This window comes from Kineococcus sp. R86509 (assembly GCF_042466365.1).
In the GTDB taxonomy this organism is placed as follows: domain Bacteria; phylum Actinomycetota; class Actinomycetes; order Actinomycetales; family Kineococcaceae; genus Kineococcus.
This window is the reverse complement of sequence record NZ_JAXHCE010000001.1, coordinates 3,314,202-3,371,872: the sequence shown is the minus strand read 5'-3', so window position 1 is coordinate 3,371,872 and position 57,671 is coordinate 3,314,202. Positions and strand designations below refer to the sequence as shown.

Annotated in this window: 49 protein-coding genes and 1 pseudogene (2 of these 50 cut by a window edge); 17 read left to right on the top strand and 33 right to left on the bottom strand. The window is 71.4% G+C overall.

Features of this window, described 5'->3' with window-relative positions; genetic code table 11:
* Positions 1–564, bottom strand: the 5' end (the start) of a protein-coding gene (locus SJY07_RS16430) for an aromatic ring-hydroxylating dioxygenase subunit alpha (protein WP_380160533.1). It extends 699 nt beyond the left edge of the window; 564 of the gene's 1,263 nt are visible here — the first part of the coding sequence; its start codon is at positions 562–564; its stop codon lies beyond the left edge, outside the window.
* 217 nt (positions 565–781) lie between these two features.
* On the opposite strand from SJY07_RS16430, the gene SJY07_RS16425 reads away from it, so the two are divergent.
* Positions 782–1,564 carry an IclR family transcriptional regulator gene (locus SJY07_RS16425; protein WP_328293156.1) on the top strand — a complete coding sequence of 261 codons (783 nt, stop codon included), beginning with the start codon at positions 782–784 and terminating at the stop codon, positions 1,562–1,564.
* 33 nt (positions 1,565–1,597) lie between these two features.
* Here the strand turns inward: SJY07_RS16425 and SJY07_RS16420 are convergent, their stop codons facing one another.
* A complete protein-coding gene (locus tag SJY07_RS16420; protein WP_328293157.1) occupies positions 1,598–3,208 on the bottom strand; it encodes a BCCT family transporter in 1,611 nt (536 codons plus the stop codon).
* Between the two features lie 158 nt (positions 3,209–3,366).
* Between SJY07_RS16420 and SJY07_RS16415 the strand changes: the two genes are divergently transcribed.
* Positions 3,367–3,870, top strand: coding sequence for an SRPBCC family protein (locus tag SJY07_RS16415; RefSeq protein ID WP_380160530.1), 504 nt, complete (start codon positions 3,367–3,369; stop codon positions 3,868–3,870).
* Here SJY07_RS16415 and SJY07_RS16410 read toward each other — a convergent pair.
* Genes SJY07_RS16410 through SJY07_RS16400 form a run of 3 tightly spaced genes read right to left on the bottom strand, consistent with a single transcriptional unit; the run spans position 3,854 to position 8,515 of the window.
* Entirely contained in the window at positions 3,854–5,446 is a 1,593-nt protein-coding gene (locus tag SJY07_RS16410; RefSeq protein WP_380160528.1) for a GMC family oxidoreductase, read from the bottom strand. The genes SJY07_RS16415 and SJY07_RS16410 overlap by 17 nt on opposite strands.
* Complete coding sequence (locus SJY07_RS16405) at positions 5,443–7,020, bottom strand: APC family permease (protein WP_380160526.1); 1,578 nt, start codon at positions 7,018–7,020, stop codon at positions 5,443–5,445. Before SJY07_RS16405 ends, SJY07_RS16410 begins: the two co-directional genes overlap by 4 nt.
* A gap of 22 nt (positions 7,021–7,042) precedes the next feature.
* The gene (locus tag SJY07_RS16400) at positions 7,043–8,515 is read right to left on the bottom strand and encodes an aldehyde dehydrogenase family protein (protein ID WP_380160524.1); all 1,473 of its coding nucleotides are present in this window, start codon (positions 8,513–8,515) and stop codon (positions 7,043–7,045) included.
* A gap of 81 nt (positions 8,516–8,596) precedes the next feature.
* Between SJY07_RS16400 and SJY07_RS16395 the strand changes: the two genes are divergently transcribed.
* A complete protein-coding gene (locus SJY07_RS16395) occupies positions 8,597–8,935 on the top strand; it encodes a bifunctional 3-phenylpropionate/cinnamic acid dioxygenase ferredoxin subunit (protein WP_328293162.1) in 339 nt (112 codons plus the stop codon).
* Between the two features lie 6 nt (positions 8,936–8,941).
* Here the strand turns inward: SJY07_RS16395 and purU are convergent, their stop codons facing one another.
* The 7 genes from purU to SJY07_RS16360 all read right to left on the bottom strand — a co-directional run bounded on the left by purU (position 8,942) and on the right by SJY07_RS16360 (position 18,069).
* Positions 8,942–9,784 carry a formyltetrahydrofolate deformylase gene (gene purU, locus SJY07_RS16390; RefSeq protein ID WP_328293163.1) on the bottom strand — a complete coding sequence of 281 codons (843 nt, stop codon included), beginning with the start codon at positions 9,782–9,784 and terminating at the stop codon, positions 8,942–8,944.
* Positions 9,781–12,237, bottom strand: coding sequence for an FAD-dependent oxidoreductase (locus SJY07_RS16385; RefSeq protein WP_328293164.1), 2,457 nt, complete (start codon positions 12,235–12,237; stop codon positions 9,781–9,783). The genes purU and SJY07_RS16385 overlap by 4 nt, the downstream gene beginning before the upstream one ends.
* A 2-nt stretch (positions 12,238–12,239) precedes the next feature.
* The gene (locus tag SJY07_RS16380) at positions 12,240–12,827 is read right to left on the bottom strand and encodes a sarcosine oxidase subunit gamma (RefSeq protein WP_380160522.1); all 588 of its coding nucleotides are present in this window, start codon (positions 12,825–12,827) and stop codon (positions 12,240–12,242) included.
* On the bottom strand, positions 12,817–15,663 hold the full coding sequence (locus tag SJY07_RS16375; RefSeq protein WP_380162368.1) for a glycine cleavage T C-terminal barrel domain-containing protein: 2,847 nt from the start codon (positions 15,661–15,663) through the stop codon (positions 12,817–12,819). Before SJY07_RS16375 ends, SJY07_RS16380 begins: the two co-directional genes overlap by 11 nt.
* A gap of 8 nt (positions 15,664–15,671) precedes the next feature.
* Complete coding sequence (locus SJY07_RS16370) at positions 15,672–15,941, bottom strand: sarcosine oxidase subunit delta (protein WP_328293167.1); 270 nt, start codon at positions 15,939–15,941, stop codon at positions 15,672–15,674.
* Between the two features lie 11 nt (positions 15,942–15,952).
* A complete protein-coding gene (locus tag SJY07_RS16365) occupies positions 15,953–17,233 on the bottom strand; it encodes a sarcosine oxidase subunit beta family protein (protein ID WP_380160520.1) in 1,281 nt (426 codons plus the stop codon).
* Positions 17,234–17,328: 95 nt separating this feature from the next.
* Complete coding sequence (locus SJY07_RS16360; protein WP_380162366.1) at positions 17,329–18,069, bottom strand: IclR family transcriptional regulator; 741 nt, start codon at positions 18,067–18,069, stop codon at positions 17,329–17,331.
* Positions 18,070–18,223: 154 nt separating this feature from the next.
* On the opposite strand from SJY07_RS16360, the gene SJY07_RS16355 reads away from it, so the two are divergent.
* The 3 genes from SJY07_RS16355 to aroC all read left to right on the top strand — a co-directional run bounded on the left by SJY07_RS16355 (position 18,224) and on the right by aroC (position 20,786).
* Positions 18,224–18,895, top strand: a complete 672-nt coding sequence (locus SJY07_RS16355) for a GntR family transcriptional regulator (RefSeq protein WP_328293170.1) — start codon at positions 18,224–18,226, stop codon at positions 18,893–18,895.
* Between the two features lie 93 nt (positions 18,896–18,988).
* Complete coding sequence (locus tag SJY07_RS16350) at positions 18,989–19,465, top strand: Lrp/AsnC family transcriptional regulator (RefSeq protein ID WP_328293171.1); 477 nt, start codon at positions 18,989–18,991, stop codon at positions 19,463–19,465.
* 85 nt (positions 19,466–19,550) lie between these two features.
* Positions 19,551–20,786: a chorismate synthase gene (gene aroC / locus SJY07_RS16345; RefSeq protein WP_380160517.1), complete on the top strand. Its 1,236-nt coding sequence runs from the start codon at positions 19,551–19,553 to the stop codon at positions 20,784–20,786.
* A 92-nt stretch (positions 20,787–20,878) separates the two neighbouring features.
* Here the strand turns inward: aroC and cls are convergent, their stop codons facing one another.
* Positions 20,879–22,330, bottom strand: coding sequence for a cardiolipin synthase (gene cls / locus SJY07_RS16340; RefSeq protein WP_328293173.1), 1,452 nt, complete (start codon positions 22,328–22,330; stop codon positions 20,879–20,881).
* Positions 22,327–22,923, bottom strand: coding sequence for a TetR/AcrR family transcriptional regulator (locus SJY07_RS16335; protein ID WP_380160516.1), 597 nt, complete (start codon positions 22,921–22,923; stop codon positions 22,327–22,329). Before SJY07_RS16335 ends, cls begins: the two co-directional genes overlap by 4 nt.
* A gap of 232 nt (positions 22,924–23,155) precedes the next feature.
* Here SJY07_RS16335 and SJY07_RS16330 point away from each other — a divergent pair, with 232 nt between their 5' ends.
* The 3 genes from SJY07_RS16330 (at position 23,156) to SJY07_RS16320 (ending at position 27,368) form a co-directional block, all read left to right on the top strand.
* The gene (locus SJY07_RS16330) at positions 23,156–26,275 is read left to right on the top strand and encodes an MMPL family transporter (protein WP_380160515.1); all 3,120 of its coding nucleotides are present in this window, start codon (positions 23,156–23,158) and stop codon (positions 26,273–26,275) included.
* Positions 26,276–26,361: 86 nt separating this feature from the next.
* Entirely contained in the window at positions 26,362–26,748 is a 387-nt protein-coding gene (locus tag SJY07_RS16325; protein WP_328293176.1) for a hypothetical protein, read from the top strand.
* A gap of 11 nt (positions 26,749–26,759) precedes the next feature.
* Entirely contained in the window at positions 26,760–27,368 is a 609-nt protein-coding gene (locus tag SJY07_RS16320) for a hypothetical protein (RefSeq protein WP_380160512.1), read from the top strand.
* Positions 27,369–27,411: 43 nt separating this feature from the next.
* Here SJY07_RS16320 and SJY07_RS16315 read toward each other — a convergent pair whose 3' ends face one another.
* From SJY07_RS16315 to SJY07_RS16275, 9 genes and pseudogenes are all read right to left on the bottom strand, one after another.
* Positions 27,412–29,085 carry a dipeptide ABC transporter ATP-binding protein gene (locus SJY07_RS16315; RefSeq protein ID WP_380162364.1) on the bottom strand — a complete coding sequence of 558 codons (1,674 nt, stop codon included), beginning with the start codon at positions 29,083–29,085 and terminating at the stop codon, positions 27,412–27,414.
* Between the two features lie 93 nt (positions 29,086–29,178).
* Positions 29,179–29,997, bottom strand: a pseudogene (locus SJY07_RS16310) (ABC transporter permease); the annotation flags it as partial.
* A gap of 136 nt (positions 29,998–30,133) precedes the next feature.
* Positions 30,134–31,231 (bottom strand): ABC transporter permease, encoded by a 1,098-nt coding sequence (locus tag SJY07_RS16305; protein ID WP_328293179.1) that lies wholly within the window; start codon positions 31,229–31,231, stop codon positions 30,134–30,136.
* Positions 31,232–31,346: 115 nt separating this feature from the next.
* Positions 31,347–32,972, bottom strand: a complete 1,626-nt coding sequence (locus SJY07_RS16300) for an ABC transporter substrate-binding protein (protein WP_328293180.1) — start codon at positions 32,970–32,972, stop codon at positions 31,347–31,349.
* 226 nt (positions 32,973–33,198) lie between these two features.
* Positions 33,199–33,660, bottom strand: a complete 462-nt coding sequence (locus tag SJY07_RS16295) for a GNAT family N-acetyltransferase (protein ID WP_328293181.1) — start codon at positions 33,658–33,660, stop codon at positions 33,199–33,201.
* Complete coding sequence (locus SJY07_RS16290; protein ID WP_328293182.1) at positions 33,657–34,946, bottom strand: adenylosuccinate synthase; 1,290 nt, start codon at positions 34,944–34,946, stop codon at positions 33,657–33,659. Before SJY07_RS16290 ends, SJY07_RS16295 begins: the two co-directional genes overlap by 4 nt.
* 131 nt (positions 34,947–35,077) lie before the next feature.
* Positions 35,078–36,118, bottom strand: a complete 1,041-nt coding sequence (locus SJY07_RS16285; RefSeq protein ID WP_380160509.1) for an NAD(P)/FAD-dependent oxidoreductase — start codon at positions 36,116–36,118, stop codon at positions 35,078–35,080.
* Positions 36,115–36,534: a DUF3151 domain-containing protein gene (locus SJY07_RS16280; RefSeq protein WP_328293184.1), complete on the bottom strand. Its 420-nt coding sequence runs from the start codon at positions 36,532–36,534 to the stop codon at positions 36,115–36,117. Before SJY07_RS16280 ends, SJY07_RS16285 begins: the two co-directional genes overlap by 4 nt.
* 13 nt (positions 36,535–36,547) lie before the next feature.
* Positions 36,548–38,968: a SpoIIE family protein phosphatase gene (locus SJY07_RS16275; RefSeq protein ID WP_380160507.1), complete on the bottom strand. Its 2,421-nt coding sequence runs from the start codon at positions 38,966–38,968 to the stop codon at positions 36,548–36,550.
* 221 nt (positions 38,969–39,189) lie between these two features.
* On the opposite strand from SJY07_RS16275, the gene SJY07_RS16270 reads away from it, so the two are divergent.
* Positions 39,190–39,600 (top strand): STAS domain-containing protein, encoded by a 411-nt coding sequence (locus SJY07_RS16270; RefSeq protein WP_328293186.1) that lies wholly within the window; start codon positions 39,190–39,192, stop codon positions 39,598–39,600.
* A 61-nt stretch (positions 39,601–39,661) separates the two neighbouring features.
* On the opposite strand, the gene fbaA is transcribed toward SJY07_RS16270, so the two are convergent.
* Entirely contained in the window at positions 39,662–40,684 is a 1,023-nt protein-coding gene (fbaA, locus tag SJY07_RS16265; protein WP_328293187.1) for a class II fructose-bisphosphate aldolase, read from the bottom strand.
* A gap of 137 nt (positions 40,685–40,821) precedes the next feature.
* Between fbaA and SJY07_RS16260 the strand changes: the two genes are divergently transcribed.
* The 3 genes from SJY07_RS16260 (at position 40,822) to SJY07_RS16250 (ending at position 43,411) form a co-directional block, all read left to right on the top strand.
* Complete coding sequence (locus tag SJY07_RS16260) at positions 40,822–41,376, top strand: type 1 glutamine amidotransferase domain-containing protein (protein ID WP_380160505.1); 555 nt, start codon at positions 40,822–40,824, stop codon at positions 41,374–41,376.
* Positions 41,373–42,374 carry a TIGR03557 family F420-dependent LLM class oxidoreductase gene (locus SJY07_RS16255; protein WP_328293189.1) on the top strand — a complete coding sequence of 334 codons (1,002 nt, stop codon included), beginning with the start codon at positions 41,373–41,375 and terminating at the stop codon, positions 42,372–42,374. The genes SJY07_RS16260 and SJY07_RS16255 overlap by 4 nt, the downstream gene beginning before the upstream one ends.
* Before the next feature lie 155 nt (positions 42,375–42,529).
* Entirely contained in the window at positions 42,530–43,411 is an 882-nt protein-coding gene (locus tag SJY07_RS16250; RefSeq protein ID WP_328293190.1) for a right-handed parallel beta-helix repeat-containing protein, read from the top strand.
* Positions 43,412–43,414: 3 nt separating this feature from the next.
* Here SJY07_RS16250 and SJY07_RS16245 read toward each other — a convergent pair whose 3' ends face one another.
* From SJY07_RS16245 to SJY07_RS16235, 3 genes are read right to left on the bottom strand one after another with little or no spacing between them, the layout of a single operon-like run.
* Positions 43,415–44,626 carry an allantoate amidohydrolase gene (locus SJY07_RS16245; RefSeq protein ID WP_380160502.1) on the bottom strand — a complete coding sequence of 404 codons (1,212 nt, stop codon included), beginning with the start codon at positions 44,624–44,626 and terminating at the stop codon, positions 43,415–43,417.
* Positions 44,610–45,740 (bottom strand): FAD-dependent oxidoreductase, encoded by a 1,131-nt coding sequence (locus tag SJY07_RS16240; RefSeq protein ID WP_328293192.1) that lies wholly within the window; start codon positions 45,738–45,740, stop codon positions 44,610–44,612. The genes SJY07_RS16245 and SJY07_RS16240 overlap by 17 nt, the downstream gene beginning before the upstream one ends.
* On the bottom strand, positions 45,676–46,206 hold the full coding sequence (locus SJY07_RS16235) for a HutD family protein (protein WP_380160500.1): 531 nt from the start codon (positions 46,204–46,206) through the stop codon (positions 45,676–45,678). The genes SJY07_RS16240 and SJY07_RS16235 overlap by 65 nt, the downstream gene beginning before the upstream one ends.
* 134 nt (positions 46,207–46,340) lie before the next feature.
* On the opposite strand from SJY07_RS16235, the gene SJY07_RS16230 reads away from it, so the two are divergent.
* A complete protein-coding gene (locus SJY07_RS16230) occupies positions 46,341–46,781 on the top strand; it encodes a hypothetical protein (protein WP_328293194.1) in 441 nt (146 codons plus the stop codon).
* Here the strand turns inward: SJY07_RS16230 and SJY07_RS16225 are convergent.
* A complete protein-coding gene (locus SJY07_RS16225) occupies positions 46,740–47,348 on the bottom strand; it encodes a dihydrofolate reductase family protein (protein ID WP_328293195.1) in 609 nt (202 codons plus the stop codon). The two genes, SJY07_RS16230 and SJY07_RS16225, sit on opposite strands and share 42 nt — an antisense overlap.
* A 184-nt stretch (positions 47,349–47,532) precedes the next feature.
* Between SJY07_RS16225 and SJY07_RS16220 the strand changes: the two genes are divergently transcribed.
* Together SJY07_RS16220 and SJY07_RS16215 are read left to right on the top strand one after the other, a co-directional pair.
* Positions 47,533–48,519, top strand: a complete 987-nt coding sequence (locus tag SJY07_RS16220) for an alpha/beta hydrolase fold domain-containing protein (protein WP_380160497.1) — start codon at positions 47,533–47,535, stop codon at positions 48,517–48,519.
* Between the two features lie 40 nt (positions 48,520–48,559).
* Positions 48,560–49,576: a helix-turn-helix domain-containing protein gene (locus SJY07_RS16215; RefSeq protein WP_380160495.1), complete on the top strand. Its 1,017-nt coding sequence runs from the start codon at positions 48,560–48,562 to the stop codon at positions 49,574–49,576.
* Between the two features lie 789 nt (positions 49,577–50,365).
* Here the strand turns inward: SJY07_RS16215 and SJY07_RS16210 are convergent.
* The 4 genes from SJY07_RS16210 to SJY07_RS16195 form a co-directional block, all read right to left on the bottom strand.
* Positions 50,366–51,211, bottom strand: coding sequence for a carbohydrate ABC transporter permease (locus tag SJY07_RS16210; RefSeq protein WP_380160493.1), 846 nt, complete (start codon positions 51,209–51,211; stop codon positions 50,366–50,368).
* Positions 51,208–52,047 carry a sugar ABC transporter permease gene (locus tag SJY07_RS16205; protein WP_328296231.1) on the bottom strand — a complete coding sequence of 280 codons (840 nt, stop codon included), beginning with the start codon at positions 52,045–52,047 and terminating at the stop codon, positions 51,208–51,210. Before SJY07_RS16205 ends, SJY07_RS16210 begins: the two co-directional genes overlap by 4 nt.
* 98 nt (positions 52,048–52,145) lie before the next feature.
* Positions 52,146–53,423, bottom strand: a complete 1,278-nt coding sequence (locus SJY07_RS16200; RefSeq protein ID WP_380160491.1) for an extracellular solute-binding protein — start codon at positions 53,421–53,423, stop codon at positions 52,146–52,148.
* 105 nt (positions 53,424–53,528) lie between these two features.
* A complete protein-coding gene (locus tag SJY07_RS16195) occupies positions 53,529–55,727 on the bottom strand; it encodes a glycoside hydrolase family 36 protein (RefSeq protein WP_380160489.1) in 2,199 nt (732 codons plus the stop codon).
* Positions 55,728–56,016: 289 nt separating this feature from the next.
* Here SJY07_RS16195 and SJY07_RS16190 point away from each other — a divergent pair, with 289 nt between their 5' ends.
* Positions 56,017–57,312 (top strand): IS256 family transposase, encoded by a 1,296-nt coding sequence (locus SJY07_RS16190; protein ID WP_380156340.1) that lies wholly within the window; start codon positions 56,017–56,019, stop codon positions 57,310–57,312.
* Between the two features lie 125 nt (positions 57,313–57,437).
* On the opposite strand, the gene SJY07_RS16185 is transcribed toward SJY07_RS16190, so the two are convergent.
* On the bottom strand, positions 57,438–57,671 hold the 3' end of the coding sequence (locus SJY07_RS16185) for a LacI family DNA-binding transcriptional regulator (protein WP_380160488.1). Its footprint extends 780 nt past the window's final position; the window shows 234 of its 1,014 coding nt (coding positions 781–1,014); the start codon falls outside the window, past its right edge; the stop codon is at positions 57,438–57,440.

The window sequence follows — 57,671 nt, the reverse complement described above, 5'->3', positions numbered from 1 at the left end:
GACGACCTTCGCCGTGTCCAGCGCGTAGGGCGCGAGGTGGGGTTCGAGGATCTCGGCGACGGCGTCGAAGTCCTCCGGAGCCTCGTCGGCGAGGCAGACGAACACGAGCCCGGACACGTTCCGGACGTGGACCGGGCGCAGCGAGAAGCAGCTCTTGTCGAACGTCGCCGGCTGGGACTCGGCGAACAGGAGCTTCCCGTCGACCCCGTACGTCCAGCGGTGGTACGGGCAGACGATGTTGCCGACCGCGCCCTGTCGTTCCTCGAGCAGCCGTGAACCGCGGTGCCGGCAGACGTTGTGGAACGCCCGGACCTGCTCGTCGTCGTCGCGCACGACGATGACCGAGTACGCGCCGACCTCGACCGTGACGTAGTCGCCCGGTTCGGGGAGCTCGGCCGCGGCCGCCACGAAGATCCAGTTCCTCGCGAAGATCACATCCAGGTCCCGCCGGTACACCTCGTCGGAGGTGTAGAACGGGGCCTCCAGGCTCTGACCCGGCACGCGGCGGGTGACGAGGTCGTCGATCGCCTCCGCGGGCGCGGCGACGACGGTCTGAGCGGTCATGCGGCTCTCCCTCTCGGGGTTCGGTGCGCCTCGTGCCTGTCGTGAACTGTGTTCCGCCCTGCGGAACAGTGCCCCATCGCGGAACAAGTCTGGGATGGCGCGAACCGCGTGTCAAGCACTCCCGGCGCGCCGCGCCGCAGGCCCCGAAGCCAGCGGCGGCAACGGGTTTGGACGAAGCACGGCCGTAACCCGCACGGCGGGTGGGTAGGGTCTGCGGGTGTCTCCCCGCAACGGCCCCCGTGACTCCACCGTGCAGTCCGTCGACCGGGCCGTCTCCCTGCTCCAGGCCCTCGCCCGGCGGGGCGCCGCCGGGGTGACGGAACTCTCGAGCGACGTCGGCGTGCACAAGTCGACGGTCTTCCGGTTGCTGTCCACGCTGGAGGCCCGCGGCCTGGTCGAGCAGGACGGCGACCGCGGCCGGTACCGCCTGGGCCAGACCGTCCGCTGGCTCGCCGCCGGCGCCGTCGGCGGGATCGACGTCGCGGCCTCGGCCCGTCCCCTCGCCCAGGAACTGGCGGCGACGGTGGGCGAGACCGTGAACGTCGTCGTGAGCGACGGTCTGGAGGTCACCACCGTGGACCAGGCCGCGGGTGGGTCCATCGTGAGCAGTTCGGACTGGGTGGGCCGACGGGGCCCCCTGCACGCCACCGCCGCCGGCAAGGTGTTCCTCGCCGCCATGACCCCGGAGGAGCTGAAGGTCGTCCTGCGCCGCGGGCTCCCCCGGTTCACCGAGGCCACCGTCACCGCCCCCTCCGCCCTGCGCGCGCAACTGGACGAGGTCCGCACCCGCGGGTGGGCCAGCGTGGTCGAGGAGCACGAACTCGGGCTCGTGGTGATCGCCGCTCCCCTGCGCAACGCCGACGACGCCGTCGTGGGCGCCCTCACCGTCGGCGGCCCCAGCTACCGGGTGAACCCCGACACGCTGCCGGGGTTCTGCGAGCCGCTGCTCGACGCCGCCGCCCGGATCTCCTGGCGCCTCGGCCACCTGAAACCGGGCTGACCCCCGTCCCGACGGGGACGGGGGTCGCTCCGCTCACTCCCCGGCGGGGACCTCGACCACCTGCCGGTCGACACCGTTGAGGTGCACCGCGGTGTCCGGGACCCGCAGCGTCGGGCCGGAGACCGGGCGCATCATGCCGTCGCTGCGGATGTCCTTCACGATCGCCACGCACATGAAGACCATGACGACGAGGAACGGTGTCGCCGCGATGATCGTGACGTTCTGCAGCGCCTGCAGCCCGCCCGCGTAGAGCAGGACGATCGCCACCACACCGGTCAGCGCGCCCCACATCGCGGTGAGCCACCGACGGGGTTCGTCGTCGCCGAAGCTGCAGAGCGAGGCCATCACGATGCTCGCCGCGTCGGCCCCGGAGACGAAGAAGATCGCCACCAGCACCACGACCAGGATCGAGGTCGCCGTGGCCAGCGGGAACTGCTGGAGCAGCGCGAACATCTGGGTCTCCTGCGAGTCGCCGGCGAGGACGTCGAGCGCCCCGGTCAGCTGCTCGTGGATGGCCGTGCCGCCGAACACCGAGAACCAGATCAGGCTGACCAGGGTCGGGATGAGCATGACGCCGACGACGAACTCACGAATCGTGCGGCCGCGGGAGATCTTGGCCAGGAACGCCCCGACGAAGGGCGTCCACGAGATCCACCAGGCCCAGTAGAAGATCGTCCAGCCGGACAGCCAGTCGCCGCCGCCGTAGGCGCCGGTGCGCACCGACATCGCCGGCAGTGCGGCGAGGTAGTCGCCGGCCGCGTTGGGCATGAGGTTGAGGATGAACACCGTCGGTCCGACGACGAACAGGAACAGCAGGAGCAGCCCGGCGAGCACCATGTTGGTGTTCGAGAGGATCTTGACGCCCTTCTCGATGCCGCTGATGGCGCTGATGACGAAGCAGACGGTCAGGACGACGATGATGCCGACCTGCCAGCTCGTCCCGCTGCCGGCACCGAAGACCTCGGAGAGGCCGCCGTTGATCTGGGCCGCCCCCAGGCCGAGGCTGACCGCGGACCCGAAGATCGTCGCGAAGATCGCCAGGACGTCGATGGCCCGGGCCGCGCCCTTGGCCCGCGGACCGCGCAGCAGGGGCGCGAACACGGCCGAGAAGCCACCGGTCCGGCCCTTGCGGTAGCTGGAGTACGCCAGGGCCAGGCCCACGACGGCGTAGATGGCCCACGGGTGCAGACCCCAGTGGAAGAGCGTGTAGCTCATCGCCGTGTCGGCGGCCGCGTTCGTACCGGCCGCGACGCCGGCCTCGGGCGGGGTCATGAGGTGGGTCACCGGTTCGGTGACGCCGTAGAACATCAGCCCGATGCCCATCCCGGCGGAGAACATCATCGCGATCCACGAGGCGCGCGAGTGCTCGGGGCGCTCGTCGTCGCGGCCGAGGCGGATCCTGCCGACCTTGCTGAAGGCCAGGACCAGGGCGAAGACCACGAAGCCGGTGGCGCCGATCACGAAGGCCCAGCCGAGGTTGGTGGTGATCCAGCTCAGGACCGCGCCACTGCCGGACGCGAGCTGGTCGGGGACGACGACGCCGATCACCAGCAGGATCGCCAGCACGGCCAGTGAGACGAGCAGGACGGGCTTGTCGAGGGGGAGCTTGGAGTGCTTCTCGCTGACCCCTGGGTCGATCGCCATGCAGGGTCCTCTCCGGAGGGGGGTGCGGGCACCCGTGGGTGGGAGTGGAGCCTTCGCAGCCTAGGACCGCTGTTGCGCGATGAGCAACAGGTTCACGAGAACGGAACATCGATCCAACACCCCCGAAACACGGGACGCACGTCCACTACCGTCACGGCATGACGGAGAACGCAGCGCAGCAGACGGTCGTCACCCGTGAGGTCGCCGCGGACGCGCGGACGGTGTTCGCCCTGCTCGCCGACCCGCGCCGCCACCCCAAGATCGACGGCTCGGACACCGTGCGGGCGGCGGCGGGCACCTCCGTGCTCACCGGTACCGGTCAGGTGTTCGTGATGTCCATGGACCAGACCGCCCTCGGGCACCCCGAGGTGTCGGACTACGAGACCGAGAACCTCGTCGTCGAGTTCGTCCCGGACGCGTTGCTGACCTGGGAGACCGCCCGCCCCGGGAAGCACCCGACCGGGTTGTGGTGGAGCTGGGCCCTGGAACCCCTCGGCCCCGGCCGGGTCCGGGTGACGCACACCTACGACTGGTCGCGGGTCACCGATCCGGCCCTGCTGGCCCGGATCACCTTCCCGCGGATCCCCGAGGACGCGCTGCGCCGCACCCTCGAGCGTCTCGCCGCCGCGGTGGAGACGCAGGAGGTCAGCGGGCGGCCCTGAGCAGGTCGGCGCACTTCTCGCCGATGGCCATCGTCGTGATGTTCGGGTTGACGGCCGGCAGGAACGGCATGATCGACCCGTCGGCGATCCGCAGGCCCCGCACCCCGCGCACCCGCAGTTGCGGGTCGCAGACCGCCATCGGGTCGGAGTCCGGACCCATCTTCGCGCTCGCGCTGGGGTGGTAGACGGTGTTGTGGGTCTTCTTCACGTAGTCGGCGATCTCGTCGTCGGTCACCACGTCCCGGCCCGGGGCGAGTTCCGCCCCGGCCCACCCGGCCATCTCGGCCTGCTCGACGATCCTCCGGGCCAGCCGGATCCCGGCGGTCATGACCGCGAGGTCGTGCCCCTCGGGATCGGTGAAGTACCGGGGGTCGACCCTGGCCCGGTCCCGGAAGTCGCGCGAACGCAACCGCACCGTCCCCCGGGACCGGCCCTGGGTGACGTTCGGGGTGAGGCAGAACCCGTTGTCCGTCGTGGGGTAGCCCCACCGCACGGTGTTCATGTCGAAGGGCACCGAGCCGTAGTGCATCATCAGGTCCGGGACCCCCGTCGCCGGGTCGGCGAGCCCGGTCGTCGCGAAGAGCCCGATCTCCCACCACTGCGACGAACTCGTCACCATGGGCTGCAGCGCGTCCCAGAAGACCAGACCCTCGACGTGGTCGTCGAGGTTCTCCCCCACCCCCGGGGAGTCGACGAGGACGTCGAGACCGAACTCCTTCAACTGGGCCGCGGGCCCGACGCCGGAGAGCATGAGCAGTTTCGGGGTGTCGATCGACCCCGCCGAGAGCACGACCTCGCGCCGCGCCGTGACCGTGCCGTGGTGGACGAGGTCGGGGGCGAGGAACTGCACCCCGCTCGCCCGCAGGGCCCCGTCCTCGCCGGGCTCGACGACGACCTTCTCGACCCAGTACCCGGTCTTCACGGTGAGGTTGGGCCGCGACGCCATGACCGGGTGCAGGTAGGCGTGCGAGGAGGACATGCGCGAGCCGTCCTCCCCGGAGTTGATCTGGAACCAGCCCGCCCCCTGGCGCACGGTCTCGCCCCGGTTGAACCGCACCGTCGGCAACCCCGCCGCGGCGGCGGCCTCGAGCAGGGCGACGCCGCACGGGTCGAGCGGTGGGACGTCGCGGAGCCGGACGGGACCGTCGGTGCCGTGGTGCGGCGCGGCGGCGGCGTTGTCCTCCAGCCGGCGGACCAGCGGCAGGACGTCGGCGGCCCCCCACCCGGTGCAGCCCAGGGCCGCCCAGGCGTCCAGACCCTCCGCCGGGGGGTGGAAGGCGATGCAGGAGTTGTGCGAGGAGCATCCCCCGAGGACCTTCGCCCGGGCGTGGCGCAGGAAGCTGTTGCCGTTCTCCTGCGGTTCGACGGGGTAGTCCCAGTCGTAGCCGGAGTCCAGCAGGTGCATCCAGTCCGCCAGCACGAGGATGTTGGGGTCGTCCACGTCGCTCGGTCCGGCCTCGAGGACGCAGACGGTGACGTCGGGGTCCTCGGAGAGCCGGGCCGCGACGACGCACCCGGCCGTCCCCCCACCGGCGACGACGTAGTCGAACTCGCCCAGGTCGCTGAACTCGCTCACTGCATCCCTTCCTTCGTCGCGGGCTCCCCCGGGAGGGCGACCTCGCTCGCGTGGCTGGCGAGGACCCCGGAGTGGTGCCGCAACCGCAACCGGTAGTAGAGGACACCGCCGCCCAGGACGACGGCGATGAACAGCAGCGCGCCCCACTTGAGGTACCAGTGGAACGGTGCCGCGGGGTTGTAGACCTCCCCGCGCGGCCAGAGCAGGTTGACCATCATGCCCAGGCCCCAGAGGACGGCGACGACGTTGACCGGCAGGCCCCACCTCCCCAGCGAGAACGGGGCCTTCGACCCGTCCGGCATGGGCACGGGCCAGCGGCCCTGCAACCGCGCGACCAGCAACGGGATCGTCACCAGCAGGTAGGCCAGGTAGATCATGCCGACCGCGAGGCTGGTGAGGACCAGGAAGATCTGCGGCTGGCCGACGTTCACGACGAGGATCACGATGGCGATGACACCGACGACGACGGCCGGCACGACGGGGGTCTTGTACCGCGGGCTGATCCGGGCGAGCTTCTCCCCCGCCGGCAGGTTGTTGTCGCGGGCCATCGCGAACATCATCCGGATGGTGGCGGTGTGCACGGCGAGGGAGCAGACCAGGACGGCGATGACGACGCAGACCAGGAACGGCTTGCCGAAACCGGACCCCACGGTCGCCAGCACCAGGTGCTGCAACCCGCCCGTCGCGGACGCGAGTTCCGGGTCGTCGACGTCGGGGACGGCCATGAGTCCCAGCAGCAGGATCAGCCCGCCGAGCACGAACGAGGCGACCACCGCGCGCAGCACGGCCTTGGGAGCGGTGCGCCGCGGGTCCTTGGTCTCCTCGCCCAGCGAACTGGCGGTGTCGAACCCGTACATGACGTACCCCGACGCCAGCGCCGCCACCAGGAACGCGCCGAAGTAGCCGCCGCTGTGGTCGACCCCGACGCCGCGGGTCTCCAGCACGACGCCGGGACCGCGGGTCACGTGGACGGCCAGCAGGACGATGATGACGACGGCCGCGATGAGTTCGAGGAACACCCCGGTCGAGTTGATGCGCGACATCAGCTTGACGCCGAAGGCGTTGACCATCGTCGTGAACACGACGACGATCCCCCCGAGGACGACGGCGTTCAGCGCGTAGTCCGTCGGGTCCGAACCGTCCCCGAAGAACTGGAAGCCCGACCACAGCTGCGGCAGCGTCAGCTGCACCGCGAGGACGACGGCGGCGAGGGTCACGATCGAGGCGACGAGCATCGTCCAGCCCGCGGCCCAGGCGACGGTCGGCGACGCGAGGCGCTTCGTCCAGTTGTACAGCGACCCCGCGACGCTGTAGCGGCTGGAGAGCTCGGCGAAGCACAGCGCCACCATGAGCTGACCGACGAAGACGATGGGCCAGGACCACAGGTACCTCGGCCCCGCGGTGCCGAACCCGAAGTAGAAGAGCTGGAACGTGCCCGTGAGGATCGAGATGTAGCTGACGCCCGCGGCGAAGCTGGCGAAGGAACCGATGCTGCGTTCGAGCCCGGGTTTGTACCCGTACTCGTCGAGACCGTGCGAATCCGTCGTGCTGCTGGTTGCCCCACTCGTCGTCATCGTGTCTCCGTGTGCTCGAAGGTCAGGAAGCCGTGAACCAACCCGGGGCTGCGGGTCGCGTGTTGCGCCACACGTGCTTGCTCTCGCGGTACTCCGCCAGGCCGGACGGCCCGAGCTCCCGGCCGTTGCCGGACATGCGCTGGCCGCCCCACTCGGCCTGCGGGACGTAGGGACCGAAGTCGTTGATCCAGATGGTGCCGTGCTTGAGGGCGGCCGCCACCCGGTCACCGCGGTCGGCGTCGAGGGTCTGCACCGCGCCGGCGAGACCGTAGGTGGTGTCGTTGCCCAGCGCGACCGCCTCGGCCTCGGTGCGGAACCTCTCGACGGTGAGGATCGGACCGAACGTCTCCTCCTGCACGATCCGCATCGAGCGGTCGCACCCGTCGAACACGGTCGGTTCGTAGAAGAAACCCCGCTGCAGGTCCGGGTCGTCGGGGCGCCGGCCACCGGTCAGGAGCGTCGCGCCCTCCTCCAGGCCCAGCGCGACGTAGGCCTCCACCTTCTCGCGGTGCTGGGCCGAGACCAGCGGTCCGCTCTCGACCCCGTCGACCAGGCCGCTGCCGAAGCGGATGCGCCGGGCCCGTTCGACCACCCCCGCGACGAGGTCGTCGGCGATCGACTCCTCGACGATCAGCCGGGTCCCCGAGGAGCAGACCTGCCCGGAGTGCAGGAACACCCCGGTCAGGACGGTGTCGACCGCGACCTCGAGGTCGACGTCGGCGAAGACGATGTTCGGGTTCTTGCCGCCGAGTTCGACGGTCACCCGCTTCACGGTGTCGGCGGCGGTTTTGAGGATCCCGCGACCGGTCGCGAGCCCACCGGTGAAGGAGACGAGGTCGACGGCGGGGTGGCTGGTCAGCGTGGGCCCCACCGCGGCGCCGCCGCCCAGGACCAGGTTCACGACCCCGTCGGGAACCCCCGCCTCGGCGAGCAGCTTCACCAGGTGGACCGTGCTCAGCGGGGTGACCTCGCTGGGTTTGAGGACCACCGTGTTGCCCGCCACGAGCGCCGGGGCGACCTTCCACGACATCTGCAGCAGCGGGTAGTTCCAGGGCGCGATGAGGCTGCAGACGCCGACGGGGTGGTGCACGACCCGGCTGAGGACGTCGTCGCGGCCCGTGTCCACCGTGCGGTCGACCTCGACGAGGGCTTCCCGGGCGTAGTACCGGAACACCGCCGTGACGTCGTCGACGTCGATGCGGGCCTCGGCCAGCGTCTTGCCGGTGTCCAGGGTCTCGGTGTGGGCGATCTCCTCGCGGTCGCGCTGCAGCAGGTCCGCGGTGCGCTCCAGCAGGGCCGCGCGCTCGGCGACGGGCGTCGAGGGCCAGGTGCCCTCGTCGAAGGCGGCCCGGGCGGCGAGGACGGCGGCCTCCGCGTCGGCAGCGCCGGCTTCGTCCACCACGGTGAAGGTCCGGCCGTCGTAGGGGTTGACGACCTCGCGCGTCTCCCCGGCCAGGGCCGAGCGCCACTCACCGGCGACGAAGAGTTCAGGCACTGGGTCCTCCTCAGGTGTGGGGTGGGCGTCCGGGTGGGACCATCCCAGCTGGAAGTGATCGCGTGCAAGGAGGAACACCAGATGTCTGCTGGAACCCGGGTGGTGGCCTGCCCGTTGGCCGCCCTGCCCCCCGGTGAGGTGGTGCGGCTCGACCGCCCCGAACTCACCGCGCCCGTCTCGGTCTTCAACGTCGACGGCGAACTCTTCGCCATCGACGACACCTGCACCCACGCCGACGAATCCCTGGCCGAGGGCTGGGTCGAGGACTGCGCGGTGGAGTGCCCCCGGCACGCATCGGCCTTCGACCTGCGCACCGGGGTGCCGTGGAGCCCACCCGCCCTCACCCCGGTGCGGACGCACCTCGTCGAGGTCGTCGACGGGGAGGTCGTGGTCGAGGTCGGGACGCCGCGTCCGAACTGACGGGGTCTAGCGGAAGACGACGGTGGAGTGGCCGTTGAGCAGGACGCGCTGCTGGCAGTGCCACTTCACCGCGCGGGACAGCGCCAGCGCCTCGGCGTCCCGGCCCACCGTGGCCAGGGCGACCGGGTCGTGGGTGTGGTCGATGCGGATGACCTCCTGCTCGATGATCGGACCCTCGTCGAGGTCGGGGGTCACGTAGTGGGCCGTGGCCCCGACGAGCTTCACCCCGCGGTCGAAGGCCTGGTGGTAGGGCTTGGCGCCCTTGAAACCCGGCAGGAACGAGTGGTGGATGTTGATGGCCCGCCCGTGCAGGGACCGGCACGCGTCGTCGGAGAGGACCTGCATGTAGCGGGCCAGGACGACGAGGTCGGCCTCGTGCTCCTCGACGAGTTCCAGCAGCCGCGCCTCGGCCCGGGGTTTCGTCGCCGCGGTGACCGGGACGTGGTGGAAGGGCAGACCCGCGGCCTCGGCCATCGGCCGCAGGTCCTCGTGGTTGGACACGACGGCGACGATCTCGCCGCCGAGGCTGCCCGAACGCCAGCGGAAGACGAGGTCGTTGAGGCAGTGCCCCATCTTGGAGACCATCACCAGGATGCGGGTGGGACGTTCCCCGGCGAGGGAGAACTCCATCCCGTACTCCGCCGCCACCGGCGCGAACTCGGCCTCCAGGTCGCTGATGCACGTCTCCCCCGAGAACGCCGTCCGCGAGTAGAGCTTCCCGCTGGTCCGGTCGTCGAACTGCTGGTGCTCGACGATGTCGCAGCCGTGCGAGAACAGGAACGAGCTGACGGCGTGCACGATGCCCGGACGCTGGGGACAACTCAACGTCAGGGTGCGGGGGACGTTCATCCGCGGATCTTCTCCATCCCGGGGTCGACGAGGGGTTCGGCCGCGACGCTCGCCGCGACCGGCCGTCCGAAGTACGAGATCTCGACGCCGTCACCGACCTGCAGGGACGCGGGCAACCAGGCGTAGGCGATCGGCCGCCCGACGGTGTGGCCGAACGCGGCGCTGGTGACGTAGCCGGCGACGGCGCCACCCACCGACACGGGCTCACCCCCCAGCACGACGGATGAACCGTCGTCGACGGTGAGGCAGGTCAGCCTGCGCTGCACCGTGTCCGCGGACACCCCGGCGAGCGCGGGGCCCCCGGTGAAGCTGTCCAGCGGGGACCGGACGGCGAAACCCACCCCGGCCTCGTAGGGGTTGTGCTCAGTGGTCATGTCGGTCCCCCACGACCGGTAGCCCTTCTCGAGCCGGAGGCTGTTGAAGGCGGCCCGCCCGGCGGCGACGATCCCGGAGTCCTGACCGGCGCTCCACAGCGCGTCCCACAACCGGGCGCCGTGCTCGGCGCTGGTGTAGATCTCCCAGCCCAGCTCGCCGACGTAGGACAGCCGCATCGCGGTGACCGGAACCCCGCCGACGGTCGCCGCCTTTGCCCGGAAGTACTTCAGCGCGTCGTTGGAGAAGTCGTCGGCGGAGACCCGCTCGATGACGTCGCGGGCCAGCGGGCCCCACAACCCGATGCAGCAGGTGCCCCCGGTGGTGTCCCGCACCGAGACGCCCGCAGGGGCCTCCCGTTCGAGGTGGGCGACGTCGGCCCCGGAGTTGATGCCGATCTGGAACTCCTCCGCGCCGAGCCGGGCGACCGTGACGTCGCTGCGCACGCCGCCGGCGGGGTCGAGGAACAACGTGTAGGTGACGGACCCGATCGACTTGTCCATCTTCGACGTCGTCAGGCGTTCGAGGAACTCCACCGCGCCGGGGCCGGAGACGACGACCCGCTTGAGCGGGGTCATGTCGTACATCGCGACGGCGGTGCGGGTCTTCCACGCCTCCACGGCCGCGATGGGTGAGTGGAACTGAGCGGCCCAGGGTTCCCGGACCGGCGGGACCCACTCCGCCGGCAATTGCTCCAGCAGCGAAGCGTTCGCCTCGTACCAGTGCGGGCGTTCCCACCCGCCCGCCTCGAGGAAGAACGCGCCCAGAGCCTGCTCGCGCGCGTGGAAGGGCGAGACCCGCAGGTCGCGCGGGGACTGCCGGGGCTGCAACGGGTGCAGGATGTCGTAGACCTCGACGAAGTTCTGCTGCGCGGTCTCGCTGACGTAGCCGGGGTCGAGCTGGACGTCCTCGAACCGGTGGACGTCGAGGGCGTGCAGGTCGACCGAACTCCGGCCGTCGACGAGGAGTTCGGCCACGGCCCGCGCGACGCCGGCGGAGTGCGTGACCCAGACGGCCTCGGCGACGAAGAACCCCGCGACCTCGCGGGACTCCCCGACCAGCGAGCCGCCGTCGGGGGTGAAGGAGAAGATCCCGTTGAACCCCTCCTCGACCTTGGTCCGGGCCAGCGCGGGGAGCAGCGTCAGGGTGTCCTCCCAGGAGGGCGCGAAGTCCTCCTCGGTGAACGGCTGCATCGACGGCATGGACGTGGCGGTGACCTCGCCGTCCTCGTCGAGGTCGGTGAGCGAGACGGGCATCGGCCGGTGCGCGTAGGAGCCGATGCCGACGCGGTCGCCGTGCTCGCGGTAGTAGAGGTCCCTGTCCTGGTGGCGCAGGATGGGCAACCCGGCCTCCTGCAGCTCGGAGTTGCGCCCGACGAGTTCCTCGACCTGACCGGTCCTGGCGTACTGGTGGGCCAGCGGCAGCAGCGGGACGCGCATCCCGACCATCGCGCCGATCGCCGGTCCCCAGAACCCGGCGGCGGACACGACGACGTCGGCGGGGACCAGGCCGTCGGTGGTGGTGACGCCGGTGACCCGGCCACCGGACTGCTCGACGCCGAGGACGCGCACTCCTCCGCGGAACTCCACGCCGGCCGCCGACGCCCGCCGGATCAGCGCCGTCACCGCCCGCGGAGCCTTGGCCAGACCGTCGGTCGGCACGTACAACCCGCCGAGGACCTGTTCCCGGTCGAGCAGCGGGTGCTTCGCGACGCACTCGGCGGGAGAGAGGACCTCCGCCCCCACGCCGCTGCCCTGCAACCACCCGAGCCGGCGCTCGATCTCGGCGAGGCGTTCCGGCGTCGTGGCGACCTCGAGACCGCCGACGGGGTTGAAGCACCAGGCGCCGTCGACGTCGAGGCCGGAGAACTTGTCCCGGGTGTAGCGGGCGAGTTCGGTCATGGTGCGCGAGGCGTTCGCCTGGAACACCAGGCCCGGCGCGTGCGAGGTGGAACCCCCGGTCAGCGGGAGCGGTCCCTGGTCGAGGACCGTGACGTCGGTCCAGCCGCGCAGGGCGAGTTCGTCGGCGAGGTTGGCGCCGACGATGCCGGCGCCGATGATCACCACTCGGGGATCGGTCACGGTCAGCTCCTGAACTCGAGGGTGGCGTCGACCAGCCAGTCGGCGAGGTACCCCGCGAACGACGACCGGACGAGGAGGGTGAACGCATCGCCGGTGCTGCCCAGCGAGAGCAGGACCACGCCGGCCTGACCCAGCGTCGTCTGGGCGCAGGCGTTCGGGGCGAAGCTGCGGGGGTGGACGTCGATCGAGCAGCCCTTGGCCAGCACCGCCCGGGCGTGCGGACCGGCGAGCCGCAGACCGACCCGCTGGGCGGAGACGTCGACGGCCGTCCCCCCGAACGGGGCCACCGCGGTGCGCAGGGTCGTCTCCAGGTCGAGGCCGCCGCGGGCGGACACCGCGGGTTCCGTGACCAGCCACTCGTCGGGGCCGAGCCACACGGCGCGTCCCCTCTCGGTGCACGTCCAGGTGTTGTTCTTCACCGGGAGGTCCGCGCCGAGGATCCCGGCGACGACAGCGGCCCCGGGCCCCGGCGGGACCCGCAGCGACACCCCCGTCTGGAACTCCTCGACGGTGACGAGACCGCCGGTGCGTTCCGTCAGGTCGGCGCGGGCGGACAGGGCGTGGCTGCGCGGGAGGGTCTCAACCGTCACGACGGGCTCCTTCGGGGTCGACGAGGACGGCGGAGGTGACTTCGACGGTCACCAGCGAACCGTTCACCGGGACGCTGAGGCGTTCACCGGTCCGCGCGTGCCCGCCCTTGACCAGGGCCAGCGCGAACGGCCGGCTGAGGAACGCGCTGCGGTAGCTGGACGTCACGTGCCCGAGCATCGGGACCGGCGGTGCGGGCAGTTCCCCGAGCACACCACCGGGGACGAGCTCGACGATCTGGGAACCCTCCGGCAGCACCGTCTCGGCGTCCTCGGGCAGCAGACCCACCAGCTGCTTGCGCAGCGGGTCCAGGTTCTCCGCCCGGCTGAAGGACCGCTTGCCGAGGAAGTCGACCTTCTTCTTCGACACGGCCCACCCGAGGCCGAGGTCGTGCGGGGTCACCGTGCCGTCGGTGTCCTGACCGATGATGGGGTACCCCTTCTCGGCCCGCAGGACGTGCATCGTCTCGGTGCCGTAGGGGGTGATGCCGAACTCCCGGCCGGCCGCGACGAGACGTTCCCAGACCGGGGCCGCGTACCAGCCCGCGACGTTGACCTCCCAGGCCAGTTCCCCCGAGAAGCTGATGCGCGAGAGCCGGACCGGGACACCCTCGAACTCGACGTCGATCCAGGTCATGAACCCGAAGGCCTCGGCGGAGGCGTCGATCCCGAACACGGCGGCGATCACGTCGCGCGAGCGCGGTCCGACGACGGGGAAGGTCGAGAACTGTTCCGTCACCGAGGTGAGGTGCACCCGCAGGTGCGGCCACTCGGTCTGCAGCCACTCCTCCATCCAGTCCAGGACCTTCGCGGCCCCGCCCGTGGTCGTGTAGACGAGGAAGCGGTCGTCGGCCAGCCGCAGGACGGTGCCGTCGTCGAGGACCATGCCGTCGGGGCCGCACATGACGCCGTAGCGGGCGCGGCCGACCTTCAGCGAGCTCATGAGGTTGGTGTAGAGCAGGTCCAGGAACTCGCCCGCGTCGGCACCCGAGACGTCGATCTTGCCGAGCGTGGAACCGTCGAGGATGCCCACCGAGGTCCGGACGGCGGCGCACTCGCGCAGGACGGCCGTCTCCACGTCCTCCCCCGGGCGGGGGTAGTAGCGCGGTCGCTTCCACTGCCCGACGTCCTCGAACACCGCACCGGCGGCGACGTGCCACGCGTGGACGGCGCCGGTGCGTTCGGGGTCGAACAACCGGCCGCGTTCCCGTCCGGCCAGGGTCGCGAAGCCGACCGGCGTGTAGGGCGGGCGGAACGTCGTGGTGCCGACGGCGTCCGGACCGGCTCCCAGCAGTTCCGCGAGGATGCCGGAGGTGAGGATTCCCGAGGTCTTCCCCTGGTCGTGCGCGGTACCGATCGTGGTGTAGCGCTTCACGTGCTCGGGCGAGCGCATCCCGGCGCCGACGGCCCGGTGGACGTCGGCGACGGTGGCGTCGCGCTGCACGTCGACGAACTGCCGCTCGGGCGGACCCTCGACCCGCCAGAGCAGCGCCGGGTCGGCCGGGAGGGGTTCGGGGGCGACCTCGGGCAACGCCGGCGGGGACGCCAGGTCGAGACCGAGGTTCGTCAGCACGGTCACCGCGGCGTCCCGACCCCGGGCCAGGGTTCCGGCGAGGTCGAGGGTGCCGTTCGCGGCCCCGGCGACGGTCATGCCGCGGACCTCGTCGGCGGGCAGGAACGCCCCCAGCACGGGGTCGAAGTGCAACCGGCCGCGGGCCTGGCTGAAGAGGTGGACCGCGGGGTTCCAGCCGCCGCTGACCAGCAGCAGGTCGCAGGCGAGTTCCCGCTCGCCCGCCGCACCCGAGACCGACGCCCCGGTGACGCGCTGCACCCCGGTGGTCCCGTGCACGACGGAGTCCGGGAGGACCTCGACCCCGAGCGCCGCGGCGGTGCGGAGCAGGTGCTCGGACACCGTCGCCCGCACGTCGACGACGGTCGCGGGAACCCCGGCGGCGGCGAGGTCGAACGCGGCGGCGTAGGCGCTGTCGTTGGTGGTGAACACGACGCCCCGGCTCCCGGCGAGGACGCCGTAGCGGTGCAGGTAGGTCCGGGCGGACCCGGCGAGCATCGTGCCCGGTCGGTCGTTGTCGGCGAACACGACGGGGCGTTCGTGCGCGCCGGTGGCGACGACGACGTGTTCGGCCCGGATGCGCCAGACCCGTTGCCGCGACAGGTTCCGGGGGGCGGACGCGCCGAGGTGGTCGGTGCGGCGCTCGACGGCGAGGACGAAACCGTCGTCGTAGACGCCGAACGCCGTCGTCCGCTGCAGGTGGGTGACGTCGGCGAACCCCGCGAGTTCGGCGACGACCGCCGCGACCCACTCCGTCGCCGGGGCACCGTCGAGGACGTCGGTACCGCCGAGCAACGCGCCACCCGCCTCGGACTGCTCGTCGACGATCGCGACGCGGGCGCCGGTGCGGGCCGCGGTCAGGGCGGCGACGAGACCGGCCGGCCCCGCCCCGACGACGAGGACGTCGACGTGCAGGTGCGAACGGTCGTAGTGGGCGGAGTCGGGGACCTCGGCGAGCTTGCCCTGGCCGGGGATGCCCCGGGCCACCAGCCCGTCGAAGAGTTCCAGGGTGCTGGCCAGCAGCATCGGCTCGGGGAAGGGTTCCTCGACCTGGACGAGGCTGCCCGGGTCCTCGGCCCAGGCCGCGCCGATCCCCCGGGGGCGGCCGAGGCGGATGCTCGTGCCGGTCTGGTGGATGCCGTGCGCGAGCAGCGCCGAGGCCAGGGTGTCGCCGGGGTGCCCCGTCAGGGTCTGGCCGGCGAAGGTGAACTCGAGCGTCCGGTCGCGGTCGACGCGGCCCCCGGTCGGGGTGCGGAACGGTTGGGTGATGGTGGTGTTCACGAGGCCCTCTCCCCGACGCGGTAGACCGTCGTGAACTGGTAGGTGGTGGTGTCCCGGACGGCGTTGAACCAGCGCCGGCACCCCGCGCTGTGCGACCACCGTTCCGCGAACGACCCCTTCGTGTTGTCGCGGAAGAACAGGTACTCCGCCCACGCCTCGTCGCTCGTCTCGGCGGGGACCTCGGGGTAGGCGACGTGCGCCTGGCCCCCGTAGTGGAACTCCACCTCTTCGCGCGGCCCGCACCACGGGCACTCGATGAGTTGCACGACGACCTCCCTCAGTGCGCCACGGCGGCAGCGCCGTGCTCGTCGACCAGGCGACCGGACACGAAGCGGTCCAGCGAGAACGCCGCGTTCAACGGGTGCGGCTCGTCGTGCGCGACCGTGTGCGCGAACACCGAACCCACCCCCGGCGTCGCCTTGAAACCACCCGTCCCCCAGCCGCAGTTCAGGTAGACGTTCTCGAACGGGGTCTTGCCCACGATGGGCGACGCGTCGGGGGTCACGTCCACGATCCCGCCCCACGTCCGCAGCAGGTGGGCGCGGGCGAAGACCGGGAACAACTCCACGGCCGCCGCCATCTGGCGCTCGATGATGTGGAACGCGCCCCGCTGCCCGTAGCCGTTGTAGGAGTCCACCCCGGCTCCCATCACCAGTTCGCCCTTGTGGGCCTGGGAGACGTACACGTGCACGGCGTTGGACATGACGATCGTCGGGTGGACCGGCTCCAGCAGTTCCGACACCAGCGCCTGCAACGGGTGCGACTGGATCGGCACCCGGAAACCCAGCAGGTCCGTCAGCACCGACGTGTTCCCCGCCGCCGTCAGCGCGACCTTGCCGCACGCGATGTCGCCGCGCGTGGTGCGCACGCCCGTGACCCGGTCGCCGTCGGTGCGGAAACCCGTCACCTCGCAGTTCTGGATGATGTCGATCCCGGCCTCGTCCGCCCGTCGCGCCAGACCCCACGCCACGTAGTCGTGCTTCGCGATCCCCGCCCGCGGCTGGTAGGTCGCCCCGAGCACCGGGTAGCGGATGTCCTGGGAGGTGTTCACGATCGGGCAGACCTTGCGGACCTCGTCCGCGTCCAGCCACTCCGCGTCCACGCCCTGGAGCTTGTTCGCCTCGACCCGGCGCACCGAGTCCCGCACGTCCTGCAGCGTGTGCGCCAGGTTCAGCACCCCGCGCTGGCTGAAGAGGATGGGGTAGCCGAGGTCCTCCTCGAGACCCTCCCACAGCTTGAGCGAGTGCTCGTAGATCCCCGCCGACTCGTCCCACAGGTAGTTCGAGCGGATCAGCGTGGTGTTGCGGGCCATGTTCCCGCCCGCCAGCCAGCCCTTCTCGAGCACCGCGACGTTGGTGATCCCGTGGTTCTTGGCCAGGTAGTGCGCCGTCGCCAGCCCGTGCCCACCACCGCCGACGATCACCACGTCGTAGGACGCCTTCGGCTCGGGGTTGCGCCACAGGAAGTCCGGGTGCTCCGGCAGGTCCGCCCCCGGGGTGCGCGGGGGGTGGGGAACGGCGTCACCCGGGTCGCGCGAGAAGGCGTCCACTGTGGTCATCGGCTCGTCTCCGTCAGGGTCTCGACGACTGGTATATCAGTCGTCGACGAGCCTAGGGGTGAGCCGTGAACGACGTCAAGGGACGAGTGCAGCCCTCACGGACGCCCACCGAGGGCGTGCGACGCCCTGGCGGCCGCCTCCACGACGGCGGGGACGACCTCGAGCAGCCGTTCCGTGGTGAGGCGGTAGGCCGGACCGGAGACGCTGATGGCCGCGACGACCGTCCCGTCGGGGCCGTGCACCGGCGCGGCCACGGCGTGGAGCCCGACCTCGAGCTCCTCCAACGTCGTCGCGTACCCGTCGACGGCGATCTTGTCGAGGACCTCCTCGAGGTCACGGCGACGGACGAGGGTGGCGTCGGTGAAGCGGCGCAACCGGCCGGACAGACCGGCCGAGCGGACCGGCGGGCAGAACGCCATCAGGACCTTCCCGCTCGACGTCGCGTGCAACGGCGTGCGTTCCCCCACCCAGTTGTGGGTCACCACGGAGGACGCGCCCCGGACCTGGTCGACGTTGATCGCCGCGTCACCGTCGGCGACGGCGACGTTCACGGTCTCCCCGGTGGCGGCGGCCAGTTCCTCACACGCCGGACGGGCCCGGCGCGTGACGTCCAACTGGTCGGCGACGGCACCGGCGAGGCGGACGACGGCCATCCCGAGCCGGTACTTGCCGCGGTCCCCGACCTGCTCGACCAGCCCCCGGCCCTCCAGCGCGGTCACCAGCCGGAACGCCGTCGACTTGTGGACGTCGAGGCGCTGGGAGATCTCGGTGACCCCGGACTCCCCGAGCTCGGCGAGGACCTCGAGGATCGTGACGGCCCGGTCGACGGACTGCACCGGCGAGGTGCGCGGTGCGTCGCCACCGGAGATGTCCTTCACGTGGTCCTCACGCCGACATGGTCTCAAACGGGTCGCCGGGCCACCGCCCGAGCGGGACGCGCTGCCGGCGGACTGACGTACCAGTCCACGGGCAGCCGCCTAGGATGCTGCCGTGAGTGCGGAGACCTCGCTGGAGCCGGCCCCGTCGCTGGCCGACCAGGCCTACGAGCGGTTGCGCGACCGTCTGCTCGTCCTCGACATCAGACCCGGTGAGCCACTCCACGACGACGCCCTCGCCAAGGAGTTCGGCGTCGGACGGACACCGGTGCGCGAGGCGTTCAAACGCCTCGAGGCCGACCGCCTCGTCGTCGCCTACCCCCGCCGGGGCACGTTCGCGACCACCGTGGACATGACGGACCTGGGCCAGATCTCCGAGATCCGCCGCGCCCTGGAACCCCTGGCCGCCGCCGGTGCGGCCCGGCGGGCGGGTGCGGCCGCGCGCTCGGAGCTGCGCGAACTCGCCCGCACCGTCGCCGGCCTGCACGCCGAGGTCGACGGCGGGACGCTGACCCAGCGCGAACTCATGCGTCACGACGTCGAGGTCCACCGCAGCATCTACCGGCACTGCGGGAACGCCTACCTCGCGGACGTCCTCGTCCGCCACGACAACCTCGCGACGCGGATCTGGTGCCTCGTCCTGGACCGGCTCCCGACCTTCGCCGGACACGTCGGTGAGCACGTGGCCCTGCTGGAGGCGATCGTCGCGGGCGACGCCGACGAGGCGGCGCGACTGGCCCACGAGCACGTCACGGGCTTCGAGGAGACCGTGCGCGGCGTCCTCTGAACGCCGCGCACCACCCGCTCCGACCACAAAACGCACCGGAGACACGATCGAGTGGGCACATTGCTCGTCGAGCACGGCCTCCCATGCGCCAAGATGTCACCCGTGCGCCGTCTCGACACCATCGATGCCCGGATCCTCCTCGCCCTGGACGAGGATCCCCGCGCGACCGTGCTGGGCCTCTCGCGCCAGCTGGGTCTGGCCCGGGGCACGGTCCAGGCGCACCTCGAACGCCTCGAGGCCGACGGTGTCCTGCACCGCTTCTCCCGGCGGCTCGCCCCCGCCGCGCTGGGGTTCTCGGTCTCCGCGTTCGTCATGATCGAGATCCACCAGGGGCAGCAGGACGACACCCTGCGCCGGCTCAAGGACACCCCCGAGGTCCTCGAGGTGCACGGCATCACCGGTGACGGTGACCTCATGTGCCGGGTCGTGGCCCGCGACGCCGACGACCTCTACCGGGTGGGACAGGGGCTGCTGTCCATCCCCGGGGTCGTCCGGACCCGGACCTCCCTGGCCATGCGCGAACTCGTGCCCTACCGGATCGACCCGCTGCTGAGCGATCTCGCCGACTGATCGGCGGCGCCACCCGGCCGTTCCCGGGCCCCCCGACCCCCCTCGCGGCGAGGTCGGGGCCCCCCGGTGCGGCAGAATCAGGCGCGTGCTGCGCTGGCTGACCTCAGGTGAATCCCACGGACCCGCGCTCGCGGGGATCCTCGAAGGCCTCCCCGCGGGGGTGGAGGTCGACAGCGCCCAGATCCGCGCGGCGCTCGCCCGTCGCCGCCTCGGCCACGGCCGCGGTGCCCGGATGGGCTTCGAGCAGGACGAGCTCGAGGTCATCGGCGGCATCCGCCACGGGGTCACCCAGGGCGGTCCGATCGCGCTGCGCATCGGCAACACCGAGTGGCCGCGCTGGTCGGAGGTCATGGCCGCGGACCCGGTCGACGCCGAGGGCCGCCGCTACGACGAGCCGGGCCGGCTGCCGGCCCGGGGCCGTTCCGCCCCCCTGACCCGGCCGCGCCCGGGTCACGCCGACCTCACCGGCATGCAGAAGTACGGCTTCGACGACGCCCGGCCGGTGCTGGAACGCGCCTCGGCCCGCGAGACCGCGACCCGTGTCGCGCTCGGCGAGGTCGCCCGCGCCTTCCTGGCCCAGACCGTCGGGGCCGAGGTCGTCTCGCACGTGGTGTCGCTGGGCACCGTGGCCGCCCCGGCCGGCGTCGTCCCCGCCCGCGGGCAGCGGGACGTCATCGACGCGGACCCGGTCCGCTGCGTGGACCCCGCGACCAGCGCGGCGATGGTTGCCGAGATCGACCTGGCCCACACCGAGGGCGACACCCTCGGCGGGGTCGTCGAGGTCGTGGTGCACGACCTACCGCCGGGCCTCGGGTCCTACGTGCACTGGGACCGCAAGCTCGACGCGCGTCTCGCCGCGGTGCTCATGGGCATCCAGGCCATCAAGGGCGTCGAGGTCGGCGACGGTTTCGAGACCGCCCGCCGCCGCGGTTCCGCGGCGCACGACGAGATCGAGCGCACCGACGGCGGGGACGGCGCAGAGGGCATGACCGTCCGCCGCCGCACCGACCGGGCCGGCGGCATCGAGGGCGGGATGACCAACGGCGAGGTCCTCCGGGTCCGCGCCGCGATGAAACCCATCTCGACCGTCCCGCGCGCCCTGGACACCGTCGACACCTCCTCCGGCGGTGCGGCGCAGGCGATCGCGCAGCGTTCCGACGTCTGCGCGGTCCCCGCGGCAGGTGTCGTCGCCGAGGCCATGGTGGCGCTCGTGCTCGCCGACGCGGTGCTGGAGAAGTTCGGCGGCGACAACGTCGAGCAGGTGCGCGCGAACGTCGCGTCCTACCTCGACGGCCTGAAGATCCACGTCGCCGGCGCCTGATCGACCGACTCCTGGGAAGGTTTCCACCCCACCTCACGTCGTGAAGGGTGGAAACCTTCCCAGGAGTGGCCGGGGACGGGCGGGCCGGTCTCTCACTGCAACGCGGCGGTGAGGCGCATGACGTTGTCGAGGTAGCGCTGGCGGAGGGGTCGCTGCGACCACTCCGCCGGCGTGAGTTCCCGGGACCGTTCGCGGTACTCCGAGACCTTCGCGGTGAGTTCCCCGACGAACGCGGGTTCCAGGCCGAGCAGCGACACCTCGTAGTCGAGGCTGAACGAGCGCATGTCCATGTTGCTGGACCCGATGACGGCCCGTTCGCCGTCCACGACCAGCACCTTGCTGTGCAGGACGGCGGGGAACGGCAGCATGTGGATCCGGACCCCGGCGTCGAGCAGGGTCGTGTAGTACGACCGCTGCGCGTGGTGGACCATGAACTGGTCCGCCTTCTCGGACACGAAGAGCTCGACGTCGACGCCCCGGTAGGCCGCGGTCGTGATGGCCTGCTCCAGACCGTCATCGGGGATGAAGTAGGGGCTGACGACGGAGACCGAACGGGTCGCGGCGTGGATCAGCGCGGAGAACATCCGCAGGTTCGGTTCCGTCGGGAACCCCGGACCCGAGGGGACGACCTGGAAGGCACCCGTGGAGCCGCCGGACGGTTCCGGCCCCACGGCGTCCGCCTGCACCAGCGTCTCCCCCGTCTCGGCGAGCCAGTCCGTCGCGAACACCGACTCCAGCGACTGGACGACGAACCCCGTGAGTTCCACGTTCAGGTCGACCCAGCGTCGCCCGGCGCGGACGTTCTTGCGGACGAGGTAGCCCGGGTCGATGAGGTTCTGGGAACCGACGAAACCCGTCCGGCCGTCGACCACGACGAGCTTGCGGTGGTTGCGCAGGTCCGGGCGACGCCACCGGCCGCGCAACGGGTCGATCGGCATCATGCGGTGCCACTCGACCCCGTCGGCGGTGAGCCGCTCGTTCATGCGGGTGTGACCGGGGTACTTGCGCGACCCGAGGTGGTCGTAGAGGAAACGCACCGTCACCCCGCGCGCGACGGCGTCGCGCAGGGCGTCGAAGAAGGGTTCCGTCGTGGCGTCGAGGGCCGCGATGTAGAACTCGACGTGCACGCTGCGCTCGGCGGTCGCGACGGCCGCCGCGAGCGCACCGACGAACTCCCCGTCCGGCAGCAGCCGCCGGTGGTCGCCGGAGACGCAGGGCAGCGAGGTGAGCCGGCGGTTCAGCCCGAGCAGCGAGGCGAGGTGCGCGTCGGCCACCAGACCCGGCGGCAGCGAGGGGAGGTTCTCGACGCGTTCGGCGATGACCTGGTTCACCTGCTGCTGCAGCCGGTGCCGGCGGCCCGTGACGTAGGGGCTGCCCAGCAGCAGGAACAGCGGCAGTCCGACGATCGGCAGGAAGAGGATGAGCAGCAGCCAGGCCGAGGAAGAGCCGGGTTTTCGGTTCTCGGGAACGGTTCCGACCGCTACCACCTTCACGACGTAGTCGAGGACCACGAGGGCCTCGCTGAGGATCGCGATCAGGCTCACCGGCACCTCACCACCCGGGAGGCCCTGCGCGGCAGCAGGAAGCGTCGACCGATGTCCATCAGCATCCCGCGCAGGGCGTCGTCCGGGATGTCCCGGCACGTCTCGTCGCCCAGCGGGCCGACCATCCCGGTCAGGAAGAACACCGTCGCCACCCGCCGCTCGTCGTCGGCGTCCGGGCCGGCGAGCAGTTCGCGCAGTTCCTCACCGATCTCGCGCATGCGCGGGTGGTGCTCCTGCAGGTGCGCGAACACCGGGTCGACCGCCGCGACGACGTAGATCCGGCGGACCGCGACGATGAGGTCCACGAGACCCGTGAGGGCGGTCTCGACCTGCGCCCGACGACCCCGCCGAGCCCGGGCCGCCTCGACGATCTCGAGCACGCGGTCGAGGAAGGGCGCGACCACCCCGACGACGAGTTCGTCCTTGGTCTTGTAGTGGTGGTACACCGCGGCCTTGGTGACGCCCATCTCGTCGGCGATCATCTGCAACGACGTGCCGCTGATGCCGTGCTCCGCGAACAACCGCAGCGCCGCCTCGTGCAGGCGGGTCCGACCGGGCCCCGGCGGACGTCCGTCGCCGACCGTCGCCGTCATCGATCTCCCGCCCGTCACCGTGGACGTCCGGTGCCGTCCGGACGTCACTGTACCTGCGGCTACGACTTTCGACGGATGATCCACCCGTCGACAACTAGCCGATCGACTAGGTGACGTCCCTTGGCCCGCCTCGCGCGGCCGGGGTACCGTCGAGCATCTCCACGCAGTAGAGCTACGTCGCCACCGGCGCCGACGGACCTCGTGTCGTCCCTCACGAAGGAGCCTTCCCCCGATGGCAACCCTGCTGTACCGACTGGGCCGCTTCAGCGCCCGCCGCCACTGGCAGGTGCTCGCCGTCTGGGCCGTCCTGCTGGCCGTCCTCGCCGGCCTCGCCTACGGCGTCGACAAGACCGCCGCGACCGACACCAGCTTCTCGATCCCGGGGACGCAGGCCAGCGAGGGTCTGGACCTCATCGGGCAGAAGTTCTCCTCCGGCGCCAACAACGCCACCGCGACGGTCGTCTTCCAGGCCCCCGCGGGGCAGACCCTCACCGGTGCCGACGCGGCCTCCGTCGAGGACCTGCTGGCGCAGCTGCGGGGTCTCGACGGGGTCGTCTCGGTGAGCGACCCGCTCGCGGCCGAGACCCCGATGCTCTCCGCCGACCGGACGATCGCGTCCTCCACGGTGACCTTCGACGGGGTCGTCGGGGACATCACCAAGGAGCAGGCCGACGCGCTCGTCGCGGCGACGGACCACGACGCCGGCGACGTCCGCGTCGAGATGACGTCGCAGGTCGTGACGAGCGAGGCCGGGCACGCGAGCGAGGCCATCGGCGTCGCCGTCGCGTTCCTCGTCCTCATCCTCACCTACGGCGCCCTGGCCGCCGCGGGGGCGAACCTCCTCACGGCGGGCCTCGGGGTCGGCGCCGGCATCCTCGGCATCACGGCGCTGGGCAACGTCGTCTCGCTCTCGGCCACCACCCCGGCCCTGGCCGGCATGCTCGGGCTCGCGGTCGGCATCGACTACGCGCTGTTCGTCTTCGCCCGGACCCGCACCGAGCTGCGCCGCGGCGAGACCCTCGACCGCGCGATCGCCAAGGCCACCGGGACGGCCGGGACGGCCGTCGTGTTCGCCGGGACCACGGTCATCATCGCCCTGGCCGGTCTCGCGGTCGTCGACATCCCGTTCCTCACCCAGATGGGTCTGGCCGCCGCGGCCACGGTCTTCATCGCCGTCATCGTGGCCCTGACCGCCGTCCCGGCGTTCCTCAAGGTCCTCGGCCTGAAGGTGCTGCCCAAGAAGGAACGCCACCGCGACCCGGCCGGTCTGCGGGCCGCCGCGGAGAGCGACGACCACGCCGAGGCCGACCTGGCCGGTCCGGGGCTGCTGGGCCGCTGGGCCCGCGGCGTCACCAACCACCCCGTCGTCTCGCTGCTCGTGGCCGTCGTGCTCGTCGGCGCCATCGCCATCCCCGTCGCCTCGATGCGGACGGCGCTGCCCTCGGCCGAGAACGACGACCCGGCGAGCTCCTCCCGCCAGGCCTACGACCTGCTCGTCCAGGGCTTCGGGCCGGGCTCGCAGTCCAGCCTCCTCGTCCTGGTCAACGGCACGGACGCGACCGCCGTCGCCGGCGCGGCCACCGAGGTCACGAACGAGGTCAAGGGCCTCGCCGACGTCGCGGCCGTCGTGCCGGGCATCCCCTCCGCCGACGGCACCGCGCAGCTCATCACCGTCGTGCCGGGCAGCGGGCCGACGGACACCCGCACCAGCGACCTGGTCCGCAGCATCCGTTCCGCCACCGGCGGCACCACCGGGGCCGAGGTCCTCGTCACCGGTCAGACCGCGCTGGACATCGACGTCACCGACTCGCTCAACGACGCGCTGCCGAAGTACATCGCGCTGATCGTGGTCCTGGCGCTCCTCCTGCTGATCATGCTGTTCCGCTCGCTGGCGGTCCCGCTGCTGGCCACCGTCGGGTTCCTGCTCTCGCTCGGTGCCTCGCTGGGGGCCGTCGTCGCGATCTACCAGTGGGGCTGGCTCTCCGACGTCTTCCAGGTCGCCCAGCCGGCACCGCTGCTGAGCTTCATGCCGGTGCTGGTCGTCGGGATCCTGTTCGGGCTCGCGATGGACTACCAGATGTTCATGGTCTCGGCGATCCACGAGCAGCACGCCCACGGCCGCAGACCCAAGGACGCCGTCCTCGCCGGGTTCCGCCGGTCGGCGCCCGTCGTCGTCGCGGCCGCGTTCATCATGTCCGGCGTCTTCGTCGGGTTCGCCACCAGCGGCGACCAGATCATCGGGTCGATCGGCATGGCCCTCACCGTGGGCGTCCTCGCCGACGCACTCGTCGTCCGCATGGTCATCATGCCCGCGGCGCTGACCCTGCTCGGCAACGCCGCCTGGTGGATGCCGCGGTGGATGCAGAAGCTCGTCCCGAACGTGGACGCCGAGGGTCGCAGCCTCGAGGCCCTCCTCAGCACCGAGGCCGCCGCCTCGAGCGGACCGGCTCCCGCGCAGGCGGTTCCGGTCCCCAGCCAGCGCGAGGAACGTCGCCGCCCGGTCGACCCGGAACTCGCGAGGACCCCGCACGGGATGCCGGCCGAGCAGCGGGTCGCGCGGATCCTGCAGGACCTCCCGCTCGGGATCGTCGGGCTGGTCACCGGGTCGGCGGGGAACCCGCTGGCCGGCGCCGTGCTCACCGTCACCGACCCCGCGGGACAGCAGGTCGTGCGGAGCACGTCCGACGAGGTCGGGTTCTACGAGCTGCCGCTGGACGCGGGCGGCACGTTCGTCCTCATCGTCGCCGCGGCGGACGCGAAGCCCGCCGCCCACCTCGTCCCGGTCTCCGACCGCACGGTGCGCCACGACGTCCGGCTCGTCGGCAACGCCGCCGTGCACGGCCTCGTGACGGGGGCCGACGGGAGGGACCCGGTGTGCGACGGCGTCCTCACCCTGCTCGACGTCCAGGGCCGGGTGGTGGCCTCCACCCGCACCGACGAGACGGGTCGCTACCGGTTGAGCGACCTGGTCGCCGGCACGTTCGTCCTGAGCGTGCTGAGCGAGTCGTTCCGTCCGGTGGCCCGCACGATCGACCTCGGGCCCGGCCAGGAGCTCGAGGAGGACGTGCGCCTCAGCCACGGTGGCCGGTTGATCGGCCAGGTGTCCGCCGCCAGCGACGGACGCGGGGTGCCCGAGGCCGCCGTGACGCTGGTGGACGGTGGCGGCTCCGTCGTCGAGCGCGCCACCACCGACCCCGAGGGGTCGTTCCACTTCGACGACCTCTCCGCCGGCCACTACACGCTGACCGCGGCGGGCTACGCCCCCGTCGCGACCACCGTCGAGGTCGACGAGGGCACCCACCGCGACGTCGAGGTCGAGCTCGGCGAAGGAGCCACCCCCTCCGACTCGTGATCTTGCGGGGATTCCCGGCAAGATCACGGACAGCGGGGTGAAACCCAGGGTTGACACAGTCGTCAACCCTGGGTTTCATGGTGTCGGTGACGGACACCGAGGAGTGGCGCGAGGCCCTGCCGCACCGCGCCGGCGACTTCTCCCTGGGCGCCGTCTCGGCCCGCCTCGCCACCCACACGACCCCGGCCGTCGTGCGCGACGTGGTGGACGACCTCGGACGCGGCCTCCTCGCCCAGCTGTGGGGAGAGCCCGCCGACCGCGACTGGCTCGGCGAGTGCGGGGGCCCGCTGGGGGCCGCACTGGTGCTGGCCGAGGTCGACGCCGCCGCGTCGGCGCTGCGCTCGCACGTGGCCGGTGCGCGCGCCTCGCTCCTCGCCGACCTGGTCGAGGACCACAGCCTGGTGGAACTCGCCGAACTCATCGGCGTCTCCCGGCAGGCCCTGCACAAGACCCTCAGGAACCGTGGACTGTGAGGACGACGACGATGTCCCAGGAACTCATCGACACGCTCCCGACGCACCCCTTGCGGCGCCGAGGCCCGGCGCGGCGGCTCTACGCCGGAGGACTGGTCGTGCAACTGCTCAGCTGGGTCTTCATCATGGCGCTCGCCGTGACCCAGCAGCACGGCGCCAGCCTCGGCTTCGTCGGACCCCTCACGTTCATCGCCGCCGACCACGTCGGCACGGTCTTGAGGCGGCGCGCCTGGTGGCACGTCCCACTGCGCAACGCCGGGCCCATTCCCGACCCGGTCGAGCTGGCGTACTGGACGTTCGTGGCCCTCAGCCTGATCACCGTCGCTGCCGTCGTGGCCTTCGGCGACCGTGCGGAGCCGAGCGGAGTCCTGTGGATGCTCTTCGTGCTCGCCTGCGCCCTCGCAGCGTTGACGCCGGAGAAGCGGCCCGCCCCGGAGCCGAGCGGTCGCTGGTCCCTCCGGGCCGCCCCGCTGCTCGTCGCGGCGACCGCGGTCCTGACGGTCGGCATCAGCGCAGGCCGCATGAAGCCGACGTCAGCGCTCATCGCGTGGCTCGCCGCGGCCTGTCTGCTGGCCTTCACCCGCCTCGTCGCCGCCCGCCGCCACCCCTCCGACGCGTGATCCCGCTGGGAATCCCCACGAGATCACGGGTCGGGGGTGGGGGTCAGGCCTGCTGGCGCAGGGTCCGGGCGAGCTCGCGGCGACCGGCCTGCTCGGCGGGGTCGGGCACCGGCAACGAGGCGATCAGGCGCTTCGTGTAGTCGTGGCGCGGGTCGCGCAGCACCTGCTCGCTGGTGCCGTGCTCGACGAGGCGGCCGTGGAACAGCACCCCGATCCGGTCGGCGAGCATGTCCACCACGGCGAGGTCGTGGGAGATGAACAGGGCCGCGAAACCGAACCGCTGCTGCAACTGCGTGAACAGCTCCAGCACGGTGGCCTGCACCGAGACGTCGAGCGCCGAGGTGGGTTCGTCGGCGATGAGGAGCTCGGGGTCGAGGGCGATCCCCCGGGCCAGCGAGCACCGCTGGCGCTGACCGCCCGACAACTCGTGCGGGTAGCGGTCCGCGTACGACGTGGGCAGCTCGACGGCCTCGAGCAGCTCGCGGACGCGCGCGGCCCGTGCGGTCGCGCCGACCTCGGGCCGGTGCACCACCAGGGGTTCCGCGACGCACTCCCCGATCGTCAGCCGCGGGTTGAACGACGCGGCGGGGTCCTGGAACACGAACCCGATCTGCTTGCGCAGCGGCCGGAACGCGCGCTCCTTGAACCCGACCATCTCGTGACCGAAGACGGTGAGCGACCCACCGGCGGCCGGGGTCAGACCGGCGAGGGTCCGCCCGATCGTCGTCTTCCCCGAACCGGACTCCCCGACCAGACCCAGGACCTCACCCCGCGCGATCGAGAAGTCGACCCCGCGCACAGCGTGGAAGTCCGGCTTGCCGATCCCCCCGGGGAACACGACCTGCAGCCCCCGGGACACGACGACCGGGTCAGCGACGGACACCTCGCGCAGCGGTTCCCCGGAGGAGGCCCCGGTCGAGATCCCGTCGACCTCCGTGACCGAGAGCCGCGGTACCGCGGCGAGCAGACGCCGCGTGTAGTCGGCCTGCGGCGCGGCGAACAGGGTCGCCACGTCGGCGACCTCGACGACCTCCCCGCGGTACATCACGGCGACCCGGTCGGCCAGGTCGGCGACGACGCCCATGTTGTGCGTGATGAGGACGATCGCCGTACCCGTCCGGTCCCGCAGGTCCCGCAGCAGGTCGAGGATCTCGGCCTGCACGGTCACGTCGAGGGCCGTCGTGGGTTCGTCCGCGACGATGAGTTCCGCGCCCAGGGCCAGGGCCATCGCGATGACGATGCGCTGCTTCTGCCCGCCGGAGAACTGGTGCGGGTAGTAGTCGTAGCGCGAGGCCGCGTCGGGGATGCCCACCTGCTCCATCGCCGCGACGGCCCGCGCCTTCAACTCCTTGCGGGGGGTCCGTGGGTTGTGCGCCCGCAACCCCTCCACGATCTGGAAGCCCACGGTGTAGACGGGGTTCAGCGCCGTCGACGGCTCCTGGAAGACCATCGACACGTCGGCACCGCGCATCGCCCGCAGCCGCGCCGACGACGCGGTGAGGACGTCGGTCCCGGCGAGGACCACCGCCCCCGAACGGGTCGCGGTCTCGGGCAGCAACCCGAGGATGCTGCGGGCGGTCACGCTCTTCCCGGAACCGGACTCACCGACGATCGCCAGGACCTCGCCCGCCACGACCCGCAGCGACAGGTCGCGGACCGCGGGGACGTCACCGGAGTCCGTCGCGAAGGTGACGTCGAGGTGGGAGATGTCGAGGATCGCGCCCTCGGAACGGGTGGGGACGGCGGCGCGCGCGGGGACGTGCCCGGCGGCGAACGCCGCCTTCAGCGCACGCTTGCGGCGGCGGAGCCGGGGGTCGGACAGGTCGTTCATGGACTCACCGACGAGGGTGATGCCGAGCACCGTCAGCACGATCGCGAGACCCGGGAACAGCGCCGTCCACCAGATGCCGCTCGTCACGTCGGAGACGGCCTTGTTCAGGTCGAAACCCCACTCCGACGCCGAGGTCGGCTCGATGCCGAAACCCAGGAAGCCCAGGGCCGCGAGCGTCAGGATCGCCTCGGAGGCGTTGAGGGTGGAGATGAGCGGGATGTTGCGGGTGGCGTTGCGGAACACGTGGCGCACGATGATGCGCAGGGTCGACTCCCCCAGCACCTGGGCGGCCTCCACGAACGGTTCGGCCTTGATCCGGGCCGCCTCCGAACGCACCACGCGGAAGTACTGCGGCACGAACACCACGGTGATGGAGATGGCGGCGGCGAGGACCCCGCCCACGACCTTCGACTGACCGCCCGAGATGACGATGGTCATGACGATGGCCAGCAGCAGCGACGGGAAGGCGTAGACGGCGTCGGCGACGACGACGAGCACCCGGTCGAACCAGCCGCCCAGGTACCCGGAGACCAGACCGAGGGCCACCCCGACGAAGAGGCTCATCGCCACGGCGACCACGATCACGAACAGCGCGGTCCGCGTACCCCACAGGACGCGGGAGAAGACGTCGAAGCCGCCGACGGTCGTGCCCCAGAGGTGCGCCGAACTCGGCGGTTGCTGGGCGCCGAACCCGCCGTCGGCGTCGCTCAGCTGCGCGTACCCGTAGGGCGCGATGAGCGGGACGAACACGGCGATCAGGACGACCACGCCGACGATGACCAGTCCGGTGAGGAGCATGCCGCGCTGCAGCCCGACCGAGGACCGCAGTTCCCGCAGGACGGGCAGGCGCCACAGCGGTGACGACCGCCGGCCCGACGTCGGGAGGTCGGAGGTGGGATCGGGGGCCACGGTGTCCTGCTGCGGATCCGTCATGTCAGTACCTCACTCGAGGGTCGATCAGGGCGGCGATGACGTCCACCACGAAGTTCGTGACGGCGACGATCACGGCGAGCAGGACGACGATGCCCTGCACGGCGACGAAGTCGCGGGCGGTGAGGTACTGCGCGAGCTGGTTCCCCAGCCCACCCCACTCGAACGTCGTCTCGGTGAGGACGGCTCCGCCGAGGAGCATGGCGATCTGCAGGCCCATGGCGGTGATGATCGGGATCAGGGCCGGTCGCAGCGCGTGCCGGGTCACGAGGCGGAACTCGCTGACCCCGCGGGAGCGCCCGGACTCCACGTACTGGGCGTCGAGGGTGCCGATGAGGTTCGTCCGAGTCAGGCGCAGGAACGTGCTGCCGGTGATGACCCCGAGGCAGACGGCCGGCAGGACCGCGTGCGAGAGCACGTCGCCCAGCGCGCCGAGGTCACCGATGCGCAGGGCGTCCAGGGTGTAGATCCCGGTGGGGTTCACGACCCCGCCCATGACGAGCTGCACGTTCGAACTCGCCCGGCCGGCGACCGGGAGGACCGGCCAGAACGACCCGAACACCAGTTTCAGGAGCAGACCGGCGAAGAACACCGGGGTCGCGTAGCCCAGGACCGCGAGGATGCGCAGGGTCGCGTCGGGCCAGCGGTCCCGCACCCGGGCCGCCACCATCCCGAGCGGGATGCCCAGCACGACGGCGACGATCACGGCGTAGAACGCGAGTTCGAGCGTCGCGGCGCCGTACTCGAGCAGCACGTCGGTGACCGCACGGCCGTCGGAGATGGAGGTCCCGAAGTCACCGTGCAGCAGGTTCCCCATGTACTCGACGTACTGGACGAGGATCGGCCGGTCGTAACCGGCCTGGTGGACGCGTTCGGCCAGCTGCGCCGACGTGAGCCGCCCGCCGAGGGCCGCGGTGATGGGGTCGCCGGTGATCCGCATCAGGAAGAACACGAGCGTGGTGAGGATCCACACGGTCGGGATGATCAGCAGGAACCGGACCACCAGGTAACGCAGGAGGCCGGAACCACCGCCTCGTCGGGGCGCCGCGACCGGGTCGGGTGCGCCGTCGGTGGTACCGGGGACAGCGGTCGTCGATGACATGGGTTGCTCCGGGGGTGGGCAGCGCCTGCAGGGTCGTGGCGCCGGGGCGACGGGGACCGCACGCACGACGAGGCGCCCACCGCGCGGGCGAGCGCCTCGTCGTGCGGCCGGAGGCCTACTTGCTCAGCGACGACAACCGGAACCGGAAGGAGGCGTCGAGCGTGTCGTCGACCCCCTTGACGTCGGTGCCGGAGATCGCGACCTGCGAACCCTGCAGCAGCGGCAGCGTCGGCAGCTGCGCGGCGACGTCGTCCTGGATCTTCCCGATCAGCGCCTTGCGCTGGTCGGCGTCGGTCATCCCGACCTGCTCCGCGATCTCGGCGTTGATCGCCTGGTCGCGGAAGTGGTTGGCGAGGAAGCTCGCCGACTCGTCGGTGTCGTAGAAGAACGGCGTGAGGTAGTTGTCCCCGTCGGAGTAGTCGGGGAACCAGCCCAGCTGGTACATCGGGTACACGTCGGAGGAACGGTCCTTGGAGTACTGGACCCACTCCGTCGACTGCAGGTCGACCGTGAACAGCCCGGTGTCCTCGAGCTGCTGCTTCACCTGCGCGTACTCGTCACCCGAGGACGCACCGTAGTGGTCGGGGTTGTACTGCAGCTTGATGTCGATCGGGGTGGTCACCCCGGCCGCGGCGAGGACCTGCTTGGCCTTGTCGACGTCCGGCCCACCGGAACCGTCGCCGTAGGCGCTCTTGAGGGACTCGTTGGCCCCGGCGAGACCCTCGGGGAGGTAGGAGTAGAGCGGGGTGTAGGTGCCCTTGTAGACCTGGTTGGCGATCGCCTCGCGGTCGACGGAGTCGGCCATCGCCTGGCGGACAGCGAGCGCCTTGGCCGGGTCGGGACTGTCGGACTTGGCCCCGAACGGCATGGTGTCGAAGTTGAAGACGATGTAGCGGATCTCCCCGCCGGGGCCCTTGTGGACCTTGACCTTGTCGTTCTTCTCCAGGTCGGCGATGTCGGTGGCGGACAGCGAGCGCCACGCCACGTCGATCTTGCCGTTGGAGATGTCGAGCTTCATGTTGTTCGCGTCGGTGTAGTACGTCATGTTCACGGTGCTCGACGCGGGTTTGCCCAGCAGCCCCTGGTAGCCGTCGAACGCCTTGTACGAGACCAGCTTGTTGAACTGGTAGCTCGCGATCGTGTACGGGCCGGCGAACGCTTTCGCGGCCACGATGTCGGCGTCCGCGGTGAGCGAGTTCGGGGAGAACACCTGCTCGTCCACGATGGGCCCGGCGGCGCTGGCGAGGATCTGCGGGAACGTCTGGTCGGCCCGGTTCAGGGTGAAGACGACGGTGCTGGCGTCGGGCGTCGCGACGGAGTCGAGGGATCCCAGCAGGGAGGCCGGTCCGTTGGGATCGGCGATCGCCTTCTGGCGGTCGAAGCTGAACTTCACGTCCGAGGAGGTGAGTTCGTGACCGTTGGCGAACTTCAGACCCGACTTGAGCTTAACGGTGTAGGTCGTGGGGTCGGTGAACTCGGCGGACTCGGCGATGCTGGGTTCCACCTCGGAGCTGCCCGGCTTCTGCTCCACGAGGTAGGGGTAGACCTGGTTCTCGACGAACGTCGAGCCCGTGTCGTAGGACCCGGCCGGGTCGATCTTGGTGACCTTGTCGGTCGTGCCGACCGTGAGGGCGTCACTCCCGCCGGCGGCGTTGTCGTCGTTCTGGGCCGTGGAGGTCGAGCAGGCGCTCAACGCCAGCAGACCCAGTGCGGCGATGGAGGCGGACAAACGTCGTTTCATGGTCCCGCTTCGTTCGTGGTGGGAGACGGACTGGACTCACCCCGTTGTAGTCCTCACGTGCATCCTGTCCGAGGCTGGACGATTTGACCACATCTCCGACGATGCACCAAACAATCCGCCCAGCCCGTAGCGCAATGGAAACACGAGCTTGACCTGCGCGAAACGTGGCGCGCCGACCGCGCCCGCACCCCGCCACGTCGCGGGGTGCGTCCGGTCGCTGCGGAGATCAGGCGGATCGCAGCATGGGGACGTGCGGGATGGCGTCCTCGACGAACTCGGGGCCGCTGGCGGCGAAACCGAACCGGGCGTACCAGTGCTCGAGGTGGGCCTGGGCGTCCAGGACGACGTCCACCCCGGGGAGGAGTTCCAGCGCCCGGCGCATCAACGCCCCCGCGACCCCGGCGCCGCGGGCACCGGCGGCCGTGGCGACGCGCCCGATCCGGCCGCGTCCGTCGGTGTCGCGCAGGACCCGCAGCGTGGCGAGCACGGAACCGTCCGGCGCCTGCGCCCACACGTGCAGGCACGAGGGTTCGAGGTCGCGACCGTCGAGTTCGGCGTAGGCGCAGCGCTGCTCGACGACGAACACCTCGACCCGCAGCCGGAGCAGGGCGTAGAGGACCGCGGGCGGGAGGTCGGCGAGCGCCGCCTCCCGCACCACGAACCGGACGGGACCCGTGTGGTCGCTCACGACCCGAGCAGGTCGTGCCGCACGACGGTCTGCTCGCGGTCCGGACCGACGCCGACGGCGGAGATCCGGGAACCGGAGAACTCCTCGAGGGCCTCGACGTAGGCCTGGGCGTTCTTCGGCAGGTCGGCCATCGTGCGGGCGCCGGTGATGTCCTCGGTCCAGCCGTCGAAGAACTCGTAGACCGGCGTCGCGTGGTGGAAGTCGGTCTGCGACATCGGGATCTCGTCGTGCCGGACGCCGTCGACGTCGTAGGCGACGCAGACCGGGATGCGTTCCCAGCCGGTGAGGGTGTCGAGCTTCGTCAGCACGAAGTCGGTCACCCCGTTGATCCGGGCCGCGTAGCGCGAGATGACCGCGTCGTACCAGCCGGTGCGGCGCGGGCGACCGGTCGTGGTGCCGAACTCGCCACCGTCCTGGCGCAGCTTCTCGCCGTCCGCGTCGAGCAGTTCCGTGGGGAACGGCCCCTCGCCGACACGCGTCGTGTACGCCTTGACGACGGCGACGATGCGGTCGATCCGGTTCGGCGGGATCCCCGCCCCGGTGCAGGCGCCCGCCGCGGTGGCGCTGGAGGACGTGACGAACGGGTAGGTGCCGTGGTCGATGTCGAGCATCGTGGCCTGGCCGCCCTCGAAGAGGACGATCTCGTCGCGGTCGAGGGCGCGGGAGAGTTCGAGGCTGACGTCGGTCACCATCGGCGCGATGCGCTCGCGGTAGGACAGCAGCTCGTCCACGGTCTGGTCGACCGACACCGCACGACGGTTGTAGACCTTCAGCAGCAGGTGGTTCTTCTGGTCGAGGGCGCCCTCGACCTTCTGCCGCAGGATCGACTCGTCGAAGAGGTCCTGGACCCGGATGCCGATGCGGTTGATCTTGTCCGCGTAGGACGGTCCGACCCCGCGACCGGTGGTCCCGATCTTGCGGCTGCCCAGGAACCGCTCGGTCACCTGGTCGAGCACGCGGTGGTACGGCGCGATCACGTGGGCCGAGGCGGAGAGCAGGAGCTTCGAGCAGTCGACCCCGCGCGCCGTCAACGCGTCGATCTCCTCGAAGAGGACCGAGAGGTCCACGACGACACCGTTGCCGATGACGGGGGTGACCCCGGGGGTGAGGATCCCGCTGGGCAGCAGGTGCAGGGCGTACTTCTCGTCGCCGACCACGACCGTGTGGCCGGCGTTGTTGCCGCCGTTGAACTTCACGACGTAGTCGACCCGTGCACCGAGGGCGTCGGTGGCCTTGCCCTTGCCCTCGTCCCCCCACTGGGCGCCGACGAGCACGATCGCGGGCATGAGATCCCCTGTCTTCCTGTGACACGACTTGTCCGGGTGCATCTGGCCCCACGGACCACCCGGCACCCGAGAGCGGTGGGGCGGTCGCCGCAGACCACGCCGAGCTTACCGGGTGGTGAACGCGCGGGCGGTCAGCCGGCGAAGCGCTCCGCGAGATCGCGACCGATCGCGGTGCCCGACTCCCAGGCCGTCTGCACCTTGGGCCGTCCACCCCACGCGTCGCTGCAGACGCCCATCCGACTGCCCTCGTCCCAGCCGAAGGCCGCGTCGGCGTGCGGACGCAACGGTTCCGCCAGGGACCAGCGGTGGGCGCGGGCCCAGGTCGGCGCGGGCGTCGCCGCCGACGTCAGCAAGGGTCCGAGCTCGGCGAGGACCTCGGGGACGATGGCCGCGGGGGCGTCGAGGTGGTCGCTGGAGACGTCCGGGGCCGTGTGCGCGACGAGGACGGGGGCCCCGTCGCCCCGGCGGGACCCGTCGTCGACGAGGAAGACGAGCAGGTCGGAGTCGTTGACGAAGGCTCCGTGGAAGTCCGGCCACCAGCGCTGGTCCCAGGCCGCGTAGACGGCGATGCAGGGACGCCAGTTCCAGCGCGCGGACACGTCCAGACGCGTCGCGACCATGCGCGGCAACAGGTCCGCGGCCTGCGGGTCCGGCATCGCGAGCACGACCGCGGCGGCGGGACGCCCGTCGACGACCGGGCCGTCGAGGGTGGCGTCCACGGCCTCCACGTCGATGCCGCTCACGACGTCGAGCGGGTCCCGTCCCGGCGGGGCGACGAGGTCGTCGAGCAGGCTCCGCAACCCGCCGGGGGTCCCCCAGCGCACGGGGCCGGTCGAGGACCCCGCGAGCCCGCCGCCCGCGGCGGCGCGGCCGGAGATCTTGGCGAACGTGTCGGTCCAGGGCCGGGCCAGTTCCCGGCGTTCCCAGTCGGCCACGACCTCGGAGAACCCCCCGGACCCCTCGGCGGTGAAGTAGGCCGCACCGAGGTCGACCACGCGGGTCCCCACGCTCGTCTCGACCCGGCGCCCGCTCATGCGACCCCCGACGCGACGCCCGCGGTCCAGGACCCGCACGGGCACGCCGGCGTCGGCCAGCACGCGGGCGCAGGCCAGACCGGAGATGCCGGCCCCGACGACGAGGACGGGACGCTCGGGCGTCGCGGGGGTGGTCACGAGGGGATCAGCTCCCGGGCGGCGATCGGGTCGCAGTCCTCGAGCAACGTGGTGCAGCGCACGGCTTCCTCTGTCTCCTCGATGCGGGCCGCGGCCTGCTGCAGGACGGCGAGCGCCCGCAGGAAACCCCGGTTCGGTTCGTGCGCCCACGGCACGGGACCGTGTCCGCGCCAGCCGGCACGACGCAACGCGTCCAGCCCGCGGTGGTACCCGGTGCGCGCGAACGCGTACGCGGTCATGGTCTCCCCCGCCGCGAGTGCGCGCTCGGCGAGCAGGGCCCAGGGCAACGACGCCGAGGGGTGCCCCGCGGCGACGGCGTCGGGGTCCGTCCCGGCGGCGAGCTCCGCGTCGACCTCCGGGACGGCGGGCAGGTGGGTGGGCGGGGGTCCGCCGAGCAGGTTGGTTCCGGTGGTCACGGGAGGTCCTCTCCTAGTTCTTCGGGGCGGTCGGGATCTCGACCCAGACGATCTTGCCCCGCCGGGTGCGGGTGGTCCCCCACCGGCCCAGCGAGGCGACGAGGCGCATGCCGTGCCCACCCCCGCCGTCGGGACGGGCCTCGACGACCTGGGGTTCCTCGGGACTGTCGTCCTCCACCTCCAGGCGCAGGGCGCCCGGCAGGTCGAAGAGGCGCAGTCCGATGGTCCCCCAGCCGTGCAGGACGGCGTTGGCGACGAGCTCGGAGACGACGATCTCGGCCTGCGGGCCGCACCGCAGGCCCCAGACGGCGCAGGCGCGCAGGGTGGCGTGCCGCGCCTTGCCGATGGAGGACGGCTCCGCGGGCAGCTGCCAGCGGCGACGGCGTGGGGTGTCGGCCGTGGGCAGCGCTCCGCCGTCGGCCTCGGACTCCTCCGGCACGCGGACGACGACGATGGCGGTGTCGTCCTCGGGGGTGTCGCCGAGTCCGCTGAGCAGCTCCTCCCCGATGCCGGCGGCGTCGCGCGCCCGGGAGGCGGCGAGGACCTCGACGAGGACCTCGAGCCCGTCGTGCACGGGCCGGGCGCGGGTCTCGATGAGGCCGTCGGTGTAGAAGACGAGGACGTCGCCGGGCGCGAGGGCGCGCTCGCGGGTGGGCCGGGGTCGTTCGCCGAGCCCGACGAGGGTGCCGGTCGCCTCGCTCAGGACCTCCACCGCCGGGGGGTCGGCGTTCCCGCGGCGCAGCAGCGGCGGCAGGTGCCCGGCGCTGGACCAGGCCATCTCCCAGCCGCCGTCGTCGAGGCGCTGCAGGGTCGCGTAGACGAGGCTCGCCATCCGCGGGATGCGCATGCCGCCGGTGAGCTGGTCGACACGCATCAGGACGCTGGCGGGGTCGTCGAGCTCGTGGGCGGCGGAGCGGACGACGGAACGGATCTGGCCCATCGCGGCCGCGGCCTCGACGTCGTGGCCGACGACGTCGCCGACGACGATCCCGGCGACGTGCTGGCCGCCACCGTCGACCGCCGGCGGCAGGACGTCGTACCAGTCACCGCCGACCTGGGCGTGCTCGACGTTGGAGGCGTAGAACGTCCAGACGTCGAGGCCCTCGATCCCGTCGAGGCCCGTCGCGTCCGGCAGCATGCTGCGCTGCAGCGTCTCGGCCAGGGCGTGCTCGCGGGCGTGCAGGCGTTCGTTCTCCACCAGCAACCCCGCACGCCGCGCTGCCCCGGCGAGCACGGTGCGGTCCTCGGGCCCGGTCCCCCCGGGGTGCGGGACGACCACGAGGACGCCGATGACGTTCTCCCGACCCCGCAGGGGCAGGGCCAGGGCAGGGGTTCCGGCCGTGAGCTCGGCGAGCCACGCGGTCGCGGTCCCGGCAGGCGCGTCGAGCGCCGCGATCTCCAGGGGTTCCCCCGTGTCGGGCGCGGCGGGGTCGAGCAGCGGGTCCGGGCCGGCCTGGCGCGAACGGCGCAGCCGGTGGCCGACGAGCCCGTGCAGGCGCGGGCCGTGGGCGGCGACGACCTCGACCTCGGTAGCGGCGCCCCCGGGTCCCTCGCGCAGCAGCGCCACCATCGCGGCGGAGACGAGGTGGTCGCCCAGCACCCGCACGACCGAGCGGATCCCGTGGGTCACGTCCTCGTCGAGCACGACGGCGTCGAGGCGGCCGAGGACCTCGAGGCGGGTGGCGGCCCGCCGTTCGGTGCTGCGATCGGTGGTGTGGTCGGTGGCGCTCGCCTCGGCGGTGCGACGGGTCACGTCGGAGTGCCAGGAGACGACGTGGCAGACGGCGCCGGTGCGGTCCAGCAGCGGGACGGCTCGGACCTCGTGCAGGAAGGCGGTGCCGTCGCCGCGGTGGTCCAGGACCGTGACGGTCGTGGACCGGGCCAGGGAGACGCCGCGGGTCAGTTGCGCCAGCGCGGCCTCGTCACGGGTGCTCAGCAGCTCCTCCCAGGAGCGGCCCAGCACGTCGTGCGCGGTGGCCCCGGTGGTGCGGGTGAAGGCGCCGTCGATCCAGTCCACGACGAGGTGGCCCTCGCGCAGGGCGGACAGCGCCGTCCCGGGGCCGGCGGCGACGACGCCGCGGGTGTCGTCGTGGCCCACGTGCTCGACGGCGTGGGTGCGCACCACGACGACGAGGAGCTGGTCGTGGTCGGGGACCCGGCCGGCGCTGACCCAGAGGTCACCGGGCAGTCGGGCACCCGCGACCACCTCACCCCGCTCGAGGCGGTCCCAGACGGGGTCGTCCACCATCCCGGCGCGGCGCAGGAAGTCCCGCAGGTCGCGCGGCGGGGACCCGCCCTCGGCCACCCCGGCGGCAGCGCGGGCGCTCGCGTCGAGGGCCAGCAGCTCACCGCTCGCACGGGCCGGGACGGACACCAGCAGCAGCACGGCGGCCGGCTCGCGCAGCGCGAGCGCCTGCGGGCTGCTGCGGGACATCGGGGTGGAGCTCCTCGTGGTCTGGGACGCGATGGGTCGTCACAGGTGCGCGACAACGGCGCGAGCCTCGGTCGATAGCATGCAGGGGGCTCGAACGGAGCGCGCGTCGAGGGTGGCGGGCACGACGTCGGGTCCACCGTCCGGTTCGAGACCGGGCGGAAGGACATCCGCTGCCTGTAGAAGCCGGGCACGGCACACAGCGGTCGGACCACGGAGGACCCATGACGAACGACGCGACACCGCCGGGCGAGGCCCCCCGGGTGCCCCAGGTGCGCTCGGTGGACCCCGGCTCGGTGCACGTCCTCTACGAACCGCGGGCCACCCGGGTGGTGCTCACGGGCGAGATCGACGCCGAACTCGGCCCGGACCTGCTCGAGGCGGCCGAGGACGCGCTGACCTCGGGCCGGCCGTTGCAGGTCGACGCCCACCACGTGACCTTCATGGACTCGACGGGGCTCGCGTTCCTCGCGCGCCTCGCCTCGCGGTCCAAGGGGCGCCGGGTGACGCTGATCCGCCCGCCCGCGGTCGTGAAGTTCCTCATCGAGACGACGAACATCGTCCAGCTCCTGGACGTCGTCGACGAGGAACCGGGGTTGACCGCGCCGGACGACGACGGGCCGCAGCCCGCCTGAGAACCGCGCAGCACGAAGGCCCGGCCCCGCGAGGGGACCGGGCCTTCTCGCGTTCAGCGCGTCACTTCACGCTCTTGCCCGCGCTGCGCAGCGCCTGGGCGGCCTCGACGACGCGGGCGGCCATGCCCGTCTCGCCGGCCTTGCCCCAGACCCGCGGGTCGTAGGTCTTCTTGTTGCCGACCTCGCCGTCGACCTTCAGCACACCGTCGTAGTTGCGGAGCATGTGGTCCGCGATCGGGCGGGTGAAGGCGTACTGGGTGTCGGTGTCGACGTTCATCTTGATGACGCCGTAGTCGACGGCGTCGCTGATCTCCTGGTCGGAGGACCCGGAGCCGCCGTGGAAGACCAGGTCGAACGGCTTGTCCTTGCCGACCTGCGCGCCGACCTTCTCCTGGATCTCCTTGAGGATCTCCGGGCGCAGCTTGACCCCGCCGGGCTTGTAGACGCCGTGGACGTTGCCGAAGGTGAGGGCCGTCAGGTAGCGGCCCTTCTCCCCCGAGCCGAGCGCGTTCACGGTCGCCAGCGCGTCGTCGACGGTCGTGTAGAGCTTGTCGTTGATCTCGTGGGCGACACCGTCCTCCTCGCCCCCCACGACGCCGATCTCGACCTCGAGGATGATCTTGGCGGCGACGGCCCGGGCCAGGAGCTCCTCCGCGATCGAGAGGTTCTCGTCGAGCGGCACGGCCGAGCCGTCCCACATGTGCGACTGGAACAGCGGGTCGCGGCCCGACTTCACGCGCTCGGCCGAGATGTCGAGCAGCGGACGCACGAAGCCGTCCAGCTTGTCCTTCGGGCAGTGGTCGGTGTGCAGGGCGATGTTCACGCCGTAGCCCTTGGCCACGTGGTGGGCGTACTCGGCGAGCGCCTGCGACCCCAGGACCATGTCCTTGACGGTCGTGCCCGACAGGAACTCCGCACCGCCGGTGGAGACCTGGACAATGCCGTCGCTCTCGGCCTCGGCGAAACCACGGATGGCGGCGTTCAGCGTGATGCTCGAGGAGATGTTGATGGCCGGGTAGGCGAAGGAACCGGCCTTCGCGCGGTCGAGCATCTCGGCGTAGACGTCCGGGGTGGCGATGGGCATGGAGACTCCTCCGTCTGGCGACTCTGGCAGGGCGATCCTTCCACGCCCCCCTCAGGCAGCGCAGTGTGCCCTTCACGGTGCCCTTCACGGTGCCCTTCCCGGATGCCGACCGCCCGTCGTGGTGTCAGCGTGGGGCCATGACGGACACCAGCTTGCAGGGCAAGAAGGTCGCGTTCCTCGTGGCCACCGAGGGCATCGAGCAGGTCGAGCTGACCGCACCGTGGAAGGCCGTGCAGGAGGCGGGCGGGCAGCCCGTGCTGATCTCGACGAAGGCCGGTCAGGTGCAGGCCTTCGACCACCTCGACAAGGGCGACACCTTCGACGTCGACGTCGTCGTGGACGACGCCAGCCCGAGCGAGTACGCCGCGCTCGTCCTGCCGGGCGGGGTCGCGAACCCCGACGCGCTGCGGACGAGCCTGTCGGCCGTGAAGTTCGTCGGGCAGTTCGCCGCGTCGACGCGCCCCATCGCCGCCATCTGCCACGCCCCGTGGACCCTCGTCGAGGCCGACGTGCTCAAGGGCCGACGGATGACCTCGTGGCCCTCGTTGCAGACGGACCTGCGCAACGCCGGGGCCGAGTGGGTCGACGAGGAGGTCGTCGTGGACCTCTCCGGTCCCGGCCCGCTCATCACCAGCCGCAACCCCGACGACCTGCCGGCGTTCACCAAGGCCCTCGTGGAGGCGATCGCGTGAACACGGGCATCGGCTACACCTGCATGAGCGAGCAGTCCGACCCGCGCTGGTTGGTGCGGGACGCGATGGCGGCCGAGGAGGCCGGTTTCGACACGATCGTCTTCTCCGACCACGCCTCGCCGTGGCTGACCTCGCAGGGGCACGCGCCCTACGCCTGGTCGGTGCTCGGGGCGGTCGCGGCGACGACGTCGCGGGTGGAACTCATGACGTACGTGACCTGCCCCACGATCCGCTACCACCCCGCGATCGTGGCCCAGAAGGCCGCGACGGTTCAGATCCTCTCCGAAGGACGCTTCGTCCTCGGCCTGGGGTCCGGGGAGAACCTCAACGAGCACGTCGTCGGCCAGGGCTGGCCGGCGGTCGAGGAACGTCAGGACATGCTCGTCGAGGCCTGCGAGATCATCTCGAACCTCTTCGACGGGGAACTCCTCACCTACGTCGGCGACCACTTCCGGGTCGACTCCCACCGCCTGTGGGACGTTCCCGAGCACCGGGTCCCGATCGCCGTCGCGGTCAGCGGTGAGAAGTCGGCGACGAGGTTCTCTCCGTTGGCCGACCACCTCGTCGCGGTGGAACCGGAGGCCGCCCTGGCCGCCTGGGACGCCGCCCGCGAACCCGGCCAGCGGCCCAGCCGCAAGATCGGGCAGATGCCGGTCAGCTGGGACGCCGACCAGGACGCCGCGACCGCGCGGGCGCACGAGCAGTTCCGCTGGTTCGCCGGTGGCTGGAAGGTGAACGCCGACCTGCCGACGACCGCCGGTTTCGCGGGGGCCACGCAGTTCGTGCGTCCCGAGGACGTCGCCGGGACGATCCCCTGCGGGAACTCCGTCGACGCGATCGTCGAAGCCGCGTCCGCCTACTTCGAGGCGGGTTTCACCGACCTCTCGCTCGTCCAGATCGGCGGGGAGCACCAGTCGGAGTTCCTGAAGGTGGCGCAGAGCGAGATCATCCCCGCCCTGCGCGAGGCGGCGCAGGGGTCTGACCCCTCCCCCAGCTGAACCGGGCTGATCGTTCCCGACCCGCCGGCGCCCGGGCACGACCTGCCCGGGCACCGGCGTACGCCGTCGCGGCGGCGCCGCCTGAACCTTTCCCGAGTGTCACCGGAGCGCTACGCTGCGTGGAGACATCGGGGTCTCGGGCGAAGAAGGTCTTCATGCGTCAGCGCACGGCAGTTCTCGCGATCACTCCTCTCACCGCAGCGCTCCTGACCCTCGCTCCCGGGGCGTCGGCGGCGGCTGCGCCGCGGGCCGTGGTCGTCCCCTGCGGGACGACCCTCACGACCAGCGTGCGACTGGCCGCCGACGTCGTCTGCCCCCAGGGCGGCGGGCTGCAGCTCGCGCGCGACGGCATCGAACTCAACCTGAACGGGCACTCGGTCACCGGCCCGGGTGCCGGGACGGACAGCAGCGGCGTCTTCTTCGCCGCCCGCGACGTGACCGTCCGCAACGGCACGATCTCGGGGTGGGGCACGGGGGTCACCGCCAACTACTCCAACGACGACGGGCCGGTGAGCGTGGGCGGCACCGTGCGCGAGGCTCGACTGCAGGGCAACGGGGTCGGGGTCGACAGCGAGCAGGGTGGCGACGTCGTCGTGCGGAACTCCCTCCTCAGCGGGAACTCCCGGGGCGGCGTCGCGGTCTTCGACGGGCGACTGCGGGTGGAGCGGTCCACGGCCGAGGCCAACCAGACGGGATTCTTCACCTTCTCCATCGATCCCGGAGCCTTCGTCGTGCGCGACTCCCTCATCCGGGGGAACCGGGGCGCCGGGATCTCCTGCAGCCAGGACGGGCGCTACGACGTCGACCGCACCACGTTGCAGCGCAACGGTACTGGTCTCGACGTGTTCGAGTGCGGCGGGATCGTCCAGAACTCGAAGTTCATCTGGAACCGGCAGCACGTCGGCGGGTTCCTCGTGGAGGGCGACCGGATCGACCTGGTCTGCAACAGCTACACCCGCGACGGCGGACCGGTGGAGTTCCCCGTCCAACCGTGTCCCGCCGGGGTCAGCGCTCCCGTCATCGCCGAGGAGTCCTGAGTCTCAGACCAGCAGGTCCGCCAGGACGTCGGCGAGGGCGGTCGAACCGAGTTCGGCGTCCTCGTCGGTGCACGCCTCCTCGGGCGAGTGCGAGACCCCGGTCGGGTTGCGGGTGAAGAGCATCGCCGTCGGGACCACCGCGGCGAGGATCCCCGCGTCGTGCCCGGCCCCGGTCGAGAGGTTCGGGGCGCCGTCGAGCACGCCCGTGATGCGGCGGGCCAGGGCGGGGTCGAAGTCCACGGTGGCGCCGAAGGACTCCTCGCGGACCTCGACGGAACACCCCTCCCCCGCGGCGATCTCCTGCGCGCGCCGCGTGATCTCGGCGACCACGGCCACCGTCACCACGTCCTCCGGGTGACGCACGTCCAGCCACAGGTCGACGCGGGAGGCGATGACGTTCGTCCCGCCGGGGACCGGGTGCAACCGCCCGACGGTGGCCCGGGTCCCGGGGTTCGCGGCGGCGACCTCGCGCACCGCGACGACCAGTCGGGACGCCGCGAGCAACGGGTCGCGGCGGTCCTCGAGCAGGGTCGTCCCCGCGTGGTTGCCCTGGCCGTGGACGCTGAACCGCCAGCGTCCGTGACCGATGACGGAACTCGCCACGGCGACGGGGGCGTCGAGGTCGATCAACCCGCGGCCCTGCTCGACGTGGAGTTCGACGAAGGTCCCGATGCGGGCGAGCGTCTCCTCGTCCCGGCCGAAACCCCGGGGGTCGAACCCGGAGCGGGCGGCGACGTCGGCGAAGGTGTTCCCCTCCGGATCGGTGAGGGCCAGCGCCTTCTCGGCGGTGATGGCGCCGGTCAGCAACCGGGAACCGAGGCAGGCCACCCCGAACCGGGACCCCTCCTCCTCGGGGAACACCGCGAGACCCAGCGGTCTCGAGGGGACGACACCGCGTTGGCGCAGCAGGTCGAGCGACCGCAACGCCGAGGCGACCCCCAGCGGTCCGTCGAACGCGCCACCCCCGGGGACGGAGTCGAGGTGGCTACCGGTGACGACGGCCCCCTCCAGCGGGAGACCGGCGGGGTTCCACCACGCCCAGACGATCCCGTTGCGGTCGGTCTCGGCCTCCAGCCCGCGCGCCGCGAGTTCCGCCGTGTACCAGGACACGAGATCGCGTTCGGCGGTGGAGAAGACCGGGCGCGAGTACCCGCCCCGGGTGGCGTCCCGGCCGGTGTCGGCGATGGCGGCCAGCAGGTCAGAGGTCTCGGACACCCGCCGAACCTACCCGGAACCGCTCGGGAACGGTCCCGGTGCCGAGCGCGACGTCCGCGGCGACCTCACCGAGCAGCGGTGCGAACTTCGCGCCGTGCCCGGAGCAGGGCGACAGGACGGTCACCCCGTCCACCCCGTCGACGACGAAGTCCTCGGTGGGGGTGTTGGTGAACAGGCAGGTCGTCTCCGCGTAGGGCTCCGGATCGAGGCCGGGGAGGAACCGGCTCACGTGCTCCACGACCCGCGCGCGGTTCGCGGGGTCGATCGCACCGGTGCGGGCCGCGGCGGAGGGCAGGACCCGGCCACCGTTGAACTCGGCCACCTTCTGCCCGCGGAACTGCGCGTCGCGACCCCCGGGCAGGGAGTAGACGGAGGTGCCGTCCTGCTCGTGGATGGTGGTCGGCCAGGACGCACCAGGGTCGCGGTAGCGGAAGTGGAAGGCGTTCTCCTCGCGCACCTGCAGCGGAGGGAACGCGGCCAGGAACTCCGCCGGCAACGAGAGGTTCCCGAGCAGGTCCGGCAGCCATCCGCCGGCACTGACGACGACGCGTTCCGCCGCGAGCGTGCGCCCGTCGACGGCATGGGCGGTGAACCCCGTCGCGGTGCGTTCGAGGTGCTGCAGCGGCCAGCCGGTGAGCACCTCCGCACCACCGGCCCGGGCGGCCGCGACCATCGCCGCCACGGTCCGCTCCGCGTCCAGGACACCGCCCGCCGGGTGCAGCAGGACGTCGCTGTCGGCGGCGACGTGCGGCCACCGTTCCCGGGCCGCGCGCCGGGGGACGAGTTCGTGCTCGACGCCCGCCGCGGCGAGGACCCGCGCCAACCCGGCCACGTCGTGGTCGGGACCGAAGTCGAGGGCCCCGCACCGGGTGATGAGCGGGGCTCCGTGCCGCCGCTCCAGCTCGGACCACAGCGGTACCGACGCCGCGAGGAGGTCGACGTAGTCCCGCTCCCGGTAGGCGAACCGGAAGATCCGCGCCGACCCGTGCGAGCTGCCCCGCGCCGAGGCCGGCACGTCGCGTTCGACCAGGGTGACGGAGAAGCCCCGCTCAGTCAGTCGCCAGGCGGTGGACGCTCCCGCGAGACCGGCTCCGACCACGAGGAACTGCGACATCCGACGCCTCCAGGATCACGACGGCCCGTTCGAGGGCGGGGAGGTCCCCGCGGGCCACCTCGAAGTGTGCCTGCAGGGTGTCCAGGTCGACGACCGCCACTGCGCTCCCGCCCGCGTAGCGGCCGCCCACGACGGTGATCCCCGGGGGTGACGTCGCCATCACGTTGACCGCCAGCACCTCCCCCTCGGGGTGGGCCACGACGGGGAGCTCACCGTCGAACACCAGCACCGTGTCCCCGCCGACGACCCCGCCGACGTCCTGAGGTGCGCCGTCCAGGTCCAGCACAAGCTCACCCCGAGCCACGGCGAACCAGCGGGTCACCCCGGGGAACGTCGAGAACGGGCCGTCGGCGCTGATGGTCGCGACGCTGAGGCGCCACCGCTCGTCGCGGTGGAGTTCCCGCGTCGTCCCGCCCCCGTTGCGCCAGGGCTGGTCGGGGACGTCGTCGTGACGGACGGTGCGCACGCCCCCAGCATGCCCGCCTCCGACCGGGTGCCGGTGGGTGGCGCCCGACCCGCGCGAGGAGGTACGGTCCGCGGACGGTGAACCCGTGCCCGGGGGCTTCGCACCCCGGACCTGTCGAGTGCACGGGTCGTTCATTGCATCGCCACACGCCGCTGACCCCGGTCAGCCTGCGCCTCTTCCAGCTCGTCCCCGTCGTCCTGCACGTGCGGGAACTCACCGGCGGCCGGCCACGCCCCACCGTCGGTGACGACATCACCTGGTTCCTCACGCACCGCCCCGACGACCGGGTTCCCTGGCCGTCCGGATCCACCCGCCTGCACGCCTCGTACGAACCGCGGGGTTCCACCTCCGCCACGACGGGGTTCCCCGTCCGGGTCCAGGTGGTGAACTGGGCGGTCCGGGGGCCGGCCGACGACCGGCGCCCCGTCGGCGGCACGGAGGAACTGCGCGACGTCCACCGGCCCGGGAAGCTCCTCGCCGGTCGTGATCGCCGTGACGTGCACGTGCTCGTGGACCTCGCCGTGCGGCGCGCCTCAGCGACCGACGCGGTAGCGGACGTGGGTCGCGAGCGGTGAGTGGACGACCTCGACGGGGACGAGACCGGGATCGGTCACCCCGTCGAGGAGTCGCTCCCCCGCCCCGATCAGGATCGGGACGACGTCGAGGGCGAGTTCCTCGACCACGCCCGCGGCCAGCGCCTGCCGGACGGTGGAGGCACCGCCGGCGATGCGCACGTCGCCGGCCCCGGCCGCCTCCCGGGCGCGGGCGAAGGCGGCGTCGAAACCTTCGGTGACGAAGTGGAAGGTCGTCCCGGTCAGTTCCAGGGGGGCCCGCTCGTGGTGGGTGAGGACGAAGACCGGCGCGTGGTAGGGCGGTTCCTCGCCCCACCACCCGCGCCAGGTCTCGTCCGGCCACTCACCCCGGACCGGACCGAACATGTTGCGGCCCATGACCACTGCCCCCAGCGGGGCCAGCAGACCCGCGCGCCAGGCCGCGTCGGCCTCGTGGCCGGGCTCCCCGGAGCGGAACTGCCACTGGTGCAGCAGTTCGGTCCCGACCCCCATGGGGTGCTCGAGGCTCTGGTCCGGACCGGCGGTGAAGCCGTCGAGGGACACGGTCTGGTGGCAGACGACACGACTCATGCGGGTGGGACCTCCGTCGAGGGTGGCGCTCGGGATCGGTCAGGACTCAGCGGCCGGCGGGACGACCGTCCGCCACCTGGCGGACGGCGCCCGCCGCCTCGCACGCTCGGCGGGCCGGCCCCGGGTGCAGTCTGGGGGGCGACCGGTCGGCCGTCGACCGGAACACCCCGTCGAGAGGTCAACGATGACCACCACCACCAACATCACGAGCACCACGGGCTCCGTCACCCCCTTCGACCCCGAAGCGGCGGCCGCGCTGGCCGCCCTCGGGGGTTTCCCGCCCATCACCCCCGACCTCATCCCGGTCGTGCGCCAGGGCCTGCCCGGCCAGCTGCCCCCGAGCGACGAGGAACTCGCCCGCGACGGCGCCTTCACCGTCGAGGAACGCAGCGTCCCCGGTCCCGACGGCGCCCCCGACGTCAGCCTGCTGATCTGCCGTCCCACGACGACCGTGACGGGAGCGGTCTACTGGATCCACGGGGGCGGGATGGTCCTCGGCGACAACCGCGGCGGCATCGCCGAGGCCCTGGACTGGGCCCAGGAGTTCGGCCTGGTCGTCGTGTCGGTGGAGTACCGCCTCGCACCCGAGACGCCGCACCCCGGACCGGTCGAGGACTGCTACGCCGGGCTGGTCTGGACCGCGGAGCACGCGGGCGAACTGGGTTTCGACCCGGCGCGCATCGTCGTCGCGGGGGCCAGCGCCGGCGGCGGGCTGGCCGCCGCGGTCGCCCTGCTGGCCCGTGACCGCCGCGGTCCCGGACTGCTGGGCCAGCTGCTGATCTACCCGATGCTGGACGACCGCAACGACTCCCCGTCCGCGGTGCAGATGGCCGACACCGGGACCTGGGGCCGCACGGCCAACGACACCGGCTGGAGCGCGTTGCTGGGCGCGGCCAGGGGAGGCCCGGACGTCTCGCCCTACGCCGCGCCGGCCCGGGCTCAGGACCTGACGGGGTTGCCGCCGACGTTCGTCGACGTGGCCTCGGCGGAGAACTTCCGCGACGAGGACGTCGCCTACGCGAGCCGCATCTGGCAGGCCGGCGGGCGGGCGGAACTGCACGTCTGGCCCGGCGGGTTCCACGGTTTCGACGTGTTCGCCCCGCAGGCGGCGATCTCCCAGGCGGCCCGGGCCGCACGACGAGCGTGGCTGTCCCGCCTCGTGCAGGCCTGAACCGCTTCCCGTCGGGCCCCCGCGAGCGCAGGATGGGCTCGTGAGGGACCTGACGGTGCGACTCTCGGCGCTCGACCCCGACGCGGGGGCCGCGCTGCGCGTCGTGTCGTACTTCGACGAACTCGCCGCGGGGCACGCGGGTCTGCACGCGATCGTCCGCGGGGCGACGTCGCTCACCGGCAGTCCCGCCGGGCTCCTCGACGCGCGTCGGCACCTGCGGTTGCGGGTGAACTCCGCGGGCGAGAACGAGCCCGGCGAGGACGACGTCGCGGACGGGTCGTCGGGACCGGACCCGGCGTGGTTGAGCGCGGCCGTCGACGACGTGGCGGTCCTGTGGCTGGAACGGTCGGGTCCGCCCCGCGTCGTGGACGCGGTCGTGCTGGAACGCGCCTGCGCCCTGGCCCGCAGCGTCCTGGAACGCACCCGCCCGCTCGCGGCGTCGGCATCGCGACGTCAGGACGCGGACCTCCTGGAGGTCGTGCTCGACCCGCGGACGCCGCGCGACGACCGTCGTCGTGCGGCACGGAGCCTCGGCCTCGCACCCGAGACCCCCTGCCGCGCCGTCGCGGTGGTCGACGGCACCGCCCTGGTCCTCACCGGCCCGGTGGAACCCCCGCTCGGGTCGCGGCGGGCCGGGGTGGGACCGGTCGTGACGGTGGACGAGCTCCCGGGTTCCTGGGTCGCCGCCCGTCGCGCGCTGCGCCTCACCGCCGAGGGCACCGCGACCGACCCGGGGCCACGGATCGTCCACGCGGAGGCGGTGCAGGGGTTGCTGCTGCTGGCCGCGGCCGTGCCGGCCGGTGCGACCCCGGTTCCCGACGTCGGGGCCGTGGAACGCGCCGCCGTCCTCGCGCCCTGGATGCTGCGCACCCTGGACGTCCTGGCCACGACGTCCAGCCGGCGCGCGGCCGCGACGGAACTCGCGGTCCACCACTCGACGGTGCAGGCCCGGGTGCTCACCGCCCAGCGCGCGCTGGGCTGGGAACTGCAGGACGTGGCCGGGTTGCAGCGCCTGCAGCTGGCGCTCGTCCTGCGCCGGCTGCACCGGAACTCCTAGTGGTCTGGCGTGAAGTTCGTGATCGAGCCGGGGTGGTCTGCCAGGTGGGAGTGACCGGCCGAAGCGATCTGTTCCGGTGTTCAGTCCAGGCCTGAACCGTCGCGTCGCAGTCGTCGGGGCCCTCGAAGACTCCGTGACGCAGGACCTGGCGGACACAGATCCCCGAACACCGACTCGACCCACGAGGCGTGCACGGGAGTGTCGACGACCGTCACCCCCGGATGCTCGGAGAGCCACTGTCGGACGTGTTCGGGGGTTGTGGGCGGACCCGTTGTCCATGGCCAGGGTGAAGACCGGAGCGCGTTCGGACCGGAGGTTCCCGAGCAGGTCGGTGAACGCTGCGGAGTCCCTCCGCGTGGTGACGCACTGCATCGAGGCAGCCGCGGTGGCGACGTGCTGGTCCCAGTCCGGTGGCCCCGTCCTCGGTGTGCAGCTGCACGATGCTGCGCAGGGCGAACGGTGGGTGGACGCGACCGGGGTGATGCCGGTCGCGGCGACGCAACTGCTCACGACAGGAGTTCCGCAGTCGTCGTTGACGACCTGCGGACCGGCGTCCAGGGCCACGGCCCGACGGGAACTTCGCCCCTCCGCTCATCAGCCGGCGCCACAGCGCACGTCTTCCCGAGGAGGTCGTACCCCGATCGCCGTGCTGACCGTGGCGACAGCCACGTCGGCGACGGCCGCAACCACCCGTCACCGCGAGTCTGTCCACGCTCTTCTCACCCTCGAGAGCAGATCGGCTCGACTGGGGAGAAGACTGCCCTGCCTCGAGGTTCCCGTCCGGAGCAGCTACTTCTCGGCGCCGGCCAACGCACCCTTGACGAAGTACTTCTGGAGGAAGAGGTACACGACCAGGATCGGAGCCAGACCGATGAGCGCAGCTCCCGCTGCAGCGCCGATGTTGTTGCCTTGCGCCGAGAAGAAGGAGGCGACAGCGGGAGCGAGCATCCGCATCTCGGTCTTGCTGTTGATGTAGGAACTGAGGGCGTACTCGTTCCAGACGCTCGTCGAGGTGAGGATGACCACGGTAGCCATCACCGGACGCAGCGAGGGCAGCACGATGCGGAAGAACGTCGTGAGCAACCCCGCGCCGTCGATCGCGGCCGCCTCCTCCAGCGAGACGGGCAAGCTGCGGGTGAACTGGGTGAACAGGAAGATCGCCAGCGGCAGGTGCGTCGACGTGACCACCAGGATCAAACCGCCGAAAGTGTTGAGGACACCCCAGGACGAGAGCATCGAGTACAGGGGGACGAGGATGCTCAGCGGCGGAACCATCAACATTCCCAGGACCGCCAGGATCACCAAGCGGTTCCCCGTCGTGTTCCTCCGAGCCAGCGGGTAGGCCGCGAAGGAGGCGACGAGACACACCAGGGCCGTGCTGGCCACGGTGACGAGCAGGGTGTTCTGCAGAGCCCAGTCGAGCTTGCCGACGGAGACTGCTGTGGAGAAGTTGTCGAAGGTGACGCCCGACAGGGGGGGCAACCAGAGCGAGGACCCGTCGGTCGCCGGTTTCAGGGCGGTCGTCACCCCGAGGTAGAAGGGCGTCAGCTGCGCCAGCACGGCGACCACGATGAAGACCACCTTGACCACCTGCCCCGCTCGACCCTGTCGACGGTTGATGCCGGCGCTGCTCACGACGTCCTCCCCGAACGTTCCATCCGCATGATCAGGACCACGGAGACGGCCGCGATCAGAACGAACAGCGCCACCCCCATGGCCGAGGCGTATCCGGCCGCCTGCTGGCCGAAGTACGTGCGACCGATCAAGGTCGACACGCTCTGCGTGGCGTACCCCGGGCCGCCGCCGGTGAGGACCTGGATGACGTCGAATAGTTTGAGTCCGCCGATGAGGTTGATGATGACGCTGGAGACGATCGCCGGTTTGAGCAACGGGATGGTGACCAGCCGCAGGAGCTTCCACCCACGGGCGCCGTCGATCTCGGCCGCCTCGTTGATCTCTGTCCCGATCGACTGCAGCCCGGCGAGGTAGATGATCATCGAGGTACCGACGAACTGCAGGGTGTTCACGGCCACGATGATGACGACGGCACCGGTACTGCTGCTGAGCCACGCGACCCGGTCGAATCCGAGCCCGGTCACGACATCGTTCAGGGCACCGCGATCGTACTGGACGAGGAAGTAGTACATCATCCCCATGACGACCGGGGAGACCAGGACGGGAAGGTAGATGACCGCCCGCGCCACTGACTTGGCGCGGCCTCCGCCGTCGAGCGCGATGGCCAAGGCGAGGCCGATGACCTGCTGGAGCAACGTGCACCCGAACCCGTAGACCAGGGTGTTCCGCAACGCCGTGTGGAACACGGAGTCGGTCAACAACTGGCGGAAGTTGGCCCACCCCACGAAGGACTCGTTGTCGGTGTACCCGTCCCAGTTGGTGAAGGCGATGCCCACCCCCCGCACCAGGGGATACACGATGAAGACGCCGAAGAGCAGCAGCGCCGGGACGTACATCAGGTTCACCAGCGGTAGGCGACCACGCCGACGCATCGGGGCCGGCGCTGGAGCCGGTGCGGGCCGGCCGGCGACAGCGACGGCGGGACCAACGCTACTCACTGCTGCCCGTACAGGGTCTCGTACTGGCGCTGCATCTGGGTCACTGCGTCCTCGACACTGCCCTGACCGGAGATGACGGAGTCCGTGGTGGCCACGACGGTGTCCCAGGCGCCGTTGGGGAGGTAGACCCGGTCGAAGTAGGGCTTGACCGGAACCTTTCCCGGCGTGACGTACGCCTCGTAGCTGCTGGCGAGGCTGCCGAAGTCGACCTGCACGCTGCTCAGACCAGGTGCCGATCCCGTCGACTCCGCGAGAGCTGCGGCGTTCTCGGGTTTGGCCAGGTGGTCCAGGAAGGCGAGTGCGGCCTCCTTCTGGGTACTGGTCTTGGAGACGCCGAAGGCCAGGTTTCCTTCGCCACCGACGAGGTAGGGCTCGGCCCCGTGGGTCGGAGGCAACGGGCAGAAACCCAGGGCGGCGGCGGGTGCGTAGGTCAGGGCCTGACTGAGCAGGGACGTTCCCAGGAAGGCGAAGCCTGCCGTCCCGTCGGCGAGTGCGTGCGCCATGTCGTCCTGGGAGGCGGAGGCGTAGTCGGGGTTGAACCAGCGACCGTCGCGCCACTGCGCGACCCGCGTGAGCACCTCGTCGTAGGCGTCAGCCTGGAACGTACCGTCTTTCATCGCCTGCAGCTGCTCGTCCGTGAACGTGTCGATGGCCAGGTGGTCAGCGATGTGTCCAGCTGGCCCCTGATCCTTTCCGCTGCAGGAGATCGGTGTGATTCCAGCGGCGAGCAGGGCATCGGCAGCCGTACCGAAGGCCTCCCAGGACGTCAGCTGCGCCGCATCGACGCCGGCCGCGGCGAGCGCCTTCTGGCTGTACAGCACGCCCGCGACGTTGGTCTCGCCGGGGAAGGCGTAGATGTCACCGTTCGCGTCGCGCATCGAGGAGTCCAGCTGTGGGTTGACGTCAGCTGCCCACGACCTGTCCGTGAGTCGTTCCAGGAAGCTGGAGTAGCGCAGCAGCGACCAGCCGTGGGTCGAGAACAGGTCCGGGATGTCCTTGGAGGCCAACCGAACCTTCATCTGGTTCTCGAAACCCGTCGACACCGCCGTGACCTGAATGGCCTGACCGGTCTCCTGCTGGTAGCTCGCGACGATCTTGTTCATCGCCGCTGCCTGCGGGGTGTCGGCCCCCATGTTCACGAACATCTGCAGCGCCTTGCCCCCGGCGCTGTCACCGGCGGTGCTGCGACTGCACGCAGCCGATGCCATGAGGGAGGTGGTTGCCGCCGTGGCCAGGATCGCTCGGCGCGAGATGGTGGAAGGTGAGAGCTTCATCGCTGTCGTCCTCGGGTCGTGATCGGGCACCGCCCGCTCGGTCGGTGCTGGTGCTGGTGCTGGTTTGATGCTGTGGAACGTTCTGGAGTGGCTCGACCGCAGCGATCACGCCGGGGTGAGCTGGTAGACCCTGGCCGACGGACCAGCCATGCCCGGGCGCAAGACGATGCGGCCTTCCACGTCGTCGCGTCCCCAAGGCTGGAGAACACGGGGGTACACCTCCACGAGATCACCCGCGGTGGTTCCGGCGCCGAGGTCGAGCTGGATCTCCTGGCCCTCGTCATCCCCGCGGAACCAGCAGAAGAGCAAGGCTCGATCCGGGGTGTTCAACGTCAGGGTGACCGAGTCGCCGTACCACTGGGGGTAACCGGAGGGCCACCCTGGGACGGAGCGTGCGATGCCGTCCCGTAGATCCTTGGTGACCTGGACGGCGTCGCGCACGAGCGCGAACTGCGGTCCGTCCATCTGGTTGATGAACCCTGACAGGTAGAGTCGGCCGCTGAGTCCGGTCGTCATGCAGTAGGCGATCTCCTCCAGGCTCATCGTCGGTTGGGCGTAAGCCCAGTTCCCCGCCATCTCTGGCGGCATCTGCAAGGGCGCTCCCGCCGCGATCGCCGGGTACAGACGGAAGTCCTGCTGGTCGGAGGTCGACTGCAGGTCGAACAGCTCGAGCATCCCGAAGTCGGCCCGCATGGCACCCGAACTGCAGTTCTCGAAGACGACGGCGGGATGCCGTCGGCGCAGCCTGGAGAACCAGGCCAGGTGGGCCCGGTTGTGTCCCAGCAGGCCGGCACCGACGGACGTGGCCTCGTGATCAGTGCCCGGGCCCGGCGTGACGTTGTAGTCGAGCTTGAAGAACCCGACCTCGAAGTCCGCTACCAATCGATCGATCGTGTCGTCGAGGTGCTGCTGGGCAGCCGGGTGCCGAAGATCCAGGAAGAACCGCCGGTCCTCGCGGACCCGACGTCCGTGACGGCGCAGGAACGCCTCCTCCGGAAGTGTCCGGGCCAACGGGCTGTCCTGTCCGATGACCTCAGGTTCGAGCCACAGGCCGACCGTCATCCCCAGGTCCCTGATGCGCCGGGTGACGACCCCCATGCCTCCCCCGGGGAATCGTCGCGACGACGGTTCCCACGCACCTACGGTCCCCCACCAGCCCCCGTCGTCAGTGTCGTCGTACCAGCCGGCGTCGATGCAGAAGCATTCCGCCCCAGCGGCAGCGGCCGCTTCGACCAGCGGGAGCAGCGCCGCGGTGGTGGGGTCCCCACGGATGGTGTTCATGAAGTCGTTGTAGACCAGTAGCGAGCCTGCGTCCGCCGTGTGGTCCCGGCGCAGCCACCGGCGGTGAGCGGTGAGCTGAGCCAGCGCGGCAGTCGCTCCCCGCTCGGAAACTGCGAAGGATGCAGGGACCGACACGAAGGTCTCACCTGCCAGGAGCTCCTGCGACCAGTGGTGGTCCAGGTCTTCAGGACCGAGGAGGATCAGCGCGGTGGAGTCCTCCCCGACCCGACGGTCGACGACGTCCCAGCGCCATCCACCGTTGTGCTCGATCTGCCACGCCAGCGCTCGGCCCGTCACCCGGTTCTCCACCATGCCGGTGGGCAAGTGGCGCACCGTGGTCCAGGTGGACGTTCCCACGGCGCGGGCCGAGGATCGACCCGGCTGGTTCTGGATGCCCGAGTTGAAGTCGGCCAGTCCCATCTGCGACCAGAGAGGTTCTGCAGACCAACGGTTCTCGGCCAGCTGTTCACCGGTTCCGCGGTGAAGGAGCAGGTCACGCGGATCTTCATCCGGGGCGGTGAGAGTACCTGTGGCGAAGGACGTCACGGCTTCCAGGACCACGGGCGCTGACTTCGTGTTCTCGACCGTCGTGGTCACCCGAGCGGCTGCGACGTCGGGCGAGCATCGAAACGTCGAGGTGACGCGCAGACCCGTCCGAGGGTCGAACTGGGTGATGGCGAGAACTGCCTCGTCCTGCAGGTTGCTCGTCTCGTGCTCGAGGTAGCGCAGCCGCGCCCCGACCCCCGTGTGGGTGTGCCGGGTGGTGTTCCGGATGCGCCCGTCACCGGTGACCATGATTTCGACCAGGGGCTGGAGGGCCGAGGTGACCTCTGCCGTCCCGCCACCCCCGAGTCCGGCGACGCGGACCGGTTCGTCGACCCCCCAACGCAGCACGATCGCGAGTTCTCCGGGGCTCCACGTCAGACCGGAGTCGTCGGTGTGCATGCTCAGGTGGGGACGGCTCGGGTCGCGTTCGGCCGGCGAAGCGTGGGGGATGGTGACGAGCGTCGTGTCGAAGGGCAACTGAGGCTCCTGTGCTCCAGATAGCGTCTGACGTCCGATGTAAACGTTAATCATGAAAACGTTGATCAGGACTGTAGGGGGCTCTCACGCCAGATGCAAGGGAGCAGCACGATCAACTGCTGACGGATACACCACGACTCGGGACCGCAGCACGGGGTGAGTCCCCTCGAGTGGTGTAACTCCGGCCCGCCTCAGGACCCGCCCCAGCGTGTCCCACCAAGCAGGTGAGGGCCACCGCGTGAAGCTCTGCGAGTACCCGCCAAGGAACTCGTAGAAGGAGATCAACGCGATGGCCCTCATGGACCAGTCTGCCCTGTCCACCCTCACCGAAGCACTCACCACTGCCGACGACGGCACCTTCATGCGCCGAATCCTGCAAGGCGCCCTGCAAGCCCTCATCGATGCCGAAGCCGAGCACCACATCGGCGCCGGCCACCACGAACGCTCAGCCGGGCGCACGACCCAGCGCAACGGCACCCGCGACCGCCTCGTCGCCACCACCGCAGGTGACCTCGCACTGAAGATCCCCAAGACCAGGACGGGGTCGTTCTTCCCGACCCTGCTGCACCCTCGCCGGCGCATCGACCGGGCCCTGCACGCCGTCGTCATGGAGGCCTACGTCCACGGCGTATCCACCCGCAAGGTCGACGACCTCGTCGAGGCCCTGGGCGCTGAATCGGGCATCTCCAAGTCCGAGGTGTCCCGCATCTGCGCCGACCTCGACACCGAGGTCGCCACCTTCACCAGCCGCCCGTTGGACGCGCAGGCGACCCCATACGTGTTCCTCGATGCGACGTACTGCAAGGCCCGCGTCGGCGGTGACCAGCACGGCAAGGGCGCACGTGTCGTCTCTCAAGCAGTCGTCATCGCCACCGGCGTCACCGCGGATGGACACCGGGAAGTATTGGGCTGCAACGTCGGAGACGCCGAGACGTTGGCGTTCTGGAAGGAGTTCCTGACCTCACTGCGCGAGCGGGGTCTGCACGGGGTGCAGCTGGTGATCTCCGACCAGCACCGCGGTCTGGTCTCGGCGATCGAGCAGAGCATGACCGGCGCGTCCTGGCAGCGATGCCGGGTCCACTTCATGCGCAACGTCTTGAGTCGGGTCACGAAGGGGCAGTCAGACGCGGTCGCGGCGATGGTCCGCACCATCTTCGTCCAGCCCACCGCGGAGGCTGTCGGTGAGCAGGTCCGCGTCGTCGCCGACACCCTGCGCGCGCAGTTCCCTGCGGTCGCGGAGATGCTGGATGAGGCCGGTCCGGACGTGACGGCGTTCGCGGTGTTCCCCGAGGCGCACTGGAAGAAGATCTGGTCGACGAACCCGATCGAACGCCTGAATCGGGAGGTCAAGCGCCGCACTGACGTGGTGGGGATCTTTCCCAACGCCAAGGCCCTGCTGCGTCTGGCCGGGTGCGTGCTGATCGAGGCCCACGATGAGTGGCAGTCCGGGGAACGTCGCTACCTCTCCGAGGCCTCCATGGCCTTGCTGACTCCGCCCGAACCCACCGTCCTGCCCACCGCCGCGGTCACCGTGAACCCCGACACGGTCACCCCGCTCGACAGGACCGCCGCCCTCACGGCATAGTCCGAAACCGCAGCGCTTCACGCGCAGGAGTTACACCACTTCACGGGACTCCATCGCAGCACGCGTGCGTGAGTGCGTGACGCGGGCCAGCCTGTCCCGCAGCACTTCTGAGACTTCGGGCCCCGTCAGGGCCGCGGCTTCGAGCAGCTCTCGCGGACGATGATCCCCGACGTCGGTCGTCCAGCTCGATCAGCCCCGTGCAGGGGGTCCAGCAGCAACTCGAAGGCCGCGGCCCCCGCCCAGTCGAAGTCCATGCGGTAGGTGGTCAACGCAGGTACCCAGCACTGCGCCAGCGGTTGATCGTCGATCCCGGCCACGCTCACGTCTCGGGGCACCTCGCGTCCTGCTTCGTGCAACCC

Coding starts and splice junctions, on each gene's coding strand:
- SJY07_RS16420 (WP_328293157.1), bottom strand. CDS start 3,208: ATGGCGATCGACCCAGGGGTCAGCGAGAAGCACTCCAAGCTCCCCCTC.
- SJY07_RS16415 (WP_380160530.1), top strand. CDS start 3,367: ATGACGGAGAACGCAGCGCAGCAGACGGTCGTCACCCGTGAGGTCGCC.
- SJY07_RS16405 (WP_380160526.1), bottom strand. CDS start 7,020: ATGACGACGAGTGGGGCAACCAGCAGCACGACGGATTCGCACGGTCTC.
- SJY07_RS16395 (WP_328293162.1), top strand. CDS start 8,597: ATGTCTGCTGGAACCCGGGTGGTGGCCTGCCCGTTGGCCGCCCTGCCC.
- purU (WP_328293163.1), bottom strand. CDS start 9,784: ATGAACGTCCCCCGCACCCTGACGTTGAGTTGTCCCCAGCGTCCGGGC.
- SJY07_RS16365 (WP_380160520.1), bottom strand. CDS start 17,233: ATGACCACAGTGGACGCCTTCTCGCGCGACCCGGGTGACGCCGTTCCC.
- SJY07_RS16350 (WP_328293171.1), top strand. CDS start 18,989: ATGTCACCCGTGCGCCGTCTCGACACCATCGATGCCCGGATCCTCCTC.
- SJY07_RS16335 (WP_380160516.1), bottom strand. CDS start 22,923: ATGACGGCGACGGTCGGCGACGGACGTCCGCCGGGGCCCGGTCGGACC.
- SJY07_RS16330 (WP_380160515.1), top strand. CDS start 23,156: ATGGCAACCCTGCTGTACCGACTGGGCCGCTTCAGCGCCCGCCGCCAC.
- SJY07_RS16320 (WP_380160512.1), top strand. CDS start 26,760: ATGTCCCAGGAACTCATCGACACGCTCCCGACGCACCCCTTGCGGCGC.
- SJY07_RS16305 (WP_328293179.1), bottom strand. CDS start 31,231: ATGTCATCGACGACCGCTGTCCCCGGTACCACCGACGGCGCACCCGAC.
- SJY07_RS16300 (WP_328293180.1), bottom strand. CDS start 32,972: ATGAAACGACGTTTGTCCGCCTCCATCGCCGCACTGGGTCTGCTGGCG.
- SJY07_RS16290 (WP_328293182.1), bottom strand. CDS start 34,946: ATGCCCGCGATCGTGCTCGTCGGCGCCCAGTGGGGGGACGAGGGCAAG.
- SJY07_RS16275 (WP_380160507.1), bottom strand. CDS start 38,968: ATGTCCCGCAGCAGCCCGCAGGCGCTCGCGCTGCGCGAGCCGGCCGCC.
- SJY07_RS16270 (WP_328293186.1), top strand. CDS start 39,190: ATGACGAACGACGCGACACCGCCGGGCGAGGCCCCCCGGGTGCCCCAG.
- fbaA (WP_328293187.1), bottom strand. CDS start 40,684: ATGCCCATCGCCACCCCGGACGTCTACGCCGAGATGCTCGACCGCGCG.
- SJY07_RS16260 (WP_380160505.1), top strand. CDS start 40,822: ATGACGGACACCAGCTTGCAGGGCAAGAAGGTCGCGTTCCTCGTGGCC.
- SJY07_RS16250 (WP_328293190.1), top strand. CDS start 42,530: ATGCGTCAGCGCACGGCAGTTCTCGCGATCACTCCTCTCACCGCAGCG.
- SJY07_RS16240 (WP_328293192.1), bottom strand. CDS start 45,740: ATGTCGCAGTTCCTCGTGGTCGGAGCCGGTCTCGCGGGAGCGTCCACC.
- SJY07_RS16225 (WP_328293195.1), bottom strand. CDS start 47,348: ATGAGTCGTGTCGTCTGCCACCAGACCGTGTCCCTCGACGGCTTCACC.
- SJY07_RS16220 (WP_380160497.1), top strand. CDS start 47,533: ATGACCACCACCACCAACATCACGAGCACCACGGGCTCCGTCACCCCC.
- SJY07_RS16205 (WP_328296231.1), bottom strand. CDS start 52,047: ATGTACGTCCCGGCGCTGCTGCTCTTCGGCGTCTTCATCGTGTATCCC.
- SJY07_RS16200 (WP_380160491.1), bottom strand. CDS start 53,423: ATGAAGCTCTCACCTTCCACCATCTCGCGCCGAGCGATCCTGGCCACG.
- SJY07_RS16190 (WP_380156340.1), top strand. CDS start 56,017: ATGGCCCTCATGGACCAGTCTGCCCTGTCCACCCTCACCGAAGCACTC.